Origin of the sequence: Legionella erythra, assembly GCF_001467615.1 — a bacterium.
Lineage (GTDB): Bacteria > Pseudomonadota > Gammaproteobacteria > Legionellales > Legionellaceae > Legionella_C > Legionella_C erythra.
In genome coordinates this window covers 201,365-257,435 of record NZ_LNYA01000023.1, presented here as the reverse complement: position 1 = coordinate 257,435, position 56,071 = coordinate 201,365, and the positions used below count along the sequence as shown (strand labels likewise).

Here is a 56,071-nt window from a genome sequence, read left to right as displayed (position 1 = left end):
TTGTCAGCCTTGCAGCAATCCGTCGAACAATTGCCTAAACCCTTACGCAGCCGCCAATTGGTCGCGCAGGCACTGTCCGCTTTTTTAACCAATACCATTTATAAACAGTATCCTGATAATCAGGATGCCTGCCAATACATGCTGGATGAGATTACTAAACTAGTAAAAGCGCAGCTGAACAGCATTCCTCAGGCACAGAAAGTGGAAGTCTGAACTATCCTGCATCTGTATTTCTACCAAAATATGTCTGCGAAACCAATGCCCTTACATGGCTGGCGATTCACCAATTTGCTGTGCTGTTATGCACAGCATCATTCACCCGGAACGCATCTGTCGGGTAGTCAAATGTGGCAGAGAAGCGGCAAATGGAAACAATCAACTTCCAGTGGAATACGTTAGTAAGTTTATTGCATATATTGGATTATCACTTTTCATTAATTTTTTCTTAATATTTCGCTTTTATAATGGATGCAAGTTTATTTAATCAACAATGAGCTCTTATGAGAGGCAAGTCAGAAGGTTTCAGTAGCGGGCAAGCAGACTATGTACCCGTTCCACGCAAAGCAATCAAAGGTATTTCGGAAGACCCCTTGTCAAAACGGCTTCGCCAGTTTGAAAATCATGCCATTTTATATCCTTTTCCCAATCAAAGCGGAGTATACATCAATACCAATGAAAACGGTGTCATGGAGACTGCTCTTCGTTTGGGTTCATACCCCCTGGTAGGAGGGGGTATTCATATTGGCTTTTCAGGCTGGCATAATTTTGACATCATGGCTCAGCGCTTATCGTCCAGAGGGCTAATCTGCGACATTAATCCTGAAAATACCTTGTTTTTAACTACCGCGTTGAAATACATCCGGGCGTATGAAGACAAAGATATCTTTATTGAAAAAATGACCCTTTTTGTTAAAAAATATCATTATGGCGGCGACAGGAATGCGTCACGATCAACTATTTTGGGGAAAATACAGCCTAAAAACATCAAATTTAGCCTGAATGTCAGTGATGAATCTCCTTACCCGGATCACTTTACTGTTTTTGAAGAGGTCATGCTGGAGAAAGCTCGCGAAACGAGCTGGCTTTATACCCAGGAACGATATAATCACATCCGAACATTGGCATTGACCGATAAAATAGCTGTCATAACCGAAAGCATTTGTGCAGATAGCGTGTTTAAAAGCATTAAAGCTCTGTTTATTAATAATGCCATGTACATTGATACGGTCTATATCAGTAATATCGGGGAGTGGATGTATGAAGCAGAACAACGCCAGCGCTTTTTAGAAACGGTTCAAGCCTTATTAATGGACAATGCCACCATCTTAATTGATGCCAAAAGACCTGAGGGAACCGAGGTTTGTTCACCCATCCAGCGATGCGTAACCAGGAAGGATTTGATGCAGTCAAAGGGGTGGGAATTCTCATTTTTTTCAAGTGAAGTGTCTAGCACGCTCGTTTTTTCTGCAAAAGAAGAAGATGAACCCCTGATGGGGTCTAATGGATCGACACAGCCCAATTAAGAGATAATAATCTTAATTGGAGGTCAAGATGTCAACAAGAAGAAAATATACAAGAGAGTTTAAACTGGACGCGATTAGTCTGGTAAATGAATAAGGTTATAGCTGTTCTGCAGCGGCTCAAAGTTGGAAATTAATCCAAATGTTTTGAGTCGCTGGATAAGGGAGTTAGCTGATAAGGATGCTGAGGTTTTTCGTGGTAACGGTAAATTGACAGCAGAACAAACAGAGATTCGTCAATTACGAGAGGAAGTTCGTCGGTTGACATTGGAGAAAGAAATTTAAAAAAGGCGACGGTCTTCTTTGCAAAGGAAATGCAGCTTAACTGGTGTGTCCTAATTTGCTTGACCACGTCACCCCGATCCACGCTTACTCGTATGTTCACTATAAGACCGCCCTTGGGCTGAGACTGTTAAAGTCTGATTATCAAAATAATCAGACTTTAACAACATGCAGGCAGGCCACTTCGTGCAGCCCTGCTCCAAAAACTCAAACGTACTGTTTAACCCAGCGAACAATATCTTGGGCACTCATCACGCCGGAGTGCCGAGCTTGTTCTGCTCCATGAGAAAAAAGCATTAAGGTGGGGATACTTTGAATCCGGTAGCGAGCAGCCAGGCCTTGTTGTGATTCGGTATTGATTTTAACAAACCTGATTCTAGGTTCAAGAAGCTTGGCGGCTGCTTCAAAATAAGGTGCCATCATTTTGCATGGACCACACCATTCGGCCCAAAAATCAACCAACAATGGAATATCGTTCTTTTTAAGATAGTGCTCAAACTGTGCGTCATTTAAAGCAAGAGGCTTACCGTCGAAAAGCGTGTGTTGGCACTTCCCGCATTTGGGGTTATCGGTTAATCGTGTGGAAAGTAAACGGTTTATTGTCTGACAATACGGGCAAACGACATGGATAGAATCATTCATAGCGTGGGCTTCCATAAATTAGGGTTTAATTTTATATCCAATAACATGGTAAGAATACTTGAATTGAGAGACAACGTTAAAGTTTTTGCGATAAGGTATTGTCTTTGCCCCCGGTAGGAGTTGCTCAGGATTATGGATATTCAAATCCGCTCCGCGCTGCGAGATCATGCTTCTCAAGGCTTTGTGCGAATCAGTTTCCAATCCTAAAAATCCGAGACCCTGACTGGTTTTTAAGATTTGATACTCCTGGGATTCGCTTATTTTATTTACAGCGGCCTCGAAACGTTCAGGTGTAATGGCATTTTCCAGAGCCATCCTGAATTTCTCGAGAATTTTTCCCTTTAATGCGTCGCCTGTTAATCTTTTTTCTTCTTCATTAAGAAACAGTTTTGGCTTTTACTTGAATTCAAGGCGGCTTTAAATAAGTGAGTACGATTGGCTTCAGCGTAGGCATAATTATTTTTAAGCGGTGAGAATTCAAATACGATTTTGATTATGGAGTCCGGTATTTTGTTAAAAGCTTCCATTTCAAAGCAATCAATAGCGTGCTCAACCGCAAAGGATTTAATCTGTCCTGTTCTTTCCTGCCTGACCTCTTCAGAGACCAGGTCGGATTTAGTCAATGCGATAAGAACGTGGACAGCTTCATGGTCCCTATTCAGTTTAAAATAAAGATTTTCCAGGTCTTTAAGGCAGTTGGGTGAGCTTAAATCGACTGCAAAAACCGCGGCATGAGCCCTTTTTAGATGGGATACTACCTCACCATCAAGCGTACGATGGTCTGGCCCTTCCTGGAAGGTCATGGAAACCTGGCCATGCTTTTTTAATAAAGGTGTTGAAGCTGTCAGGGGCACTTCTTCGACCGGCCTATTCATTATCTGCTTAAGCAAGGTGGATTTGCCTGATTGGCTTTGGCCCAATACCACCACATGAATGACTTTGCGAGAATCATAGACCACGGCAAACCTTGGGAATCTAAACTATTTACCTAAAAGTATAGCCTGCTTAAAAAAAGGTTAAAAATTTTAAAAGATGGTACGCTCGGGAATTTAAGAGAACAATACCTCGATTTACCTTCATTAAATAATGCGATAGATTAATTATCGTATTTGTTTAATTTCGCACTCACTATACCAGGGAGGGTATATGATATTAAAAGCGGCGTTATCAGTAGTTTTATTTTTGATTTGCCCTCTGACATGGGCTCAAACAATTAGGATTGATGACAGCCTGAATTCATCCCAAAACCCTTGGGAAATCACGTTGGAAAAAGGTACCATGACTCTGTTTAACGGCACAACAGGTAATCTCTTGATTCATGTGCAAATTGACCAGGGCGTGATTGGGCTTATAAGTAGAAATAATGCAATACCAAATTGTCTGCTGGATCTTAGTGCTGAGCTTCACTCAGAAGTCGGTTTGTGTGAGCTTGAGCCGAATGCTGCATTGACGTTTGACCTGGATTTTGTTTGGGCCAGTGCCCATTATCCCAAGCGTGCCACTGGGTTTTATAGAGTTCAACGCAGCTAGATCAGTATCAAATACAAAAGCCCTCTTTGGAGGGCTTTTAAAGGGAATCGTCCTAAAGAAGCTTAATCATAGAAAATGGCTATTGCCTGGTGCGTATCGCCCTGTCAACATTCATAGACTATTGCTTGGCTGTGTCTGGCTTCTTCAAGGTTTCAAGAACACTAATGCTGTCGACAAAACATTTGGTTTCTCCCCGCCATGGCGCAACCCATTCCTCACAATGGTAAGTCAGCACCACGTGGCGGTTATTTTCCATGGCATAAATCGCCTTATCCACCAGATCGGATTTAAATTGTCCCAGGGTAAAGTGAAATTCACGGCCCGTGGCGCCACTGGCATTATCCAGACCGCCGCGAATCAATTCGCCCTCATAGGTGCCCCACCATCGCCCTTCCTTGGCCACTTTCACGATAATGCCTGATTTTTGACCTGATTGCGTCGTCCAGCAGCCGCTTAACAGGCTAAACGCAACGAGTAAGGGTAAAAAGAGTATTTTTTTAATCATTATTAGCTCCTGATGCTGCAATCCCTGCATTATTGTTAAGTATAGGATTAAATACCAGTAGAATACCCTCTTTTTTAATCAATCTTCTCGTCTATGCTATAGATAGGAGTAGGACTAACAGGAAGAAAACTCATGAACGAACTGGATATTATCAAGCTGTTTTATGATGAAATTAAGGCACGTGGCGTCACTCGGAATGATGTTTTTTTAAACATTGATGAGGCGGCGGCTGCTACTCTGTCAGAAAAATTAAAACAACCGGTCAGCCTGGAAGAGGCTCAGCATCTGACCGATGTCTGTATTGCCAATGAATGGCTTGAAAGAACAACGATTGATCCCGGCTATAATTTCCTGTCTTTAAGCGAAGCAGGGTTACAAATCGTTTTGATCAATGAATACACATAAACCGCAAAATACCCGGTTTATAACTTTTGATCATGAATTTCGTGGAACTCCCTCCATTCGAAATCAATATAATTTTCAAGCAGTTTTTTTATTTCAGCCGTGACCCCTTGCATCGATGTTGATTCCGTATGAAACCGCTTTCTTTGGACAGGCTCAGTATCAGCTAAACGGGCAACGTAACCTTCAGCTTCGTAGAGTTTGGTTTGATTTTTTATTGGTTTTATATTGTAAGATACCTTAAATCCCTTATAGAGATATTCCACCATTTTCGATCCTCTCCTTCCTTAAAGGTTTATTGCAGCTAACCGCCATCAATATCATCTGTGCCCAAATCATCCGGTGTGACCGTGTTCTCGTCATCATGGATAACGGGTACCGGATCCTCGGGTTCATCGGGGACATCCGGGCCAGGATTGACAGGATCGGTCGGTAAGGGACTGTCCGGATCAAGTGGGCTGGCCATCGTTATTAAGTTATCAAATTGTTTATCCATAATAAATTCCTTTTGAATGGACTTTAGACTGCGAAAAGCCCAATTGCTGTCTAATTATAGATCAAATAGACGGGTGTGTGGTTAATTTTTACGCCCGGAACCGCCTGGCTTTTTACCGCCGCCATCTTGTTTATTGACGGTAGCCCAGGCACGCCGTTCGGCCTCTTTTGCAGAGACGCCCTTGCGTTCATAGCCCTCTTCGATGTGTTCAGCTTTTCGTTTTTGCTTATCAGTGTATTTTGATTTATCACCCTGACTCATGATTGCTCTCCTTCATTTATCGCGTTAGCCATTAACAATGACCCCGCCATTCGGGTGAATGACCTGACCGGTCATATAGGACGAATCATTTGAAGCGAGGAAAACATAGGCTGGTGCGACTTCAGCCGGCTGACCGGCACGTTTCATGGGAACCTGGCTGCCAAATGCCTCAACGTCCTCTTCAGTGAAGCTGGAAGGAATAAGCGGCGTCCAGATTGGACCTGGTGCGACTGCATTGACGCGAATGCCTCGGGATACCAGATTCTGGGAAAGGGAACGCGTGAGTGCCAGGATGGCGCCTTTCGTGGCCGAATAATCAATCAAGTGTTCGCTGCCTTTATAAGCGGTCACCGAGGTGGTGTTAATATTCACGCTTCCTTTTTTTAAAAAGGGTAAAGCTGCTTTAATCATGTAAAAATAGGAGAAGAAATTAGTTTTGAACGTTTCTTCCATTTGTTCGCAGCTAATTTCTTCCATAGTGTCTTGCGGGTGTTGTTCAGCCACATTGTTAACTAGTATGTCAAGATGGCCATAACGATCCATCGTTTGCCTGACCACCTCGTCACAAGCTGTGTAAGTCTGCAGATTGGCTGAAACCAACAAACAAGATTGTCCTGTGTTTTCTATGATTTCTTTTGTTTTCCCAGCATCTTCCTGTTCATTAAGATAATGGACAACCAGGTCGGCGCCTTCCATGGCAAAAGCACAGGCGACTGCGCGTCCTATGCCGCTATCTCCTCCAGTAATCAGTGCTATTTTCCCTTGTAATTTTCCGCTTCCTTGATAGCTGGGGGACATATATTCCGGTTGAGGCGTCATCATCGCCTCAATGCCTGGTTGTCTTTTTTGATGCTGAGCAGGGTGTTTTTCCATGATTATCTCCGACCTGTTACTCCCCTGTTGAGATACCATCCTGATTGGTGTTGGTGTCATCCAGGACATCATCGCTCTCACTATCATCGTCGTCGTCATCCGTGCCAGTATTTAACGTGGTCCCTGTAGTGTCTGTGTTGGGATCGGTTGAGATGCCTGTATCGGATGGTTCAGTACTCGTCCCTGTATTGATGCCCGTCCCTGTTCCCGGATCGATCCCTGTTCCACTATTGGTTGTTGACGGTGTTGACGTTCCATTGTCATCGTCAGGTTGCGGTAGTGTGGGATCAGTTGGGGTGGTTGGGTCGGTGGGTGACGGCGTGGTGGGATCAGTTGGAGATGGCGTTGTCGGCGATGCCGGATTCACCGTCGTGGACGGCAACGTCGTGTTAGGAACATTGGTTGCAGCCCAAACAGGGCTTTGCGCAACCAAAACGCTTCCTACAAGTAACATGGTTATTGAAATAGTCCGTTTCATCATTTGTTCTCCTGTTACTCGTTCATAACTGCTTCAGTGAGATTAAAGCGTTATGTTACTGGATTGAGTTTTCTTTCCTTTGAATTCCAAATACTGCGTGAGTGCGTTTGGAGGGGTTGAATAAGGCGATTCTATAAAAATAGTAACTAATTTATTTAATGCAACCCTGATTTCCTTAAGTTCATCTGAAATATGGCATAGTTCCTGAACTGCCTGTACGGTTTCCTTAGAAATTTCCATATTTATCTCCGCCATTTTTGGTGAATAAACTGCATGCTCCAAATTATTTTCCCTACTTAAACTAAAGCATATTTTAATCAATTGTCAAACAAAAATATTGATTTTTCGCCTTAAATATAGCTGCAATGTTGATAAAAAATGCAATTTTTTGTGAAATTTTATTTGATAAAAATGGGTTAATTACTCATTATTTTATTTGATTTAAGCCACAAAAGAAGGATTTTATCATCATTCGCCCCAGCAATTTTATCGCGATTTTCATCCGCCAAAACCTTGAGGCTCTGAGTCTTCCATGCTGAAATAATTCCTGGATGGATGTAGTTTTTCTGACAAATGCCGGGCGTATGCCCCATGAGTTTTGAAACCTGTTTAAGGGTGTCATGGAATGGATCTTGCGCTTCACCACGGGGTTCGCAGCGAATTAAGCGGCAGAGTGTTTCACGACAGGCTATCCAGGTTCGAAAATCTTTCGCAGTAAATGGATAATTAGTAATATTTTTAAGATAAAAATTGACTTCCTGGGAGGTAACAACAGTCAGTGAATTATTTTCATCAGTATATTTAAATAACTCATAACCTGGGATTTCTTCACATTTTTTTAAAATTTTTTATTATCTTTTTATCGCTTAATATTATATTCCATAATTTTGCATTTTTTCCCCTGAAATTAAGAATGGCTTTGTTTTTTTTCAAAGACAGATGTTTTTTTCTTAACGTGGTTACTTCATAGGATTTATTTTGTCTGGCATAAACGGTATTCCCTACCCCGACATTATAATGGTAAAGCAAGTAAATAATGGCACAAATGACTTGCGCGCGATTCAATTGAGTAGGCTTATTCAATTCACGGGTAATATGACGCTTGATTAAAGGCAAGGATTGTCCAAATTGAATCAGGGTGGCGAATTTTTGCTGGTTTCGCACCTCAAGCCAAAGTGGATGATAGCGGTATTGTTTCCGGTTGTTTTTATCCCGGCCGGTGGCCTGGATATGCCCGTTTTCGTATGGACATATCCAAACGTCATGGTAGGCCGGCGGGATGGCGAGTTTTTTTATACGGGCCAGGGTGTTTTCATCCGTTAGTTGGTTGCTGTTTTTAAAATAAAGGAATTCATCGCCCTGTTTTTGACGAGTTATCCCAGGCATCGTGTCGTTGACGTAGCGCAGCGAAGCAAGTCGGGCAACACGTTCACACTCTTCCATTGAATACAGTGAGTCAATCATCCCTGTTTCCATTGTGTGTTGCGAATAGCTAATAACAGTATAGCTTTCGTATAGCGCTATAATTAATCAGGAGAACAGAAAGGATGAAACAACAATGGAAAACCCGGAACAACCCAAGGAAATACCCGAAATCCCTTTGGAAGAGCCCGCATTTCCGAATGAGATTGAGCCAGGGCAGGATGATTCGCCTGAGCGGGAGCCCTCGGAACCAGAAGAGCCAAACACGCAATCGTCCAGATAAGTCTATACTTTAGTGAGTCGTTATTCTCTAATTTTCGCATATGTCAGAGAGTTATCACTACAGTATTATCATCCCGGCTCACAATGAAGAGGCATTTTTACCGGCTACCCTTCGCTCAGTCGAGGCGGCCATGGTGTCCATGCCTGCTTATCGAGGCGAAGTCATCGTCGTTGATAATGACTCTACGGACAGCACGGCGAGTCTTGCTGAAAGTCTTGGTGCGCGCGTTATCACAGAAACAGTGCGCAATATAGCCAGGGTCAGGAATACGGGCGTGCAGCAGTCAACTGGTCAGTTGTTGATTTTTCTCGACGCCGATACTCTGATGACCGAGGAAATGCTAAAAACCAGTCTTGGAACGCTTCATAACCCTGAAATTGTCGCCGGCTCTTTTCTATTAAAGCCGGACAGGACTGTTTCACGCATGATTCAACTCATGTTTTTCATCTGGAATATGCGTTCGCGTTGGAATCATCATTGTTCCGGGTGTTTTCTATTCTGCAAAAAAGAGGTGTTTAATGCTATCGGAGGATATGATGAGTCGTTTTATGCAGCAGAAAACATTAATTTTTCTGCACGCTTAAACCGCTATGCCAGACGACAGCGTCAGCAAGTGATTGTTTACAAAAAATACACTGAGATGTGTTTAAGAAAAATGAACAAATTTTCTTTAAGCCCACGGGTTGTCTGGGATTTTTTGACCATTGGTCTCATGCGCAACAAATACAAGAAAAAGGAAAACTGCAAATACTGGTATTAATCCCACTGGAGATGCAAAGCCAAGATGTCTATAATTTATATAACCATTTCGTAGCCATAGTTATGCCAGACGCTCAATGCCACTACAGCATTATTATTCCTGCCTATAATGAAGAGGCTTATCTCCCCATGACCCTTCATTCAGTTAATGCGGCTACCTGGTCTATCCCTCATCTTAAGGGTGAAGTCATTGTCGTGAATAATGATTCCTCAGATAAAACAGCGGAAATTGCAGAAAATTTTGGTGCCCGGGTTATTTTAGAACCCATGCGTAACATAGCACGCGTTAGAAACACAGGCGCCCATCAGGCCCGGGGTGAGTTATTGATTTTTCTTGATGCGGACACCCTGATGACGACGGAAATGCTGGATACCAGTCTGGCTATTTTGCATGACCCTGAGATCATAGCCGGTTCTTTTCTGTTAAAACCGGACAGGCCGGTTTCGCGTTTAATGCAGTTGATGTTTACCATTTGGAATAACTATTCCAGATGGTATATCCGTTGCGCAGGCTCCTTTTTATTCTGCAAAAAAAATGCTTTTGAAGCCACGGGCGGTTTTGATGAGCGCTATTTCGTGACAGAGGACATTAGTTTGTCAATCCAGTTAAAACGTTATGCCAGAAGGCAGCAGAAACGGGTGGTTATTTATAATAAATACGTGGAGATGTCTTTGAGAAAAATCGATCAACATCCCCTATCCGCCCGTTTGGTCGTTGATTTTCTCTCCGGTTTATTCTTCAGAAGCCAGTACAAGCAGAAAAAAAACTGTAAATACTGGTACTAAGGACAGGACGCATGAATAATCAGATCATAATACGGAATGAAGCATTCCTTCTTGAGGAATCCAAAAGCTTTTCTATTCCTATCATGAGGCTCAAACCTCCTTTAAAGTCTCCTGTTCTTTGCCAATACAACCTCAATAAATTGCTGGATATTATTGAGGATGCAAATGATTTAAGTATTCAGGATAAATGCGACTACATGGATGCCCTGGTTTTTGGTTTATCGCAACGGCAAACTGATGAAGTCCTGCTTAAGACGCTTCTTGAGCTGCCCTCGGATGAGACGAAAAAATTTTATCATTATCCATGGGTTATCAAACTGTTTAATGGCCTCGATGAGCATGAAAAGGCCTTGTGTCTGCACTATTGCGGTATCATGAAAACGGGCATGAAAAAATACCTGGGGACTACCATTGTTGATATGGCGGATATGGATGACTATTGTTATTACTCCGCCGGCGTAGTTGGTGAATTCCTAACCGGCTTGTTATTTTATGCTTATCAACTCAGCGAGCGTGATTTCAAGGAGCTCCCGGCATTAAGCCGGCACGTGGGGTTGTTATTACAAAAAACCAACAACTTGCGTGATTATTATGAGGATACTTATATTTTAAAAAAAAGTCGCTGGCCCCAAAGCGTCACCGATAGCCATTCACCGCTTCAATCGTTGAATATTTTATGCAAAGATGCCCTGGTGAATGATGCGTTGCCAGCAATTCGTTATTTAGAGGTTTTGCCGCATAGTGACAGGCCATTTGAAAATTTTGTACGCTTTGTTCTGTACCTTTCAATTAACCATGTGTTGCGGATGATTAATAATCCCGATGTTTTAACCGCTGAAAAACTGAAACTGCCTTCGTCTTATATTTTTTCACTATATAAGCAAGCCTCCAGGAAATCCCGGGCAGACTGCGCCCGGGAGCTTTATCTATCCTGTCAACAGGGGATAGCGGCGTTTTCTACGCTTAATCTGTAATCTGATGCCCTGGCTATTGCTGACGCCCGGGATGTGATTCTTTAAGGAAAAAGAGTGTAATCAACAGGCTGAGTAAGAAGCAAGAGGGCATCACCAGCAGCGCTTTGTTATAGCTGGCCACCGTGTAAACATGAACACCATTGACTTTGTACCACCCCTCGCTGTGATGGAGAAAAACCCCGACTAAAGGCTGAAACACCGCCCCGCCGATTAAAACGGATAAATTATTAAACCCGGAGGCGGTGCCTACGAGTTCAGGCGGGTTATTGTCTTTAATCACAGCAAAACTGACCGTCTGTCCACCGGCCCCCATGCCGAGCATGAACAGGATAAAATACATGGAGCCCAGTGAGATATTGGGTACGTAGAGCAGTAAAATAGTCGCGCCCAGGCCAAAAACGGAACTTAAACCCAAGGCAATGCGGCGGCTGGCAATACGATCACTGACCCAGCCCAGCAAAGGGCTGCCGACGCCGATACCCAACCAAATCATGCTGCATAATCCGGAGGCGGCAATGACGCTTATCGTAAATTTCTGTTGTAAATAAGGCACGCCCCACAAGGCAGCGAATACCGCAATGGGTGTCCAGATGGTACAGGCATAAGCGCCGGTATACCAGGTATAGGATTGACGCCAGACACTCAAAAGCCGCTTCCATTCATCAATAAAGGCCCTTTTGGGTGGCGTTTGCGTGGGCTGATGAGGATAATCCCGGATGATGAACCAGATGAGGGCAGCGAGTAAAAATCCAACAGCAGCCAGAATAAAGCTGGCTTGACGCCAGCCCACTGCCTCAATAAGCGCGGCTAATGGCATTTCGCCAAACATGGCGCCAACAGAGCTCATTAACTGAGCAATGCCTGCAAGCAGGGCAAACTGTTGCGGTGGAAACCACCTTGAAATAAGAACAAGTACGCCGATAAACGAAAATGCCGAACCGATGCCGATAAGAAAGCGTCCCAATGACGCAGTAAACAGGCTGTCGGTGGAAGCAAAAAAGAATGACCCTAATGCACAAAGTATCAAGGCATATGTCATCAATTTTCGAGGGCCATAGCGATCAAACAACACACCAGCGGGCAGCTGCATAGGCGCATAGGCATAAAAATAAAAGGCTGAAACGATACCAAAACCGGCGGCGCTGACCTTGAAGGTTTTCATCATGGATTCGGCCATGACGCCCGGCGCTACCTGCAGAACAAATTCATAAAGGTAGAATGTGGCGGACAATAAAAAAACGACATACGCACTGAATTGGCTGTGCTGTTGAAAATCTAACTTGCGTGTACTCAAAATGGCGTCTTCATGCAATTAAAACGCACATTACACCTCAATGGAAATTCATTTGTCAATCCCTGCTGCATAGATGGCGCCAAGTACTGCCCTGCCTTTAGCACCGGTAACCTGGCTTAAGTCCAGGGCCGTGCCCGTTAACGCTTTTTCTGCCAACCAGGCAAACAGTTGCGCTTCAATAAAATCAGGATTTACACCAACTTTTTCAGTACTTTGCACGGGGATTTCAGGCAGTTGTTGTTGTAAATTTGCCAGCAGCTGGCCATTATGGGCGCCGCCACCGCAAATAAGCACCTGGCTTGGAGTAGCTGCCTGGGCTTTAATGCTGTCACCGACCGTCACGGCGGTGAAGGCCAGCAGCGTCGCCTGAACATCCTGAGGCAGGTAATGGGATTGAAGCCTGGTATAGAGCCACGAATCATTAAAATATTCCTTGCCAAGGCTTTTAGGCGCTGGCTGTATAAAATAAGGATCGGCAAGCAGGTTGTTTAATAGTTCGTCAATCACTGTGCCGCTGGCTGCCCAGGCTCCGTCTTTATCAAAAGGACGATGGTGATGTTTCTTTATCCAGGCGTCCATCAGGCAATTGCCCGGGCCTGTATCAAAGCCACGAACGCAATCGCCGTTTAACCAGGTCAGATTGGCGATGCCGCCGATATTCACCACAGCAACAGGATGCGGCCGTAGATGATTAAACAAGGCTTGATGATAAACAGGGGCAAAGGGCGCGCCTTGACCGCCCAGCACCACATCGCGTGTTCTGAAGTCAGCCACGACGGTTATACTGGTTAATTCCGCGATGGTGTGGGCGCAACCGAGCTGTACCGTGTAGGGAATGCTGGTTTTGGTGTTATGACAGAGTGTCTGGCCATGACTGCCGATGGCTTTGACCTGACTGGGCGTGGTATTTGACTTTTTTAATAAAATTTGCACCGCATGAGCAAATTCCTGCCCCAACAGGGTATTTAGCTGACTTAAAGAGCCAGGCGTATGATGCCCGTCCAGCACCTCCTGAATAGCATCACGCGCAGATTGGCTGTAAGGAATGGTCACCCCATCGATCAAAGCCTGGGTGGATAAATCAACCAGGGCGGCGTCAATGCCATCCATGCTGGTTCCAGACATAAGCCCAATAAATAAATTCATAGTCTATCCATTCCTGTGTGTTTTAAGATATGCTTGACAGCTGCATTGTGAAGTCGGCCCGGAGCATTATGCACTCGACTAAAACCCCTTTTTTGTATCTGGCTTCCTTGTCTGCCTTTTCCTTGCTCGTATTTGATTTATACCAACCTGCCCTGCCGGCCATTACCGCCTATTTTAATACAAGTCATGCCTTGGGTCAGTTAACCTTGAGCTTATTTTTCTTTGTCTTTGGCTTGTCCCAGCTTTTTTGGGGGCCGTTGGTAGATCACTACGGGCGGCGCAGCGTGCTGCGCTTTAGCTTTTACCTGTTCATGTTGGCTACCATCGCCTGCATGCTGTCCCCCAGCATTGAAATCCTGATTCTTGGGCGAGGATTGCAGGGGTTTGCGGTGTGCTGTGCTCATATAGTCGCCTTTTCCTGCACGCGGGATGAGGAAGATAATACCGCTAGAGCTCGTTTATTGTCGCACATTTCGATGATTGTATCAGTCTCGCCTATCTTTGCCCCGCTGCTGGGTTCTCTCATTTTTGTCAATCTTGGCTGGCGGGCTGATTTCCTTTTCATGCTCATCATAGCCATTATTCTGTTGCTGCTTATTCCTTCTCTGGTGCGTGAGTCAGCCTACTGGTCGCGAAAATCGCACCGTTTAACCTTTAAAACATCGTTACTGGCTTATCGAAAACTGGCAGGGCATCAGCAACTGTGGATTACCACGGCCATTATTACCGCTGCATTTTCCTGTGTGATGATTGCTGTGGTCAATATTTCTTACCTTGTAATCGACAATTTGGGCATTTCCCCTTTTTGGTTCTCGATTTTGTTCGCAAGCAATGGCTTCATTCTCATAGGCGGTAATTTTTTGGGTATCCATCTACGCAAAAATCAAAACTTGGCCACCAGCATACGCCAGGGCAGTTGGGTTATGGCTTTGGGCGCCCTGCTTTGCCTTATCCTTTTTTATCAGCAGGGACTGACGCTTTGGAGCCTCACGCCGTTGCTATTGATTAACGTAGGCGTTACGCTTGCCAACCCACCGGCCTTTTCATTAGCTATAGCCAATTACACCCACGAAACGGGTACCGCCATTGCCCTGCTCAATACGGTTAGAAATTCCAGTTCGGCCGTCATTGCCGGCTTGGTCGGGACATTGCTGGTCAAGGAACCGCTGGTTTTCCCCTATAGCCTCTTTTTGTGCTCGCTCCTGTGTTTGATAGCCAGTTATTTTTGCAAAGACACAACGCCTGAATGAGAATCATTTTCCTCTTGCTAATCCGTTGTATTCATTTTAAATTAATGAGACCGGGTAATTATCCAGATTACATCGGTTCATTTCCACTCTCATTATTAAAAAGGACTTATTATGAACAAGTTACACCTGACTGGCGCGGCATTAGCCATGACTGCCGCCGCTGCTTTTTCTCTCACCCCGGTTGTTGCGCATGCCGACACGGCATCAGCTACAGTCAAATGCCAGGGCGTGAACGCTTGCAAAGGCTTAAGCAATTGTAAAACCAGCGAGAATGCCTGCAAAGGTCAAAACAGTTGCAAAGGCAAGGGTTATGTTGACCTGACGGCTGAGCAATGCAAGCAAGTGGGTGGAAAAGCGGAATAATATTCTGACCAGGTGGGTCAACCACCTGGTTTTAAGCTGGATAAGGTATGAATCCTTCTGACAATTGCTTTCCTTACCTGGGATTCGGCCTGGGGCTACGAACTGAACATTATCTGGATATTTTACAGCAAAAACCCCTCATCGACTGGTTTGAAATCATCACTGAAAACTATTTGGTCCCCGGCGGCAAACCGCATTATTTTCTTGAGCAGATTAGACAGTGCTACCCGCTTGTCATGCACGGCGTTTCCCTCTCCATTGCGAGCACAGACAAGCTGGATTTGGATTACTTAAGTGAGGTGAAGCGACTGGCAGAACGCATTGAACCGGTGTGGATTTCCGATCATTTGTGCTGGACTGGGGTTGATGAGCTGAACATGCATGATTTGCTGCCTGTTCCCTATACCCGGGAAGCGATTCATCACATCGCCTCACGCATCAAGCAGGTGCAGGATTATCTCAAAAGACGGATTTTAATTGAAAATGTCTCAAGCTACCTCACCTACACCACATCAGAAATGACCGAATGGGAATTTATCAACGAGTTAATCCAGCAGGCTGATTGTTACCTGCTGCTTGATGTCAACAATGTCTATGTCAGTTCAGTGAATCACGGGTTTAATCCTTTAACCTATCTGGATGCTATTCCGAGTGGGCGGGTAAAGCAAATTCATCTGGCCGGGCACTCACAGCATGGCCACTACCTCATTGACACACATGATGCGCCGGTAAGTGCTGCAGTTTGGGCCTTATATGAGGAAGCACTTCAGCGTTTTGGCCGGGTATCCACTATGATTGAGCGGGATGACCAGATTCCGGCCCTGGCTGAATTACTTAACGAACTGAACAAGGCTAAAGTTATTGCCGCCCGTTGCCATGCCGGAGAAACGGTATCATGACGAATCTGGCGGCTATTCAACGGCAATTGCAAGCTTATTTATTAGCACAGGATGCGGATATAGGTGGCCATCCCTTAGAGGATCTGATTGTTTCTACCCCAACCGTACCAGCGCGCACGCGGGCACGTATTTACAAAGAAGCCTACCAATCGCGTTTGCTGGAAGCCTTATCGAATAATTTTCCCTGTCTGAAACGCTATGTGGGTGATGAGGCCTTTCAGCGTTTCGGGGCGGGGTATGCGGACCAAAACCCTTCATCCTACCGCTCCATTCGCTGGTTCGGACACCAGTTTCCTGCGTTTTTGTCAGACCATTTAAATGATGAATACCGTGTTGTTGTCGAATTAGCTGAATTTGAATGGGCCATGGCCCTCGCGTTTGACGCAGAAGACCTGCCGGCTGTGACAATAAATGAGATGGCTCTCATCCCGCCTGAACGCTGGGAAAATCTTCATTTTACCACGCATCCCTCACTGCAAACCCTGGCCTTGTCGTGGAATGCTCCAACGCTTTGGGAGGCGCTTAACCAGGGTAAACCTCCGCCCGCTGCCGTTAAGCAGGATAGGCAATCCTGGCTGCTTTGGCGGCAAGAGTATTTGAATCATTTCTACCTGATGGCGCCTGATGAAGCCTGGGCCATGGGGGCTTTACAGCAAGGTCTGGTTTTCGGCGAGATCTGCATGGGGTTGTGTCGATGGCACAATGAAAACGAGGTGGGCATACGCGCTGCGGGCCTATTACAGAAATGGGTGCAGTCGCAAATGATCGTGAAGGTATTATTCAAGGACTAATGATGAACAAGGAAAAAATAATTTGCACAGCCATGGGTGCTTTTTTAGCCGCCGCCGTCAATCAATTGGCCCTGGCCGAATCCGGGGCGGTTGAGAGTGAAAAATGTTATGGGATAGTCAAGGCCGGCATGAATGATTGTGCCACGGCCAAAGCCTCCTGTGCCGGTTCCGCGACCGAAGATAAACAGGCGGATGCGTTTATCTTGCTGCCAGCCGGCGTTTGTGAACGGATAGTCGGCGGTCAACTAACGCCGCCAGCAAAACCCAATTCAGCCCAATAATTTATCAGGAGTTACCATGATTCGCACCATTCGCTTCTTATCAATTTTACTTTTAACAATGCTGAGTTTACCGCTTTCCGCGGCTCCAGAGAAACTGGTGATTGATGATCAGCACAGTTACGTCTTGTGGCGTATCCAGCATCTCGGTTTTTCTACGCAGTCTGGTAAATGGTATGTTAAGGGATTTGTCATGCTGGATAAGGATAATCCGCAAAACAGCAAAGTCGAAGCGACGGTTGATGTCGCCAAGTTTGTTACCGGCATTCCCGAATTGGACAAGCACCTGGGGGATAAACTTTTTTTTGACGTGAAAAAATACCCAACCGCCCAATTTGTCAGTGACAAAGTTGAACTTACTGGCAAAAATACCGCGAAAGTGACCGGTATGTTGACTGTACGGGGCATTTCCAAACCGGTCACGCTGGATGTCACCATGAATAAAGCCGGTAAAAACCCGGTTACTGATCGCATGACTGTCGGTTTTACCGCGACAACCACCCTCAAGCGCTCTGATTTTGGCCTTAAAGCGTTTCTGCCTGATTTAGGTGACGATGTCACCATTGAAATTGGTGCCGAAGCCTATCAACCTACGACTTAAGGACAGGAATGCGCATAAAAAATGATGCCACACATTATGGTCTGGTTGCGATTAGTCTGCACTGGGCCATGGCAGTACTGATGATTGGCCTGCTGATTCTTGGGCTTTTCATGGTTTCACTGCCTGTGAGTCTTCAGAAATTAAAACTATACGGTTGGCACAAGGAGTATGGTTTTCTCGCCTTATTTCTGGTGATCACGCGTCTCCTGTGGCGTCTAGGCAATCAGACGCCTTCGTTAAATTTACCGCGTTGGGAAGTGATTAGCGCACGAAGCGTGCATTGGCTATTTTATGTGTTGATGGTCACCATGCCGCTGACGGGATGGCTTATTACATCCGCTGCCGGTTTACCGGCTTCCTTTTTTGGCTGGTTTACCCTGCCTAATCTGACGGGACCCGATGAACATCTGCGTCAAGTGTTTGAAAAAGCTCATGAATGGTTGTCTTATGCATTGATTGGCTTGATTGCTCTGCATACTGCGGCGGCGCTGAAACATTACTTCATTAACAAAGACGATATTCTGCAGAGGATGATTTCACCATGAGCATGAGAGCATTATTACCATTTTTGGCCTGGGGTTTGTTTGTATTGCCGATGTTGGGACAAGCCTCTGTACCACAATGGACCATTGTCCCTGAAGAAAGCCAATTATCGTTTACAGCAACTCAGAATGACGCCCCGGTTTCTGGGCAGTTTAAACGATTTTCCGGAGAAATTTTTGTTGATCCTGAGGATTTGACCAGCAGCCGCATCGACATTGTGATCGATATGAACTCTCTCTATGCTTCTTATGCTGAGTTGAAAGCCACGCTCATTACCGCCGACTGGTTCAATGTGCAATTATTTCCCCAGGCTCACTTTAAAGCCCAGGGCATTCAAAAACTGACGGACGGTTCTTACCAGACCACAGGCACGCTGAAAATCCGCGATAAGACGGCGCTGGTTACCCTCACGTTTAAAGCGACGCAGCCTTCAGACGATAAAGGCGTTGTGGAAGGAAGCACGGTCATTAAACGCAGCCTGTTTGGTGTTGGTCAGGGGGAGTGGAGCAGCACCGACGAAGTCAAAGATGACGTGACGGTCCGCTTTAAGGTGGTGGCAATACGAAAGCAAGGTAACTAACTATAATCCCATGCTGCTGGCCGTGAACGCCCTCTGATAAGTTTGTGCCGCATTCTGAATGGCTATTTTAGGGGTTTTACTGCATATCCAGCAGTGTCCCCAACCCTCTCCCGCGAAAAAAATCATCTTATGACTAAAATTCCTCACACGGGAGAAGCAGATCGAAGTAACATTGGGCGCTCTACGATTTCTTTATGATCATTCCATAAACAAGAACTCAACCATACATGCTTTCTGTGGGTACTCACATGAAGCAAGCATGAGATAATCTGATTTTTGCATTTAAACCGCGCCTTTTTTAGTCTTTTATTTCTCAATTATGATTTCTTCCATACAATATGATTTATTTTTTGATTCAATAAAATGTAGCCTTAGATGAGTAAACCTGAAGATAAATCCTTATTTTTCCCCATCCCAAAAGAGATAACGGAGTTCATCTTAAGCCAATCGTCCTTGCTCACTAAAGACCCGGTTACTTTCAGACTGCTTGAGAAAGAGTCTAAGGGATTTAGTCATCTTTTCTGGAAAAAAATGGTCTACAGCTTATTTCCCCATATCACCGTCTATAATCCGCCATCCAAAACCGCTACCTCGGAAGAGGAAACTAAATTTTTTAAATCGCTGATTGCAAAAACAGGCGCCCTTTTTATTGAATCCATTAAAAATCCTGAATTAAAAAAACTCTATCGGGCCATCTTTCGCGACGACCTTGTCCGAGTAAAGGCGCTTTTAAATAACCCAGGGTTTGATAAAACGAACGTGTTAGCGTTTTCTGATGCTATACGCACTAAGGAACTCCTGCTGCCTGAATTATCCCCTGCCTCATTGGCGGGCGCTCTGGGACGAAAAGAAATCCTTAGTGCTTTTTATGCGTCGGCCACCGATAATGGTACTCAAATTAACCTCTGGTGGGCATGCGCGCTTAATCAATATGCGTTAGTAAAGCAGAAAGCAGCAGAAATAACTGACTGGAATCAACCGGGATTGTATTACGCTACCCCGCTTTGGATTGCCTGCAAGAATGGCCATCTGGACGTAGTGAAAACGTTGATTCAAGCCGGTGTTGATGTTAATAAGGCATGCATTGGTGACATCACCCCGCTTTGGATTGCCTGCCTGCAAGGCCATCTGGACGTAGTGGAAGCGTTGATTCAAGCCGGTGTTGATGTTAATGACGTCACCGCGCTTTATATGGCCTGCCAAAATGGCCATCTGAGGGTGGTGAACGTGTTGATTCAAGCTGGTTTTGATGTTAATGAGGCATGCACTGATGACATCACTCCGCTTTGGATTGCCTGCGATAACGGCCATCTGGACGTAGTGAAAACGTTGATTCAAGCCGGTGCTGACGTCAATAAGCCATGCACCTATAATGGCACTACCCCGCTTTGGATTGCCTGCCGCAAAGGCTATCTGGACGTGGCGAAAGCCTTGATTACAGGCAGTGCTGACGTCAATAAGGCATGTACTTATGATGGCACTACCCCGCGTTTCATTGTCTGGGAAAAAGATGGCTCCACCCCTCTTTATATTGCCTGCCAACAAGGCTATCTGGACGTGGTGAAAGTGTTGATTCAAGCCGGTGCTGATGTTACGAAGGCATGTACTGATGATGGCGCCACCCCGCATGACGTTGCCCGTCATAACAGCCATACAGAAATCGCTCGACTTCTCGAAGCACGAGCACAAATGAACACGCTTGATGAATCCAGTGTGCTGGAGCAATTTAGACATTACGCGTCTAAATTTAATAAACAGTTCTACCTCGCACCCCTATTGCGATTTTTTTATTCTTCCATTTACAACCCCTTGGCAGACATTATTCAACAAGCCTTTTTGCAAGAAAAAAAACCGTCGCTTAACGATTTTTTAGGCAAGCTTAAAACCATTGCCGCAGAGAAAAACATCGATTTACGCGCCTATCGTTCGGGCGAGTTAAATGCTCTCCTCAACCTGTCTGAAATGGTACTCGGCGAACCCTTCGAAACGCTTAAGCCGGCTGGCAATGCCGAAACGCAAGCCCATAACCTCCCCGTGGCAAGCCATGGGCCATCTCTAGCCCTGGCTTGATGAGTGGAAGGAATGATGGCCTGTTTAAATCGGCAACGAGTAGACCTTAGGTAAAAAAGCTGAAATATACTCACAAACATCACGCCAGTGAGGTACATCCTGGCTGTTTTATCATACCTTGCAGCAATCCGTCTAAAACGCTTTTCCAGTTGCCATAGTCCGGTGGCAAGTCACGCCATGCAGCACCAGTACGAAGCATCCAACCTATTGCTTCCATAAATAGCCGATCATCTTCGCCATGCCGGCCTTTAGGCTTTGGAAGTAATTTTTCTAAGCGAGACCACATCTTATTATCAATGACCATCCGTGACATGCCCTCTCCCCAACCCTCTCCTGCGAAAGGTATCATCATACTAGCTAAGCTCTTATCGCAGGAGAGGGGGCAGATCGAAGTGAAATTGAAAAATCTGTGCTCAATTCAAGATTAAATCTTGTTTAAAAAAACTTTAGGAACGTTGCCTAAGGCTTTTCTGTAATATTTACCCATGAAAAATTAGTCCTTAATAATCGGAGGATATGACGCTATAGCTTAAAGACTCACCCGAAAACATTGATAAAAATTGTGTGTCGTTTGCTGGGCAACGTCTTCGTAACTCAGGCCACGCAGATCCGCAATGGCCAGGGCAACGTGCTTGACTAAGGCCGGATGATTCTGTTTACCCCGGAAAGGAACGGGCGCCAGATAAGGCGAATCGGTTTCGATTAACAGCCTGTCTAAAGGGACTTTCCGGGCAATGTCTTGCAGGGCCGTGGCATTTTTAAAGGTCACGATGCCTGAGAGGGAGATATAAAAATTCAAATCCAGGGCCTGCTGAGCAATATCCCAATCTTCCGCAAAACAATGCATAACGCCGCCTATATCTGCCGCATGATGGCTTTTCATGACATCCAGCGTATCGGAAGCCGCCTGACGAGTATGGATAATTAACGGTTTTGATGTGGCGATAGCGGCCTCAATATGATGAATAAAACGCTGCCTCTGCAAAGCCTGTGCCTCATCAGATGTCGTACGATAATAATCAAGACCGGTTTCGCCGATGGCTATGCAGGCGGGATGGCGATGGGCTAGCGCAATCAAATCCGCAGCATCCGGTTCTTTATTTATCTCGCTGTTAGGATGAATGCCGACGGAAATGCTGACCTCCGGGTAAGTGTCTGCGATTTGACAAAGTTGGGGGTAATCATCCAATTCCACACAGACGCAGAGAAAATGACTGACATCGTTGTCTTTTGCCAAGCGTATAACCTGATTTAAATCCTGATTAAATTCCGATAAATCAATGAAATTGAGATGGCAATGAGAATCAACAAGCATAATCTACATGGTATCGGTCATTTGTGATGATTTTAGCATGCCTGCCAGGTAGGTTTCTATTTTATTACAAAAATGACGGCAATTTTCGCCCAGAAATTGTACGCCAACACCACTGGGCTTGCTGCCCTGGGCGCCTTTGGGGGTAATCCACACCACTTTGCCGCCGATTTTGTACGTTTCTGGTTCTGTTAAAAGCTTCACGTTCAATTCCACCTGCATACCCAAGGTAAAATTATGATTGGTTCGTATAAATAAGCCGCCGCCATGCAGAAACGGCATGTAGGCCATGTAAAGCGCTCCCTCACTGGCATAGGCACAATTGATGGTTGGGACGTCTTCCGTTGACATGTCTTTTCCTTAATCGTTATAGCCCAGTAAAAAATTTTCCAATGCGAGCAATTGATTCACACTGATAGTATGGTTTATTTTTTTAAATATGCCATTAATTTTGTCAATTTGCTTGAATAAAATGGGCACACTGAATGAAGACGCCAACGTGTTCATCAAGACTTGTTCATCCTTCTTGTGAACCAGTTTGAGGTGGATTAAATGGGCATGGAGCAGATAGAGAAACCACAAGAGCGTCGGGAAATCATAATTAGCCCATTTGGCAGCCAGGGAGCAGGCTGACTCCTGGCGTGTCAGCAACCCTTGTAAATCTTCAAGAATACGGAGCTGTTGACTAAATATCCGTCCCCGGGCGGTATTCTCTGCCCAGGATTGGCCATAAGCCAGGTAAGTATCATAGGCTTTGTCGGCATCGTATAAACGCCATAGCTGACAACGGCTTAAAATAGTGGCCGGCAATGTGCCCAGGAACTGCGCCTGCAAAAGGAAATAGACTCCCTGAGGTGGTTCTTCAAGTAATTTTAATAACGCATTTGCGGCTGCGTGATTCAATTTTTCCGCTGGCTTAATCACGATTACACGCGAGGCACCCAGTTGCGGCGAGGTATAAGCAATGGTTTGCAGGGCTCGTATTTGTTCGATCTTAATTGCGCCACCCTCTTTTTCAGGCTGCACAAGACTTAAATCCGGATGGCTATGGGCTAAAACCAGACGACAAGCCTGGCATTGTTGACAAGGCTTTTGCTGGCTGTGGCATAGAAGCAGCTGGATTAAGTTTTGGTTGAGCACATCCAATCGGGTTTCGTCGTCCGCACAAAAAAGATGGCCATGGGCAAGGCGCTGATGATTATGGTTTTTTTCAAAATGAAGCCAACAGCGTTCAAAGGGATCAGAGTGCGGCATGACGGGTCAGGAAATTTTCAAGGTGTAATAAGGCTGATTTTTGCACGGCTTCAAGCGTTTGGCTAGCATCGATCAGAGCAACATTATCCAGGCTTTTGATTTTTTTATGGTAAGCCTGATTGACACGATCAAAAAAAGCCTGTGATTCCTGTTCTATGCGGTCGCTTTCACCACGCTGAGTGACGCGTTCCATGCCGCGTTCCGGGTGAATATCCAAAAACAGGATTAAATCCGGTTGAAACCCCTGCAAGGCTATCCTGGAAATAGCATCAATGATATTCCAGTCGATTTGTCTGCCGCCTCCCTGATAAGCAAAGGTCGAGAGTTCAAAACGATCGGCTAACACCCATTCCCCTTTCTTTAATGCCGGACGAATCACTTGATCAAGCAGCTGCACCCTCGCGGCATAGAGGAGCAATAACTCCGTATAAGCGCTCATAGGCTCTTGCGGCCTTGGTTCTTTGATTAAATGACGTATGGTTTCACCAATGTGGGTGCCGCCTGGTTCCCGAGTCGTCACCACAGTCAATTGCCTTGATTCAAGCGCCTGTTTTATTGTCTTTATCACCGTGGATTTACCGGCTCCTTCCAATCCTTCTACGACAACAAAGCATCCCTGGGTCATTGTGATGATTCCTTGATTTTGTATTTATATCGTAAAATGGCTTTCTTCTGCTGGCCATAGGTTTCTGAAAATTCATGGGAGCCATCGCCTTTGGCCACGAAATAAAGATAATGACTGGGTTTTGGATGTGCAGCCGCGTCAATGGATTCTTTACCGACCATGGCAATCGGCGTAGGCGGCAGGCCATGGTTCTTGTAGGTATTGTAAGGCGAATCAATGCTTAAATGTTCGTGACGCAGTTTGCCGTCGAAATGTTTTCCAAAGGCATAGATGACGGTTGGGTCCATTTGTAAAAGCATGTTCTTCTTAAGCCGGTTTACAATGACACCCGAGATGAGCTTTCTTTCTGTGGCCAAGGCGGTTTCTTTTTCAAGAATGGAAGCGGCAATTAATAATTGATAAGCATTATCATAGGGTAATCCCGGACTCCGCTCCTTCCAGGCGGCATTTAAATAATTCAGCAAATCATGATTGGCCACTTTAAGCAGGGCTTTGGCATTATCGCCCGCATCATAATTGTAGGTATCGGCAAGAAAAAGGCCCTCAGGGCTTGGATGAGAACCTGAAAAGGCATGGATATCCTCTTCGTTAAAAGCCAGATACGGGGCTTTCTTCAAGTTCTCTGTCACCTGGGCCAATGTCGTCCCTTCAATGATGCGAAACGATTGGACAAGAACCTCGCCGCTAATGACTTTGTCCAGTAATTGCTGAGCTGTTTCGCCGGGTGTAATCTGGTAAATACCGGCTTTAAGACGGTTGCTGTAACCTTGCCATGTCATGAAGGACAGGAACATTTTTTTAGAGCCAATCAGATGCAAATCATGGAGATGATTGACGAAAGCCACCGCCGTAGAGTTTGGCTTAATTTCCAGGATGAGCGGTTTACTTTCAGAAGGGAGCAGCGGCTTGGTCAGCAGTGCATTGACATTGTATGTAAATAAAGTGAAAAACAGCACCAGAGACAGTGCTGTTACAAAAAAAAACCACTTAAAAAATGTTTTCATCTAGACTCGCTTAAACAGCAAGCTTCCGTTCGTTCCACCAAATCCTAAGGAGTTACTTAAGGCATAATCGATTTTCATCGCTTGTGCTTTGTGCGGTACATAGTTGAGGTCGCATCCTTCATCGGGATTATCCAGATTAATGGTTGGCGGCGCAATTTGATCGCGGATAGCCAGAATGCTGAAAATCGCTTCCACCGCACCGGCAGCCCCCAGTAAGTGCCCTGTCATGGATTTAGTGGAACTCATGGCCAGTTGATAAGCGTGTTCACCAAAAACCCGTTTGACTGCTTTGGTTTCATTGAGATCGTTCAAATAGGTTGAGGTCCCATGGGCATTAATGTAATCAACAAGAGACGGCTCAATATGGGCGTCTTTAACAGCGGCTTCCATAGCGCGGGAGGCTCCGTCTGCATCTTCATCGGGTGCAGTAATATGGTAAGCATCGCCAGACATGCCAAAACCGACCAGTTCGGCATATATTTTAGCTCCGCGTGCTTTCGCATGCTCGTATTCTTCGAGAACAAGGATACCAGCGCCCTCGCCCATGACGAAACCGTCTCTGTCTTTATCCCAGGGGCGAGACGCTTTTTCCGGTTCGTCATTGCGTTTGGATAAAGAGCGAACGGCTGAGAAACCGGCCAGGCACAGGGGGGTTGTGGTCATTTCGGCACCGCCGCAGATCATGACGTCGGCGTCGCCATAAGCAATCATACGACCAGCAAGGCCAATATTATGAGTACCGGTTGTACAAGCTGTTACTACGGAAATATTGGGGCCTTTTAACTGGTGTTTGATAGAAATCTGTCCTGCCACCATGTTAATGATGCCTGCAGGAATAAAAAACGGTGATACTTTACGTGGTCCTCCGCTAACCAGTTTATCCTGGTTATCGGTAATGGTTTGAATACCGCCTATCCCTGCACCTACGGCCACGCCGGCACGCAAAGACAGGGAATGATCTATCACCAGACCGGAATCAGCCAGTGCCTCATCAGCTGCAGCTATCCCGTATTGGGTAAATAAATCCATTTTACGAGCGTCTTTCAGCGGCACATGGTTCTCGATGTTAAAGTTTTTAACCTTGGCCCAGATTTTGGTGGGGTACTCTGTGGTGTCAAAACCATCTATAACGCCAACACCACTTTTCCCGGCCAAAATATTTTGCCAGGTTTGCTCTACATTAAGACCGACAGGGGTCAACATCCCCATGCCGGTTACTACTACACGCCGCTTACTCAATGAATACTCCTCGAATTTATCAGGCTTCTTCTTTATTCATGTTTGATTCAATGTAATCAATCGCTTCCTGAATGGTCGTGATTTTTTCAGCTTTTTCATCAGGAATTTCAGTCTCGAACTCTTCTTCAAGAGCCATAACTAATTCAACAGTGTCAAGAGAGTCTGCACCCAGATCATCAACAAATGATGCATTATTGTTTAAATCTTCCTCTTTAACGCCTAATTGTTCACCAACAATTTTGCGAACTCTTTCTTCAACTGTACTCATAACTCGTATTTCCTCTTAGGTTTATAAAAATTTTCTTGTGGCTAGTTTATTCAAATATTTAAAGAACGCAAGCCTATTAATTCATGTACATCCCGCCATTGACGTGAATTGTTTCACCCGTAATATAATTTGCACTGTCTGAGGCAAGAAAAGCCACGGCTTCAGCAATGTCTTCTGCTTTACCCAGGCGTTTCATGGGGATGCGTTTCAGCATTTCCTCTTTCACCACATCAGGTAAGGCGCTGGTCATGTCGGTATCAATAAAACCGGGCGCAACGACATTCACTGTGATGCCGCGACTGCCGATTTCCTGGGCCAGTGACTTGGTAAAGCCTACAACACCCGCCTTAGCTGCAGTATAGTTTGCCTGACCCGAATTTCCACTGGAGCCAACCACCGAACCAATGGTAATGATGCGTCCCCATCGCGCACGGAACATGGGTTTAAGGCAGGCTTTGCTCAAGCGAAAAACCGCATTCAGGTTGGTTTCGATGACCTTGTACCATTCCTCGTCGTCCATACGCAATAATAAATTGTCATTAGTGATGCCGGCATTATTAACGAGAATAGACGGTAATTTGTCCTCATCCGACAATTGGGCCATTAAATGCTCTACGCCCTCCTTATCGGTCACATTCAGCACGACGCCATGGCCGTTTAACTGTTCGGCTTTGAAAGCAGCCGTGATAGTTTCCGCGCCAGCATTTGATGTGGCCGTACCAATAACGTAAGCGCCTTTTTTAGCGAGATTAAGGGCAATAGCCTGCCCTATTCCACGGCTTGCACCTGTAACAAGGGCAATTTTTCCTTGTAGATTTGTCATGTTAATCTCCTATTGGCAATGCTCGTTCGCCGCCAGACTGCCAAGGGTCTGCTCGAGCGAAATTTGATCATAAATACTGCTGGCCGCTAACGTTTTGTCAATGCGTTTGACCAAGCCGCTTAATACCTTACCCGGACCGCACTCTATAACCAGATGGGTCTGCCTGTTTTTCATTAATTGGATGGTCTCAACCCATCGAACCGGACTGTATAATTGCTCTTTCAGCAGCCTTCTCATCTGCTCTGGCGATTGATAGACGCTCAGATCAACATTACTGATGACGGCAGTGTCGGGAACACGAAAGTCCGTCTCCGCCAGGCACTCAGCAAATTGTTCTGCTGCGTCAGACAACAATGGGCAATGGCAAGGCACGCTGACCGGAATTACCTTGGCCAATCGCGCATCCATTTCTTCAGCAAGAAGGACAGCGCGATGAACGGCTTCTGTATGGCCGGCAATAACCACCTGGCCAATAGCATTATAATTGGCCGGCGTCACTTTTTGTTGTTCATCACTGGCCTGACGGCAAAGTGCACTGACTTGATCATCACTTAAACCAACAATGGCTGCCATCGCACCCTCACCCATTGGAATGGATTGCTGCATAATTTGACCGCGCCGGCTAACCAGAAGGGCTGCGTCAGTGAGGGAAATCGCGTTGGCTGCCGTCAAGGCGGCGTATTCACCCAAACTGTGACCTGCCATCAAATGAGCCTTGGGGAAGCCGCTTTGTTTTAATACCTGAAAAACAGCCACATCCGCTGTTAGCATGGCCGCTTGTGTATATTCAGTCTGGTTCAACTGCGAATCAGGGCCTTGTTGTACAAGCGACCACAAATCATAACCGAGTTTATCGGACACCTGATTGAACACGTCAGTAATTTGACTGTGGTGATCGGCCAGTTCTGATAACATGCCAATGGATTGAGAGCCCTGGCCAGGAAAAACATAGGCAATATTAAACATGTAAAGGATACTCCAACGGACTAATAACGAATAACCATGGCGCCCCAGGTCATTCCTCCACCAAACGATTCCAGTAATAATAAATCGCCACGGGAAATTTTATTATTCTGTATCGAATAGTCGAGTGCGAGAGGAATCGATGCGGCTGAGGTATTGCCTTGATTTTCAATGGTGACAATCACTTGCTCCATGGGTAAATCCAGCTTTTTGGCGATACCCTGAATGATGCGGATATTGGCTTGATGGGGAATAAGCCATTTGATATCTGACTTTTGTAAACCACTGCAATCCAAAATTTCATCTACAATATTGCCCATGATGTTAACGGCGAGCTTGAATACTTCATTGCCGCGCATCCCGATAAAGGATGCCCGATTGTCGCCCGTGGCGTTATCGTAGGTAAGATATCCTTCGCCGTCATACAGGGAATGAAGGCGGCTGGCTAAAATGCCGGGTTCATTGCTGGCGCTCAATACTGCCGCACCGGCACCGTCACCAAATAATACACAGGTCGCGCGATCCTGCCAATTGAGAGCCCGCGACATGCTTTCACTGCCTACGACAAGAACGTGTTTTGCCGAGCCGGACTGGATGTACTGGTTGGCTATATCCATGGCGTAAACAAAGCCGCTGCATGCCGCTGAGATATCAAAAGCCGGGATGCTGCGGGTCGAGGCGATTGCTTTTTGCACATGGCAAGCCATGCTGGGGAAAAACTGGTTGGGTGTGCAACTCGCGACGATAATGAGGTCAATGTCATCGGCTTGCAGAGCAGAGGCTTTCAAGGCTTTTTTGGCCGCCTCAGAGGCCATATAAGCGGTTGTTTCATGCTCAGAGGCAATATGGCGGCTGCTGATACCGGTTCGTGAAAAAATCCACTCATGCGTGGTATCCAGTTGCGACTCCAGCTCTTTATTGGTGAGCGAGCGAGCGGGAAGATAACTCCCTGTTCCCTTGATGATGGCATTTTTCATAACAACAAACCCTGGTTGATGAAATCGGTGATTTGATTTCTAACCAAATCAACAACATTACTTTGAACCTGTAACATGGCTTCTTCAATCGCATATTGAAAGGCCAATTCGCTTGCACCGCCATGGCTTTTGACCACAATGCCGTTTAATCCCAGCAAGCTCGCGCCGTTGTATCGAGCCGGATCCATGCGGACCTGTAAATGTTTCAGCGCAGGTTTTGCAATTAAGCCGGCCAGTTTAGCCCATGGGCTGCGGGTGAATGACTCTTTCAGGACGGAGAGCATGAGTTTAGCCAGGCCCTCGCTGGCTTTAAGCGCGACATTGCCGACGAAACCATCGCAAACAACAAGGTCGACCGTGCCTGAATAGAAATGATCCCCTTCCACATAGCCGATATAATTCATCAGGGTGCACTCAGCCAACATGTGCGCTGTGCGCTTGACCTGATCATTGCCCTTGATTTCCTCAACGCCAATATTGAGCAAGGCAATGCTGGGTTTGGCTTTCTTATCCAAAGCCTGGATCAGGGCAGAACCCATGACAGCAAACTGAAAAAGATGTTCCGCGCATGAATCCACGTTGGCGCCGAGATCAATGACGCGGGTTTTCCCTTTCAGGGTTGGCAATTCGGCGATAATAGCGGGTCGATCAATGCCGGGCAGTGTTTTCAGGACAAAGCGGGCTGTTGCCATTAAGGCACCCGTGTTCCCGGCGCTGACACAGGCTTGCGCCTGCCCATCTTTGACCAGATTAATCGCAACCCGCATGGATGAATCCTTCTTGTTACGCATGGCGTGCGAAGGCAGTTCATCCATCCCCACAACCTCAGATGCATGAATGACCGAGAATTGGTTAGGATTGTTAACAGAATGCTTTTTCAGATGCGAATTAACCTGGGCTTGATCGCCGACTAACAATAACTTTAAGTCAGGGTTACGCCGGGTGGCACGAACACAAGCAGGAATCACGACGTTTAGACCATGATCCCCACCCATCGCATCAACAGCAATGGTGATGTTCTTCAAGGACAATTACTCTTGTTCGTAAACGTTATCGGTATCCAGTACTTTTTTGCCGCGATAATAACCGTCTGGCGTGACGTGATGACGCAGATGGGTTTCACCGCTGGTTGCATCCACAGACAATGTGGGCTTGGTCAATGCATCGTGAGAACGACGCATATCGCGTCTGGAACGCGATTTTTTATTTTGTTGAACAGCCATTGTATTACTCCTAGGCAATTTGTATTAATTCATTTGGGACGGAATATTACCGATTTTTTCTCGTTAATCCAAGTCTTATAAGCAATTTTATCACGATTATTACCTTTCGCCATGAATATACGTTGCAATTTCCGGATCACAATCGTCTGGATTTTCATGCGACTCCTGGCAATAGAGGTGTAACTCATCGGTAATCAGGTCAGCCAGATCAAGCTGATTATCAGCGGCTACGATGGTTTCATAGTTAGCCAGCAATTTCTCTGCGGCTTCCTCTGAACCGCAAACGGCCAGTTCAAGACGGTTGGAATAAGGATAAGGAAAAGGTTTCAGGCAACGTTGGCAACTGACAGTCAGTTCGCCACTGACCGTCATAGTCAATAGATAATAATGATCTTTGTTTTCCACACGATAATCACATTTCAGATGAGCCGGCGGCTGAACGAAATACGGCAAGCGCTCGGTTAATGTCAGGGAAATCTGTTGCGGCCCCTGATTCACCGCTTTTCTGATATGAATATGCATGGATTTAACTCAAATAACGGAATAATAACGGAGAGTTTTACAAATTGCGATTTAATCTTTACTAATTATGGCGTAAAATAGAATCTTTTTTAAACATTTGTTGCTCAATGAAAGCAAAAGTAATTGTGGGTATGTCTGGCGGCGTTGATTCTTCGGTAGCGGCCTGGCTTCTGAAAGAGCAAGGCTACGCAGTTGAAGGCCTGTTCATGAAAAACTGGGAGCAGGATGACGCCGATGGCTACTGCGCAGCAGCAGCTGATTTGGCCGATGCCCAGGCAGTTTGCAATCAACTGCAGATACCGCTTCACAGCGTGAACTTTGCCGAAGAATACTGGGATCGCGTGTTTTCGCATTTCCTGCGCGAATATGAACAGGGCCGCACACCGAACCCGGACGTATTGTGTAATAAAGAAATCAAATTCAGTGCCTTTTTAAATCATGCCCTCTCGCTGGGCGCGGATTACATCGCCACAGGCCATTATGCCAAAGTGAAAACTGAACAGGATCAGGGAGCCCTTTACAAGGCGAAGGATCGCGACAAGGATCAAACCTATTTTCTCCATGCCGTAGACCCGTCAGCCCTCGCTAAAACGTTATTTCCAGTGGGTGATTTTCTAAAAACCGATATCCGGGATTTTGCCCGCCGGCTTGGGTTGGTAACCCAGGACAAAAAAGACTCTACCGGCATTTGCTTTATTGGTGAAAAGCGATTTAAGGCTTTTTTGAAGGAATTCATTCTGGCTAAACCCGGTGAAATGCAGACACCTCAAGGGGAGCGGGTTGGACGCCATGATGGATTAATGTTTTATACGTTGGGCCAGCGCCAGGGATTGGGTATTGGCGGTCGCAAAACCGCTTCTGACGAACCCTGGTATGTGGTGGATAAAGATATTCAAAACAATGTGTTGATTGTTGCCCAGGGGGATCACCCGCTGTTGTATGCCCAGGGGCTTGTATGCAGTGCCATCCATTGGCTGGTTCCGCAGAATTCGTTATCGCTGCCACTAACCTGCTTTGCGAAAACGCGCTACCGGCAACCGGAACAGGCTTGTGTTGTTTCGCCCGAGAACGATGGCCAGCATTATGTCATGTTCTCTGAATGGCAACGGGCGGTAACGCCGGGGCAATACATCGTCTTCTACGATAAAAATCAATGCCTGGGCGGTGCGACAATAGAACAAATTATTCGCTAAATAAGGTACAATTAATACATGATATAGCGAGACCCTTTTATTCTCAGGAGTAAGTTCATGGCAGCAATTAATGCAATCCCCTCATCAACGACCAATATCTATTTTTCAGTCAGTGCGGCCGACAAAGTGGCGGCATTGATTGCCGAAGAAGATAACCCTAATTTGAACTTGCGGGTTTATATCACCGGCGGCGGTTGTTCAGGATTCCAGTATGGTTTTACCTTTGATGAAACCATTCAGGCGGATGATACCGTGGTCCTGCAAACCTGCTCAGACGGTCAATCGACGGTTAAGCTTTTAATTGACTCCATGAGTCACCAATTTCTTAATGAGGCAGAAATAGATTACGTCCAGGGGATACAAGGCGAGCAATTTGTCATCCGCAATCCCAATGCCAAAACAACCTGCGGTTGCGGATCCTCATTCAGTATGGACGATGAATAATCCCTCGTTGACATTGACAATAGCCATGGTATTTAGTTGAAACTTAAAAGGCTATAGCTTTAAAAAAAGATTAATGGGCACGTCGTCGCCATCATTCCGTTTTGGTTTTACTTCTTTGGGGGTATTGAAAAACTCAGTGATCGGATTGGTTTTGGCGGCCATCTGGTTAAGTTCATCAAGGCGGCTAAAATCCGCATGGGGATCCTGCATCAGTATGGAAGCAAACTCGAGTGAAAGATAGAGGGTTTGCTCGCCAAACATTTTCAGTGGCGTTTTATCCTCAATGAAGTGATTGGTAACCGCATCATTAAATTCCTCTAGAAAATCACGTTTGATTTGTCTATTGGGTATGGTTAAAATAGCGCCACTCTGTTTGCCGGCCGCAAATTTCGCGCCGCTGCTTTTTAAAACTTTACTGTGCATGGTCATGGCATAGGGATTCATAATTGCCACTCAAAAACAGGTCTTCATGGTTAATTATATATCAAATAGATTAACTAGAGATTAATAAGGTTTGACAATAACCTTTGTGCCAATTTTGATGAAATTCTGATGCAACCATTTGGCATCGTGGGGTTTCACACGGATACACCCATGACTGGCATTGTAATTGGGTACATCATAGGAGCCGTGAATGGCGTAATATTTACTGAAAAACATGCAATACGGCATGGCCGCGCCACCTTTACCCAGTGGATAACGGCTGGATCGGCAATTGGCGCTCCCCTTGGAAATAATGCGGTATGTTCCCGTAGGCGTGCGGCAGGCACGGCGAACGTCTTTGCAGTAACGGCTGCCACCAGAAGCTTTGCCGCTGCGAACAACCTTGCCATTGTGATTAATGGCCACCCAGGATAATGATTTTGGATTAAAAACAAACTGGTTCGAGGCCAAGATCATGGGAGGGGTTGAACTACCGACTGGTAACGATTGGGTTTCGGCTTGACTTGCACTGGGCGTTATCAGACTAAATAAAGCAAATGCTGCGGGGGCAAGGCGAATGAGTTCTTTTGCTTCCATGATCGTCTTCTTTGCTCAATAATCCTACAGATAACTATAGAACAAAAAATGATCTAGGTGAATATAATTGTTTCTAATTTTGGCTGGGGATGGGTGCCCGCCTGCGCGGGCACGACAGATAAGTGGTTGTGACCTATTCTCTTATTGCTCTTGCCTCACAGCACCTGTGGCTCTATTTGGGACCTGTCTCACAGGCACCTCTGGTTTGAATCCGTTTCTTGTCGTGCCCGCGCAGGCGGGGATCCATCACTTCATTGATGGTGCAGTGGTAGAAGGCAACCGAAGTCAGGATTCCTCTGTCTACCAGAGATTAACGCCTGATTTTTTAACTAAAAACTCAACAAAATCCTGATGACGCTGCTGCTCCTGTTCATTAACTGCAATGATTGGGGAATGGCTCGAGAGGAGCGGAAACCCTTGATTTTGCTGCTGACTGGCCACATGAGTGGCTGCAAGGCCCTCGTCTTCGAACAATTGGGCCTGACCGCCTGTCATGGTGAGATATACGTGGGCCAATATTTCGGCGTCGAGCAATGCACCATGGAGGGTGCGATTGGAGTTATCAATTTCATACCGTTTGCACAGCGCATCCAGGCTGTTACGTTGGCCAGGATGTTTTTCGCGGGCTAAAACCAGCGTATCACAGACAGTACAATAATCAGATAATCGTTTTGGCCATTTAACCCAATTCAACTCCGCTTCAATAAAACCCACATCAAACGGCGCATTATGAATAATAAGCTCGGTACCAGCAATGAATTGAATGAATTCATCGACAATGGCTTCAAAGGGAGGCTTGTCCTGAAGAAACTCAGTACTGATGCCATGAACACGAAAAGCCCCCTCCTCCACTTCGCGGTTGGGATTTAAATAAGCATGAAAATGGCGGCCGGTTAATTTTCTGTCAATTAACTCAACACAACCGATCTCAATGATCCGATGCCCCAACTCAGGACCTATACCGGTCGTTTCAGTATCCAAAACTATTTGCCGCATATTAACCCTTCAACATTTCAGTAATTGCCAGATTGGCCAGTTCATCCGCTTTTTCGTTTTCCGGGTGACCTGAATGACCCCGCACCCAATGCCAGCGAATAGTATGTATTTTGTTTAACCTGTCAAGCTCCTGCCATAAATCGGCATTTTTAACCGGCTCTTTCCTGGCATTGACCCAGCCTTTTTTTTTCCAGCCCTGAAGCCACTCCATCATGCCCTGCCGCACATACTGTGAATCAGTGTACAAATCAACCACACACGGACGCGTCAACGCTTCAAGTGCACGAATGGCTGCTGTTAATTCCATTCGATTGTTGGTGGTATGCGATTCACCGCCATAAATTGCTTTTTCCTGGCCATTGTAACGCAATAAAGCTCCCCAGCCGCCGGGGCCGGGGTTGCCTTTGCAGGCGCCATCAGTAAATATTTCAACTGTCATAAAAATAAATCGGGATAGGGCTGTTGACTGGGGTCAATAGCATACACGGAAAAATCCTGAATACCAGACTGGCGTAAAACGTCTTCGTCAATAAAAAAATGCCCCGTTGTTTCACGTGCAGGTTGATTGACAATCCAGTAAGCCGCATCCGCGACAATGGCGGGTTTACGGCTGGCCTTATAAATGGCCTCTGGAAAATGCACCTCTATTGCTGCAGTTGCAATGGTGGTTTTAGGCCATAGGGAATTAACCGCAATCCCGGCCTGCTTAAATTCTTCCGCCAGCCCAAGCGTGCAAAGGCTCATTCCCATTTTACTCAGGGTATAGGCGAGATGCGCAGCATACCACTTTTTATCCAGACTTAAAGGGGGGGATAAGGTGAGAATATGCGGATTATTGGACTGTTTAAGGTAAGGAATAGCGGCTTTAGAACAGGCAAAGGTAGCGCGAGCATTGACCTCCTGCATCAAATCATAACGCTTCATCGTGGTCGACAAGGTATCCGTTAAGTTTATTGCACTGGCATTATTGATGAGCACGTCAAGCCGGCCAAAGCGGGACACTGTTTCCTTAATGGCTCCCTCAATTTGCTCTTCATCGCGGACATCAACGACTAAGGGCAAGGCTTGTCCGCCCAGCCTCTCAACTTCCTCGGCGACACTGTAGATGGTGCCTTCGAGTTTAGGATGAGGAGTCGTGGTTTTGGCCGCAATGGCAATGCAGGCTTTTTCACGGGCAAAGCGATGGGCGATTGCACGTCCAATACCTCGGCTGGCGCCACTGATAAAGAGGACCTTATTCATTATTTCTCCCTAAATTGATTCCGGCTATGTAACGAAGATACCAGTGTATCAGCTTGCCATACGGGGGATAAAGCCAGGCCGCCGTAGCAATACGTTTCTTTTTAAACACCGGCTTTAATTGTGAAAAACGGTCAAATCCTTCCTGGCCATGGTATTGGCCAAACCCGCTTTGTCCGACACCGCCGAAGGGCAGATCATCAATAGCAACGTGCATCAGCGTATCATTAATGGTGAGTGCGCCTGACAATGTCCCATACTCCAATCGCTTCAACTCGTCTTTATCATCGCCAAAATAATAGAGGGCCAGAGGATTAGGCATGGAATTGATAAAATGAATGGCATCTGCCAGCTTTTCATAAGTCATGATCGGCAGAATAGGACCGAAAATTTCCTCATGCATAACCTTCATGTTACTGTTGACATTGAAAATAAGATACACCGGTATTTTTTGAACCGTCTCAATCTCCTGTCCGAACTGCACAACGCGGGCGCCCTTTTGCCGCGCATCGTCAACCAGTTCCTGTAATCGTTGCTTATGGGCTAAAGAAATAATGCCTGTATAATTGTCATTGGCCATTAAATTGGGATAATGCCTGTTGATGAATTCAGCAAATCGGCTTTCTATATATGATTCAAGCCCCGCAGGTACTAACAGATAATCCGGTGCAATGCAGGTCTGACCAGCATTAAAGAGTTTGCCCATAAACAAGCGCGGCAGGTACGCGGGATTCATGCCGTCTGATAAAATAGCGGGTGATTTACCACCCAACTCCAGGGTAACTGGAGTGAGGTGCTTGCTGGCTGACGCCATAACAGCCCGACCAACCTGTGTGGAGCCGGTAAACAACAAATGCCCAAAAGGCAGACTGGAGAACGCCCTGCCCACCTCGACATCCCCGTCGATAATTTTGACAAATTGGCTAACCGTCGGTAAGGATGAAATAAGCCTCTGCATAACCTGACCCAGTTCACTACTTAATTCAGACATTTTAACCAGGACGCGGTTGCCGGCCGCCAGGGCATAGGCCAAAGGAACGATTGATAAAAAAACCGGGTAATTCCAGGGTACGATAATACCCACAACGCCTACAGGTTGGGGAAGTACATAGGCGGACGCGGGCCAGAAATGCCAGGATACCCGTTTTTTGCGTGGTTTAGTCCATGACCGTAAATGCGACAGGCAATAATCTATGGCTTTAATTGACGGATAAATTTCTAAAAAAAGCGACTCGGTTTTTGAGCGATGGCAATAGTCGGCCTGGATGGCGGCGGCTAGTTCTTCACCATTCGCCTTCAGCATGTTTTTAAGCTGTTTTAGCATATCGCGCCGCTTAGAGACTGAAGGGTAAGGATTATTGCTATATTCATGCATGAATTCTGTAAATGCGACGTTTAAGCCCATATTCATCCCTGCCATTGCCAGTCTATCCCCGTTAAATTCCAGCTGATTTCGCCATTTAGAATGTTATCCTTGATAATGGCTATATCTGGAGCAAAATAACGATCTTCTCCGTAAGCGGGTACGTATGCCCGGACCTTTTCATATACTTTTTGCAGGGGCGGCGAGGTAGTGAGCGGTTTATGAAATTCAAGTCCCTGGCAGGCAGCCAGTAATTCAATCGCCAGGATGGTCGCGGTATTGTCATTCATCATCTGCAGGCGTCGTGCTGCATTGGTGGCCATGGACACATGATCTTCCTGATTCGCCGAGGTGGGCAGGCTGTCGACAGAATGAGGATGCGCCAACGCTTTGTTGTCGCTGGCGCAAGCGGCAGCTGTAACATGCGCGATCATAAAGCCTGAATTAAGGCCGCTTTCTTTCACCAAAAATGCAGGCAGGCCGCTGAAATGCCGATCAATCAACAGAGCTATCCGCCGTTCGGAGGCAGCGCCTGTTTCCGCAATGGCTAAGGCGAGATTATCGGCGGCCATGGCAATCATTTCACCATGGAAATTGCCGCCAGAGAGAATATCGCCCTCCCGGGAAAACACCAGGGGGTTATCCGATACGGCATTCGCTTCGACTAACAGTGTGGCTGCAACAAACCGGATCTGGTTGAGCACAGCCCCCATGATCTGGGGCTGGCAACGCAGGGAGTATGGGTCCTGAACCCGTTTACAATCCCGATGCGATTCACGAATGGCGCTGCCTTTAAGCAGGGTCTGATATTGCATCGCAACCTCGCGCTGCACCGCGTGGCCTCGGGCAACATGGATACGGTCATCAAAAGGAACATCGCTGCCGCATGCCGCATCGACCGAGAGGCTGCCGGCAAGAACAGCCACCGCGAATAGCCGTTCTGCGATCTTAAGGGCCTGCATGGCAATGGCCGTAGACGCCTGCAGGCCGTTCAGCAAGGCGAGTCCTTCCTTAGGTGCAAGCTCCATGACCTCGAGACCTGCGATTTTAAGCCCTTCGACCGCGCTCATTCTGCGCCCCTGATGCCTCACTTCGCCCACACCCAGTAACGGCAAAGCCAGATGAGCAAGCGGCGCCAGATCGCCGGAGGCGCCTACCGATCCTTTTGCCGGGATGCAGGGATAAACCTGATGATTGTAGAGGCGAAGGAGTGCGTCAATGAGTTCAGGCCTGACGCCTGAATAACCCTGAGCCAAGCTGTTAATTTTAAGCAGGAGCATCAAAGCCACCAACTCATCGTCCAGTAATTCACCAGTGCCGCAGGCATGCGATAACACGATGTTGCGTTGCAGCTGTTTAAGATGTGCCTGACTTATCACCTGATTAGCAAGGGAGCCGAATCCGGTATTGATGCCATACACCGTGTCGCCCTGCTCCACAATATTCCAGACCGTCCGTTGCGAAGCCTGAATCCCTGCCAAAGCGGATTCGTCCAGTTTACAGGGGCGGCCGCTTTTAATCAGCTCATCATAGTCGCTCAAGGTCATCTGGCGCGGTTTAAGGGTAAAAAAATCAGCCATGAGCAATACTCTCCTCATCCATCATCGGCAGCCATAACTGGTTGGCTTTGGCGCATCGACGGGCCAATTCATAACCAGCATCCGCGTGGCGCATAACGCCAGTGGCCGGATCATTGAACAAAACCCGCTGCAGGCGCAAAGCCGCAGCCTCACTGCCATCGGCAACAATAACAACACCAGCATGTTGAGAAAAACCCATACCGACGCCGCCACCATGATGAATGCTGACCCAGGTGGCACCGCTTGCGCAATTGAGCAAGGCATTAAGGAGGGGCCAATCAGAAATGGCATCACTGCCATCGAGCATGCCCTCCGTTTCCCTGTTTGGACTCGCGACAGAGCCTGAATCCAGGTGATCGCGGCCAATGACAATGGGGGCAATCACCTCCCCTCGTCTGACCATTTCATTAAACGCGAGAGCAAGACGCGCCCTGTCTTTTAATCCGACCCAGCAGATTCGTGCCGGCAAACCCTGAAAGGCTATCTTTTCATGCGCCATGTCGAGCCATCGGTGTAAATGGGGATTATCCGGTATCAATTCCTTAACCTTTTTATCCGTGGCATAAATATCCTGCGGGTCACCCGACAAAGCGACCCAGCGAAAAGGGCCGATTCCTTCACAGAAAAGCGGCCGTATATAAGCCGGCACAAAACCAGGAATGGCAAATGCCTCCCTGACCCCCTCTTCAAATGCCATTTGTCGAATGTTATTGCCATAATCAAAAACCGGTATGCCCTGCTGCTTAAAGCCGAGCATGGCATTGACCTGCACCGCAATCGATTGTTTAGCGGCTTCAATGACCCTTGCCGGGGCCGTTTTTCTCATCTCACCGGCCTGCTCCAGTGTCCATCCCTGGGGCAGATAGCCATTCAATGGATCGTGGGCACTTGTTTGATCTGTAATCAGCGATGGTTTAAGTTTACGTTTAAGCAACTCGGGGTAAATATCAGCAGCATTGCCTAACAAACCAACCGATAAGGGGGCTTTATTCCGGCAGGATTCGTCAATCCACTGCAAAGCCTCGTCCAGGTTTTCAGTGTATCGATCAAGGTATCTGGTCGACAGGCGTTTTTTAATCCGCGATGGATCACATTCGACAGCCAGTATACTGGCACCCGCCATTGTAGCCGCCAGCGGTTGGGCACCACCCATTCCTCCCAATCCTGCCGTTAGAATCCAGCGTCCGCTTAAATCACCGTGGTAATGTTGCCTGGCCGCTGCGACAAAGGTTTCATAGGTACCCTGGACAATGCCCTGCGAGCCGATATAAATCCAGCTGCCGGCTGTCATTTGCCCATACATCATCAGGCCTTTTTTATCGAGCTCGTTGAAATGATCCCAGGTAGCCCATTTGGGAACCAAATTGGAGTTGGCCAGCAGGACGCGCGGCGCATTCACATGGGTCTTAAAAACTCCGACCGGTTTACCCGACTGTACAAGCAGGGTTTCATCTTCTCCAAGTACTTTCAAAACCTCAACCATTTTATCGAAACAGGCCCAGTTTCTTGCTGCACGGCCCAAACCGCCATAAACAATCAACTCATCCGGGTTTTCAGCTACCTCGGGATCCAGATTATTCATCAGCATTCTTAGAGCCGCTTCGGTGAGCCAGTTGCGGGAATGAAGAACAGTTCCCCGCGGCGCTTTGACGGGGTGGGCCTTGCGTGTCATAGTCATGATTAATTCCATCCAAAGAACGACTAAAAAACAGTTACTTGCATTTACATCGCTAGTCTACACTACTGCCGGCCCGGCGTGAATTATTCCGGTTATAATGCTGCATTTTGTCTTGGTGATATGATAATATTTAATTATCTTTGCCTAAAATAAGGTCATCGTGGATACGAATGTTAAACACCCACCCTCTCTTCGCGTTTTTTTTGCAACCGAAATGTGGGAGCGTTATGGATTTTACGTTGTTCAGTCGCTTTTAGCCCTTTACTTAGCCAGTCATTACCACTGGCATGATAAACACATCTATGCCTTGGTCGGCTCTTTTACTGCACTGACTTATTTATCCCCTGTCATTGGCGGCTGGATTGCGGATCACCTGCTGGGTCAAAAAAACACGGTACTGGCGGGTGCTGTCTTTCTCTTCCTAAGCTATACGCTTCTAACCATCATTCACTCCAAATTGGCCATGTTGATTGCTCTGGCTGGGATTGCGGTGGGTACGGGTTTACTGAAGCCGAATATTTCCTCTCTGCTCGGCAACGAATACCCCGTTGATTCGCCTAAACGGGAAAGTGGCTTTACGGTGTTTTATATGGGCATTACCACCGGGATCATCCTCGGTACCACGCTGCCCAGTTATTTGAATTCCTATTTTGGCTGGTCTGTAACGTTTGCGAGCGCCGCTTTCGGCATGATCATCGCCTTTGCCGTGTTTGCCTTTGGCATCAAACGGTATCGCATCGAAGATTATCACCCGTTTGAATACCAGCCAGTAAAGATAATCAAAGCCCTGGGCATGATGTTTTTATTGTGGCTGGCCTCGTTTGGTATTTTATGGTACCCCAGGCTGGCTGATATCGCCTTTTTAGGTGTTGTGGCTTTGTCGTTAGCTTATTTATTGACCACTGTGAAGCGAGAGTCCCCACAACAGGGGCGACAAACGATCGTGATTGGGCTGCTATGCCTCGTATCGGTCATGTTCTGGGCATTCTATTTCCAGATGTTTATGTCCTTGACGCTGTTTATTGCCCGTGTCGTGCAACCGACCTTTCTGGATATACAATTTCCGCCTCCCTATTATGTCAGCATTCAAAGCATCGGCATGCTGCTGTTTGGTTATTTTCTTTCACGAAGCAAACCACAGTTAACCAGTGTGCAAAGCGGGAAACGAACCGGTAACAAGTTTTTTTTGGCGATGATCTTTATGTGGCTGGCTTATGCCTTGATTACCCTCGTCAGTCGGGAAAACACCTCCCAGGCCTTGCTTTCGCCGCTTTACTTTATTCCGGCTTATCTCCTGATATCCATGGCTGAATTGCTGCTTTCTCCTGTGGGACTGTCCGCCATTACGATCTTGGCCAGTCGACGAAAAGTCAGCACCATGATGGGGATCTTTTTCGTCTCGCTGGGCATCGGTGGTTATCTATCGGGCAAATTGGCTATCTTGACGGCGATTGATCCCGGCATCCAGTCCGTTATTGAATTGAAAAGCCATTATGCCGCGAGCTTTACTCAATTGTTAATCATTCTAACTATAGCAACGGCAATCTGTTTACTGATCAACCTGCTTATAAGGCATTTATTATCCAGGAAGAGCCATGAAATGTAGTCAATTGACACCAATGCCTTTGAGACTTTTTGATTTTACTGATATTATCCAACGCCTTTTTGGAAACAAGTATTCATGACTATGGCCAATCAACCTGCAGAACTTAAACAACTCCTGCATATTCTCGACGAAATGCAGGCCATTGACGTTAATGTCCTTGATGTAAGGCAGCAAACGGCCATCACCGATTACATGGTGGTTTGCAGCGGCCGCTCATCCCGCCATGTCAAGGCGATAGCGGAGACAGCAATGGAAAAAATGAAGGCGAACGGCATTTCGGCCATCGGCTCGCACGGTATTGATGCCGGCGAATGGGCTCTGGTTGATTTTGGCGATTTTATTCTCCATGTTATGCAGCCTGACAGTCGTTCATTCTATAATCTTGAAGGGTTGTGGCAGGATAGCACCGCGTAAGGTTCAGTATGTTGAAGATGACAGTCATTGCCTGCGGCAGTAAAATGCCGTCCTGGGTTAATGACGCGATTAAAGAATACAGCAAACGGCTTCAGGATTTTGTCACTTTGTCCATTGTTGAGATTCCTCTGACCAAACGGACGAAATCCAGTGATATGGCCCGCATCATGGATAAAGAGGCTCAATTGATTCAAAGCGCCATACCACCTGGGGCCCGCGTTATCGCGCTGGCTATTGAGGGTGAACAATTTACCAGCGAAAAACTGGCTATTAAATTGAACGCCCTTCAGCAAAGCCATAGTCATATCTGCTTGATTATCGGCGGGCCGGAGGGCCTGTCCCCTGCGATCCTGAATCACAGCCAGGAACACTGGTCTTTATCGCGCTTAACGCTGCCGCATCCCCTGGTGCGTATTTTATTGCTTGAAACCATTTATCGCGCGTTCGCAATAAATAGCAATCACCCTTACCATAAGTGAAGTTTTCCGTTACCATGTATGGCACTTTTGTTGCCCATTAATCCGAGTAGCCCTAAACGATGCGCCTGAATAATCCTGTAAAAAATGATCGCCAGGAAATCCGAATCCATCGTATTCGTTTGAATATACTCATTGTTTTTGTTGTCCTCCTGTCTGCCGTGTTGTTGATACGCCTGGCTTATCTGCAAATTGCCGAATTCAAGCGCTATGAAACCCTGTCTTTAAAGAATCAGATGAGCATCATCCCGATTGCGCCGCCGCGCGGGATAATTCTTGATAAAAATGGGGTTGTCCTTGCCGAAAATATTCCCGTGTATGTTCTTGAAATCACCCCGGAACGGGTAAGTGACATGACCAATACTATCACCCGGTTAAGAACCTTACTTCCCTCCATTAGCGACGATGATGTCGAAAATTTCAAACGCATCCGCAGCCAGAACCGCTCGTTTGTCCCCATCCCCATTAAATTGAAATTAACCCAGGAGGAAGTAGCAACATTTGCTATTCATCAATACCAATTCACCGGGGTCAGCATCAAGGCGCGTTTAATGCGTTATTATCCCCTGGGAGAAGTGACGGCTCATCTGCTTGGGTATGTTGCTCGTATCAATGTGCAGGAACTGAAGCAGGTAGACAGCACCAATTACCGCGCGACTAACTTTATCGGTAAATCCGGTATTGAGAAATACTACGAAAACATCCTGCACGGGCAGGTGGGTTATCAACAGGTTGAAACGGATGTCAGCGGCCGAACGGTTCGTATATTAAACAAACAAAACCCGGTTTCCGGTGAAAAGCTCTACCTGACGGTGGATATCCGCCTGCAACAGGTAGCCTATGAGGCGATGAAAGATAAACGGGGCGCCGTGGTGGTCATGACTGCACGCGGCGGAGAAATCCTGACCATGGTGAGTTCTCCAAGTTATGATCCCAATGTCTTTGTAAACGGCATTAAATCTGCCGATTACCAGAAACTCTCGGATACTCACGACCGACCGCTCTATAACCGCGCGGTACGGGGCTTATACCCACCCGCCTCCACCGTCAAACCCTATGTCGGACTGGCCGGGCTTGAAAAAGGTGTCATCGATACCGGTTTCAGCGTGTATGATCCTGGCTGGTTCCGTCTACCCGGAGTAAGCCATGCCTACCGGGACTGGAAAAAAGGCGGCCATGGGGTCATTAACCTGAAACGCGCCATTACAGTCTCCTGCGACACCTATTTTTATCAACTGGGTCATAAGCTGGGTATCGCTGAAATTGAAAAAATGCTAAGCCAATTTGGTTTTGGCCAGATGACTAAAGTCGATCTGCATGAAGAGGCACCGGGCATTCTGCCGAGCGCACCCTGGAAAAGGCGAACGAAAGGCATTTCCTGGTATCCCGGCGACACCTTGATTACCGCCATCGGCCAGGGGTTTATGCTGGCCTCGCCGCTGCAGTTAGCGAATGCTGTGGCCACCATGAGTCAGCATGGCAAACGGTACAGGCCCCATTTACTGTTAAAATCTGTGCAAAGCGATAAAGGCGACGTACACCCTTATCAAATCATTGAAGAAAAAGCGGTGCAGCTTAATGAAGAAGCCAATTGGGACATTATCGTTGATGCCATGCACGCAGTCACTACCAGCAATGAGGGGACGGGATATCGGTTTGGCCGTAATCCCCCCTACTCGGTTGCAGCAAAAACAGGAACCGCGCAGGTTTTCGGTGGACGTCAGTATGAAAAACGCCGCAATCAGGTCATTCCTGAGCATTTACGCGATCATTCCCTGTTCATAGCCTTTGCGCCCGTTGAAAATCCCGAAGTCGCCATTGCAGTCATGGTTGAAAATGACGTATTGGCCTCTAATGTGGCGCGTAAAGTTCTGGATGCCTATTTTGAGATGAAGAAGAGCGAATCCCCATCATGAATCAACGACAAGCCCGTCCCGTCTATCGTTTTACCAGTAAAGCCATTCATGTCGATTTGCCCTTGCTGGGTTTGCTGCTGGGAGTGATTGCTTTTGGCATGCTGATTCTTTACAGCGCCTCCAATCAAAACCTGGGCATGGTGTTAAGGCAGCTGATGCGTCTTTCGTTTGCCATCGGCATTATGATGGTTTTCGCCATGGTCCCGCCCCACAAATATAAAATATGGACACCCTGGATATACAGTGTCGGTCTGGCCCTGTTGCTGGCGGTGATGGTGATTGGCAAAATCGGGAAAGGGGCGCAGCGATGGCTGGACTTGGGCGTTTTTCGGTTTCAGCCTTCAGAAATCATGAAACTGGCCGTGCCCATGATGGCCGCCTGGTTTTTCGATCGCAAGCCTATTCCCATCGACACGAAAAATCTGTTGATTGCTGCCGTGATTATTTTTGTCCCGGCACTGTTAATTGCCAAACAGCCGGATCTGGGAACCGCTATTATGGTGGTCTTTGCGGGTTTAAGCGTTATTTTTATGGCTGGCATCAGTTTTCGCATCCTCCTGGTGCTCCTGGTCTTAGCCGGGTTATCAGCCCCTCTGCTGTGGCATGTCATGCACGATTATCAACGCCAGCGTATCTATACATTGTTGAATCCCGAACAGGATCCGCTTGGATCCGGTTATCACATTATCCAATCCAAAATCGCTATTGGTTCCGGTGGAGCCTTCGGCAAGGGATGGCTGGCAGGAAGTCAGTCGCATCTCAATTTTTTACCCGAACATGCCACCGACTTTATTTTTGCCGTTAGTGGTGAAGAGTTTGGCTTTGTCGGCAGCATGCTGTTGATCCTGTTGTTTATTCTGGTGTCGTTGCGCGGCCTGTATATTGCCAGGCAGGCACAAACCAGCTTTACCCGCCTCTTGGCAGCCAGCCTGGCCATGACATTCTTTTTATCGGCCTTCGTGAATATCGGCATGGTCACCGGCATACTGCCTGTGGTGGGCATTCCATTGCCTTTGGTGAGCTATGGCGGCACCGCGATGGTGACATTTTTAGCCAGTTTCGGCATTTTGATGTCAATCAGTTCGCATCGCATCCTGTTTACCGCTTTATCCTGACGCCTGTTCAGCCAGGCCACGTTCAGGGACGTTGCCTAATAATTCCATCACCGGCGCGAAGGATTTGCGGTGAATGGGCGATGGTCCCAATTCAAGCAATAGCCGGCGATGCATGTCTGTGGAATAACCTTTGTGGACAGCAAAGCCATACCCCGGGTAGAGGTTATCCAGTTGCTCCATTTCCTCATCGCGGGATACTTTTGCCAGAATGGACGCTGCACTGATTTCCGCAATCAGTAAATCCCCCTGAACAATCGCTTCACAGGGAATGTCTATTTTGGGTTTGTGTAAACCGTCCACCAATACCCTGGCTGGTTTAATGGTTAAAGCCTCCACCGCGCGTTTCATAGCCAGTAATGTGGCCCAATGGATATTTAATTCATCAATTTCACTGACTTCAGCCCTCCCGTAGGCAAAGCAAATAGCTTCTTCTTTTATTTGTTCTGCTAATATTTTTCTTTTTTTAGGGGTCAATTTTTTCGAATCAGTCAATCCGTCAAGCGGCCGCTTCAGGATCACCGCCGCGGTGACCACAGGGCCCGCCAATGGCCCTCGCCCTACTTCATCGACCCCCGCAGTATAATTTTCCATTTATATATCCCTGGGTAGCAAGACTGGCAATAATAACCATTTAAAATTGATTTATCACCCAGGAAATGCGATCATGCGCACAAATTTTCCTATGTTATAGACCATGAGTGTTTTAAGATGTGCCGTCATTGGGGTTGGCTACCTGGGTCGATTCCATGCTCAAAAATACAAGATGCTGCCTGACGTGACCTTGGTGGCTGTCTGTGATGCGAATAAAACCGCTTGTGATGCGGTTGCCCAGGAGTTGGGCGTCCCCGCCTATTACAATTTTAACGATCTCCTTGGCCAGGTGGATGCCGTCAGTATCGCGGCCACCACCACGCAACATTACGAGATCGCCAGGCAATGCCTGAGCCAGGGCATCCATGTGCTGATCGAAAAACCAATCACCGAAACGATTGAACAGGCGGATGAACTCATCGCATTGGCTGAACAGCACCGGGTCAAGCTTCAGGTTGGTCATCTTGAGCGCTTCAACTCCGCACACGTGGCGCTGCAAAAGTACCTGGTTAAACCGCTATTTATTGAGTCGCAACGTCTGGCACCGTTTAACCCGCGCGGAACCGATGTGAATGTGATCCTCGATTTAATGATCCATGATATCGATTTGATCCAATCCATCATTAGAAGCCCCATTATCCACATCGATGCCCATGGCGCACCGGTCCTTTCTTCGACCATCGATATTGCCAATGCCAGAATCACGTTTGCCAATCATTGTGTCGCCAATGTTACGGCAAGCCGTATTAGCTTTAAAACCGAACGAAAAACACGGATTTTTCAGCCCGAATGTTACATTTCCATTAATTACCACGCCAAACAATTTGCTGTGTTTCGCAAAGGTCAGGAAGAAATGTTCCCCGGTATTCCCAATGTAGTCAGTGAAGAATCAACCTTTGAACAGAGCGATGCTTTGCTTGCGGAGATAAAATCCTTTATCACCGCCATCAGGGAGGACAGCACGCCGCTGGTTACCGGACTGGACGGCCGCAATGCGCTGGCTACAGCGACCCAGATTACCTCCTTAATCCTCTCCCGTCTTGCAACCCAAGATGAATAATTCACAGCCTAAAAAGGTTGTTATTATTGCCGGTGAGGAGTCAGGGGATGCCCATGCCGCTAAACTGGTATCCAAGCTTCTGGCCTCAAATCCCGCACTTGAATTAAGCGGTATAGGCGGCCGCCACATGCGACAGGCCGGTGTGAATGTGATTAGCGATTTGGCCAGTTTCGGCGTCACGGGTATTACGGAAGTCGTGCGTCATTTCCTGGTTATCAAAAAGGCATGGACATTAATTAAACATCACCTCAAAACGGTTCAACCGGATTTGCTTATCCTCATTGATTACCCTGGGTTTAACTTGCGTCTGGCCCGCTTTGCCAAGCGGGTCTTGGGCTTGCGCATCGTCTATTACATCAGCCCGCAAATCTGGGCCTGGAAGGCCAATCGCATCCACACCATTCGCAAATGCGTCGATCATATGGCTGTCATATTACCCTTTGAGAAAAATTTGTATCACCAGGCGCATGTCCCCGTCTCTTTTGTTGGTCATCCGCTAGTCAACAATATACCTGTCTACGATAACCTGACCTCGATCAGAATGGCATTGAATCTACCGCTTAATAAGCGTTTGATTGCTTTGCTTCCAGGCAGTCGCCGTAATGAGGTTGACCGGCATATGCCGGTGCTTTTAAAAGCGGCTGAACAGCTTGACCGACAGCGTCAGGATATTCATTTTGTCATTCCAATCGCAGCCACCATTGATGCAGCGTTGATCCGCTCCTATTTTAGCCACAGTAAAGTACCCATTTCCTTTATTGAAGGCCAGGCGATTGATGTCGCTGCCTGCAGTGATTGTGTGGTTGTTGCTTCGGGTACAGCCTCTCTGGAATGCGCGTTATTGGCTAAACCCATGTGCATTATCTACAGAGCGTCCCTGTTAACCTACATCGCCGCCACCAAATTAATTAAGGTAAAATACCTGGGGCTTTGTAATTTGTTAAAAAATCAAATGATTGTACCGGAATTGCTGCAATATGATTGCAACCCCACTGAGCTTGCGTATCTCATCAACGAATTATTACATGATAAGCAAATGGCCAAGACCATGGTGCAGCGTCTTCAGGGACTAAGGCAGGAATTATCCAGTGAACAAGCGGACTTGAGCATTGATGAACTGATAAAGAATGAGTTATCCCGGTAATCCTTTTTTCATCCTCCAGACAGCTTTTTCCAAACGGAGTGATTTTGACCAAAAAATCACCTTTTTTTTGGCATATATCGAATAAAAAAGCATAAAATCGTCATTTTTTGGTCATTTGCCTCCCCTTTTTCGCTAAAAAAAGGCTATTATATATTTAAGATTATTCTGCTCGATACTACTCAAGAGCATTCACTGAATTGGCGTTGCTTAAACTCATGGAGGAGTTGCACGATGTCAAATTACTTGAAGGAGCCGCTTGATTTTAAAGTCTTATTTGAATCCACTCCTGACTTGTATCTGGTTCTGAACAGTGCGCTCAATATCATCGCCGTAAGCGATGCCTATCTGAAAGCCACATTGGTCACTCGGGAACAGATCCTTGGCCGCTATATTTTTGATGTATTCCCGGATAATCCCAACGAACCCAGTGCGACCGGCGTCAATAACCTGCGTGCATCATTGCAGCGGGTTTTGCAAAACAAAATCTCAGACACCATGGCCGTGCAAAAATACGACATACGAACACCTGAATCGCAGGGCACAGCATTTGAAGAACGGTACTGGAGTCCAATGAATGTGCCTGTACTCAATAAAGAGAATGAGTTGCTCTATATCATTCATCGTGTCAAGGATGTTACTGAGTTCGTCCATCTCCAACAGGCGGGAACCGAGCAAAATAAATTAACCGAGGAATTGCGTAGCCGTACAGAACGCATGCAGATGGAAATTTTTTTAAGGGCTCAGGAAATTCAGGAAGCCAACAAGCAGTTGCGTGCCGCCATCAAGGAACTCGAACAAAAGAAAACTCAACAGGAAGTATTATACCGGCAACTTAAAGAATTAAATCAATTAAAAACTCAGTTCTTCGCCAACATGAGTCATGAGTTGCGTACCCCCCTGTCGCTGATATTGGGGCCCCTGGAAAAAATGAAAAAGGATCCTTCCTTACCCTTATCCATGCACAAGCCCGTGGAAATCATCAACAACAATGCCCATATCCTGTTAAAACATGTCAATGATTTGCTCAATATCGCCAAACTTGATGCCGGGAAAATGGTGCTTAATTATCAGGAAGTCAATCTGGCCAAATTAGTTCGAGTCATTGCTGAGAATTTTAACAGCCTGGCCGAAGACAAGGGGATCCATTTTAATGTCCAAAGCCCGCCTATTTTAATTGCGGAAATCGATGCGGAAAAAATGCAGCATATCCTGCTTAATCTCTTATCCAATGCGTTTAAATTCGTGCCAGCCAATGGTTTGATTGTTTGCACGGTGTCCCATGATGATCACAAAGCAACTATCAGCGTACGGGATAACGGCCCAGGTATTCCTGAAGAATTGTATCAGGTTATTTTTGAGCGCTTCAGCCAGGTAGAAGGCGGGGAAACACGAAAACACGGAGGTACCGGTCTCGGCCTTGCCATTGTTAAAGACTTTGTTGAACTCCAGAAGGGACAGGTTTTTGTTAAAGAATCCAAGGGAGGCGGTGCAGAGTTTATTGTGGAACTGCCTTTGACCGCCCCGGCGGGAGCAGCCGTGAAGCGGGCGTCATTAGACAGCTACGACCCCTCTTTGGATGAGATGAGTAAATCCACGGTATTGTCATTGAAACCAGTGGCTAAAGCCAGCGAAATGGCCGAAGTACAAATTAATATTAATGAAAAACCAACGGTACTGGTCGTTGAAGATAATATTGACATGAACCGCTTTATTGCGGAGGTATTATCCACTGATTTTCATGTGATTTCCGCCACCGATGGACTTGAGGGATTTAATAAAGCCGTAGCTCACAAGCCGGATTTAATTTTATCAGACGCCATGATGCCGCGCATGAGCGGTGAAGAATTAATAGAAAACCTGCACCAGAGAGCAGAGCTGGCTGATACCCCCGTCATTCTGCTCACGGCCAAAAATGATGAAGAATTTCGCTTGAAACTGCTGCGTAGCGGCGTGCAGGATTACATTACCAAACCTTTTGCTGCCGAGGAGTTAAAAGCAAGGATTAATAATTTAATCAACCTGCGTATGGCTAAAAACAAACTGGAGCAAAAAAACATCGAGCTTGAGCAAATCGCTTATTATGATCCATTAACTGGCCTTGCCAACCGTCAGCATCTATTGTCCAGCATGAAAGAATGGCTCAGCAATACCGCCGGGCAGAGTAAACTCGCCGTTTTGTTCCTTGATTTGGATCGTTTCAAATTAATCAATGATGCATTGGGCCATAAAATTGGCGATATGCTGTTGCAAATTATTGCCAAACGCATTAGCAATGTGATTCAGGCCGGAGACATTGCCACACGCCTCGGCGGTGATGAATTTATTATCATGTTAAAGCGGGTGACAGACAACGTGGGGGCCACCAAGGTTGCCAAACGTATTTTGAGAAGGCTCAATGAGCCGGTGACGATTGAAGGGCACAAACTGTTTGTGACCGGGAGTATCGGCATCAGTATCTGGCCGGATGACGGCACCGATGAGCAGGCTTTAATCAAACATGCCGACATCGCCATGTATTGTGCCAAGAAGGCAGGACGCAACAACTATCAATTTTTTAATTACGATATGGTTCATCGCCTGCAGGACAAACTGGATATTGAGAATTTATTACGTGAAGCCCTGGAACAGGATAAATTGATGATGCATTACCAACCGCAATATGATTTGCGTACTGGACGCATGGTCAGTATCGAAGCGTTATTGCGCTTACCGACCCGTGACGGCGGCATACTTTACCCGAATCAATTTCTGCCTGTCGCCGAAGAAACCGGACTTATCAAACCCGTGGGTGAGAGAGCCTTTGAACTCGCCTGCATGGAATATAAACAGTTCCTGCACAACATTAAAAAACACAATCACCCCATCAAGCTGGCTGTTAATTTTTCATCTCAGCAATTGGAAGAATACGATTTTATCCAAACAGTGCAAAGTATTATTCAGAAAACCCGGGTAACAGCCAAACAGCTTGAGTTTGAAATTACTGAAAATTCATTAATCCGCAGCATGGAAAACAGTGAACGGATTATCCTGCAGCTTAAGGAAATGGGGGTATCGATTACTCTGGATGATTTTGGCGTCGGTTTTTCATCATTGAATTATTTGCGGCAATTACCGCTTGATACCTTAAAGCTCGACCCGACTCTCATTAAAAATGTCCCTGCAGATAAGGTGGACTCTGATATTGTCAGCTCTATCATTCACCTCTCTCATGCTATTGGCCTCTCGGTCGTAGCTGAGTGTGTTGAAGCCGAGCATCAAATCCAGTTTTTAAACCAGCATCAATGCGACAAAGTCCAGGGGTATTATTTTTCAAAACCAGTGGCTATCGGGGCAGTCATTAACCTCTTGGAACAAAAAACCCCCTGGACGGTCAATCAAACAGGGGGTTAAACCGCGCTCCATCTTTGAAATAAAAACGTCAGTAAAGAGCTTATTGGCAATTTTGTTTGTAAACAGCCACCAGGCTATGGGGGTTAAATACCGATAAATCGGTATCCGCACTCCACATAATAGCTCCCTTCAATTGTTTTTGTTTGATGAATTCACACAAGGCCTTCACTGTTTGAGGGGATTGATAACCGACAAATTGCTTTGCCTTGTCATTATAAAGATAGGCACCAGCCACGACAGTATTGCCTGCTTCGTCTTCTGCATCGACTGAATACGTTTGATAACCGAAATCCTTCATAATTTTGTCAACGCTGTTATAAGGCACCATGCCGTCCTGATTGGAATAGGCCGCCGGAAAATGGCTTGCACCAGTCCAGCGTTGTTCAAATCCAGGTCGGCTGGCATCCTCACCCGCTTCAACACCGGCATATCCTCGACCATAGGCTGCAATACCCACTTGCAGCTTGTTTTTCGGCATGCCATAAGACAGAACCTGGTTGGTGATTTCATCCGTGCCGTAATTAATCGCAAACTCATCTTTATGCAGGCTTTGGGGCTGTATTAAATAAGCATGGATTGAGGTATACGGATCACTGTCGTGCCCCCAGGGGCCATGCAAATCATAGGTCATTAAATTTACACTATCAACATAAGGCGCTATGGCTTTGAACCACCCGCCATCCACCGATTGATCAATGGCGGTTAAATAGTCTTTATTGACGGTGATGGTGACGGAGATATAAGCGTCAGGACCCAATTTGTTACGGCTGGCCTTTACCAGGTTGAACAGGTTTTTGTAATCACTTAAGGTACGTGAGTCAGGCGGAAGCTGAGCACCAGTCTGAAGATCAATAGGCGGTTCAAAATCATAATCAACCCCTTTTAAGTTTTTAAAATGCGTCATCCAGGAATTTAATTGATTTAAAAATTTATCCTGATTAGCAAAAATAGCCTCATATGTGGCGGTACTGACGGCTTTATTTTCCGGTGTATTGGCACCACCGATAGCAAGGATGCGCTTGGCCGTAAATTTGGTGGAATGAATAAACGCACCAAAACTGTTCAACTGCCCTACCCCTTTTTGATCCGTGTAATTAAAGAGTTCTTTGGCTCCTGTATTGCCATTGGTCTGAACAGCGGAGCAAGCCCCTTCGTTGGCTTTACAAAACGTCAGGAAGTCCTTGGTTTCCGGAGGAAGATTACTTATCCACGAGCCTTCAAGCGGCAACTCAGCCCACAGATCGTCGAAATGCATCAACCCATTCCAGCGTTGAGGTATAGCGTATTTGGCCTGCTCCGGATCGTTGGCATTCCAAACCTGCATAAAACTCCAGACAACGACATCGGCCTTGTTGAATTGAGCCACCATATCGGGGTTACTGACGTATTTCAACTGGCCATAAGGCTGATTGTTTTTGTAGGCCCCATCGTATTCATAAGGATTTTGCCCATACATGGACCAACTGGTGGTATACAAGGTTAAATTCGCGTGTGCATAAAGAGGAAGTGCACTGATTGCCGTGACGAATAACTTTTTAAACGCATTCATAATAGCCCCTTGGTTTATAACTGCATAAATTTTATTCCCAAAGAGCGTGTTTTGAGCACTGTCATTTCTAACAGGGGTATTAAAGCGGTAGTAATTGCAGCGTGATGGCCTTGGACAAAGCCTGGTATTTGTTCTTGACACCTAATTTCTTATTCAGTTTCTGAATATGGAAGTTAATCGTTCTCTCGGTTAATTCCAAAGCCTGAGCCATTTCCCGCACGGAGTATTGGCGGGCTATTAATAGCAGGCATTGTATTTCCCGTTGGGTCAATTTAAAGCTTTTTTGTTCGCTGACCTGCTCAAGCAGATGAGCCTGCAGGTAATGATAATAAAGCTGGGCAGCCACCATGAATTCATATTGGCGACTCATTTGTTCAAGGCCGCATTGCTGCCCTTGCATCTGCACCAGTAAAAGAATGGCAAAATTATTATGGGCGCCGTGGATAGGAATGGACAAACCGCATTCTGCCCCAAACGCAATGGAATCAAGTCGCATTTGCCGCTCGGAGTCGGACGTGGCCTGCCGCAATTGCTGCTGTAAGTTCCAATACACCGGCAATTGATTGTTATAGGTATAGCGCAAGGTATTGTCAATGTTGTTGTAATTTTCTGCGAGGTAATGATCATGCCAGGATTTAAAGTTGGCGGAGCACGTGTCGTATTTTAACTGATTGACCGCGACAGGGTTGTAGGCGTAATAAGTAAAGGAAAACGTGGTGATCCCTTTCTTTGCTAAAAAATGCCTTAAGGCGTCATCGCATGCCGAAACAGTGCCGGCATTGATTAAGGCCTGCTCAAATTGTTCTATTGACTCATCCACAGTCACTGCCTTGCATACCCCCGTACGTTTAGTTTAAATCGTTTACAACAAATCACCAAACCAGGGGTTAACTCAACGCCTGACAACAGCATTCCAAGCGCAGAATTCTGATTTATTTCTCTATAACTTATTGAATAATTGACAATAATTTTGCTAAAATGCTCTCGCTAAATAACCAAGGGAGTCGTTATGGGCAAGAAGTCATTTACTGCAATGCTGATTGCAGGCGGTTTGGTCATTTGTAATCCATTATTTTCTGCAACTTTTTTCCACAAATTTATTCCAGCACCCGTTCAAAAATCCTTAAAATCCGTTCAACAGGTCAGAGACAACGAAGGCGACAAACACTTCGCTGACTTTGCTGGAACCTGGGTGGGTCAGTGCGAGAACGGCGATGACAAGGATACACTGGTTATCGCCAATGATGATTTTGGCCTGACCATCGATGGGTTGCATTTCTCAACCGAAACATTAGAGACACATGCTCTTTCCGAGCAGACAGCTACTGTTTTTATGCACACCGTCATGGAATGGCAACAGAATTATTCAGCGCTGTTGTTGAAAGTAGTGTATGTTTTGCGCTCACCCGCATTTGATTTCAATATGATGGGCTACGAAGAAGGCACCCTGGCGGTTAAAGACAATCAACTGTCAATGACACTCACTTCGCAATCTCCGGAAGGCAAGGAAGTCGTTTCTTGTGTCTATACCAAGCAATAATTTCTGAATTGTGATCAGAAACTGTCTTATTATCCTCGGGTGTCTAATCCCTTCTTTGTTTAGACACCCACGATCCCTGTGAATGAATTAGCCGATCTATCCTGCCCATAACTCATCATGAACCGTGTATACACCGAGAACGCCTAACTCGTCATTGCTGCTGCTATCCAGGGCACTGCCAACCTGCCATTGCGTCTCATCAGTCACCACATAGCCTGTGATAACCTGAGAAATAACTGCATCGGTATTCGTTATCAGCGCTGCCGTGGCAACCGTTGCATCGGACGCGGTATCCAATACACTGATCGTTGCTGTGCTGCCTGTCGTGAGTGTAGTGGTCGCGGTAGCAACACTTCCGGTACTTAAGCCGCTGTCGACAGTGGCGGTACCATCACTTCCGGTGCTCACCGTAGTACCCGCGGTAGTGCTCACGTCAGTCCCCGCAGTAGCGATACCATCGCTGCCAGTACTCACACCGCTGCCGGCCGTGGCTGAACCATCGCTGCCAGTACTCACGCC

Annotated in this window: 66 protein-coding genes and 2 pseudogenes (1 of these 68 only partly in view); 29 read left to right on the top strand and 39 right to left on the bottom strand. The window is 46.5% G+C overall.

What is annotated here, in order from left to right; all coding sequences use genetic code 11:
• The 3 genes and pseudogenes from Lery_RS06145 to Lery_RS15615 all read left to right on the top strand — a co-directional run.
• Positions 1-213, top strand: the 3' portion of a protein-coding gene (locus tag Lery_RS06145) for a hypothetical protein (protein ID WP_058526375.1). The gene continues 75 nt to the left of window position 1, outside the view; the window shows 213 of its 288 coding nt (coding positions 76-288); the start codon falls outside the window, past its left edge; it ends in the stop codon at positions 211-213.
• 287 nt (positions 214-500) lie between these two features.
• Positions 501-1,523, top strand: a complete 1,023-nt coding sequence (locus tag Lery_RS06140; RefSeq protein WP_058526374.1) for an LIC_10091 family protein — start codon at positions 501-503, stop codon at positions 1,521-1,523.
• Between the two features lie 28 nt (positions 1,524-1,551).
• A pseudogene (locus Lery_RS15615) lies at positions 1,552-1,830 on the top strand (transposase); the annotation flags it as partial.
• A 179-nt stretch (positions 1,831-2,009) separates the two neighbouring features.
• On the opposite strand, the gene trxC reads toward Lery_RS15615, so the two are convergent.
• Genes trxC through Lery_RS06125 form a run of 3 tightly spaced genes read right to left on the bottom strand, consistent with a single transcriptional unit; the run spans position 2,010 to position 3,403 of the window.
• The gene (gene trxC, locus Lery_RS06135) at positions 2,010-2,444 is read right to left on the bottom strand and encodes a thioredoxin TrxC (protein ID WP_058526373.1); all 435 of its coding nucleotides are present in this window, start codon (positions 2,442-2,444) and stop codon (positions 2,010-2,012) included.
• A gap of 18 nt (positions 2,445-2,462) precedes the next feature.
• Positions 2,463-2,777 carry a hypothetical protein gene (locus Lery_RS06130; RefSeq protein WP_237759167.1) on the bottom strand — a complete coding sequence of 105 codons (315 nt, stop codon included), beginning with the start codon at positions 2,775-2,777 and terminating at the stop codon, positions 2,463-2,465.
• A gap of 23 nt (positions 2,778-2,800) precedes the next feature.
• On the bottom strand, positions 2,801-3,403 hold the full coding sequence (locus Lery_RS06125) for a GTPase domain-containing protein (RefSeq protein ID WP_058526371.1): 603 nt from the start codon (positions 3,401-3,403) through the stop codon (positions 2,801-2,803).
• A 187-nt stretch (positions 3,404-3,590) separates the two neighbouring features.
• Between Lery_RS06125 and Lery_RS06120 the strand changes: the two genes are divergently transcribed.
• On the top strand, positions 3,591-3,974 hold the full coding sequence (locus Lery_RS06120; protein WP_058526370.1) for a hypothetical protein: 384 nt from the start codon (positions 3,591-3,593) through the stop codon (positions 3,972-3,974).
• A gap of 118 nt (positions 3,975-4,092) precedes the next feature.
• Here the strand turns inward: Lery_RS06120 and Lery_RS06115 are convergent, their stop codons facing one another.
• The gene (locus tag Lery_RS06115; RefSeq protein WP_337589161.1) at positions 4,093-4,479 is read right to left on the bottom strand and encodes a hypothetical protein; all 387 of its coding nucleotides are present in this window, start codon (positions 4,477-4,479) and stop codon (positions 4,093-4,095) included.
• A 132-nt stretch (positions 4,480-4,611) separates the two neighbouring features.
• On the opposite strand from Lery_RS06115, the gene Lery_RS06110 reads away from it, so the two are divergent.
• On the top strand, positions 4,612-4,884 hold the full coding sequence (locus Lery_RS06110; RefSeq protein ID WP_058526369.1) for a hypothetical protein: 273 nt from the start codon (positions 4,612-4,614) through the stop codon (positions 4,882-4,884).
• A 17-nt stretch (positions 4,885-4,901) separates the two neighbouring features.
• On the opposite strand, the gene Lery_RS06105 is transcribed toward Lery_RS06110, so the two are convergent.
• The 7 genes and pseudogenes from Lery_RS06105 to Lery_RS15610 form a co-directional block, all read right to left on the bottom strand.
• Positions 4,902-5,150 (bottom strand): hypothetical protein, encoded by a 249-nt coding sequence (locus Lery_RS06105; RefSeq protein ID WP_058526368.1) that lies wholly within the window; start codon positions 5,148-5,150, stop codon positions 4,902-4,904.
• 35 nt (positions 5,151-5,185) lie between these two features.
• On the bottom strand, positions 5,186-5,377 hold the full coding sequence (locus Lery_RS06100; protein ID WP_058526367.1) for a hypothetical protein: 192 nt from the start codon (positions 5,375-5,377) through the stop codon (positions 5,186-5,188).
• Positions 5,378-5,458: 81 nt separating this feature from the next.
• Positions 5,459-5,638 (bottom strand): hypothetical protein, encoded by a 180-nt coding sequence (locus Lery_RS06095; protein WP_058526366.1) that lies wholly within the window; start codon positions 5,636-5,638, stop codon positions 5,459-5,461.
• Positions 5,639-5,662: 24 nt separating this feature from the next.
• Positions 5,663-6,511: an SDR family oxidoreductase gene (locus Lery_RS06090; protein WP_058526365.1), complete on the bottom strand. Its 849-nt coding sequence runs from the start codon at positions 6,509-6,511 to the stop codon at positions 5,663-5,665.
• A 16-nt stretch (positions 6,512-6,527) separates the two neighbouring features.
• Positions 6,528-6,965 carry a hypothetical protein gene (locus Lery_RS06085; protein WP_131750955.1) on the bottom strand — a complete coding sequence of 146 codons (438 nt, stop codon included), beginning with the start codon at positions 6,963-6,965 and terminating at the stop codon, positions 6,528-6,530.
• Positions 6,966-7,031: 66 nt separating this feature from the next.
• Positions 7,032-7,271: a hypothetical protein gene (locus Lery_RS06080; RefSeq protein WP_131750954.1), complete on the bottom strand. Its 240-nt coding sequence runs from the start codon at positions 7,269-7,271 to the stop codon at positions 7,032-7,034.
• Between the two features lie 134 nt (positions 7,272-7,405).
• Positions 7,406-8,375: pseudogene (locus Lery_RS15610) on the bottom strand (DNA topoisomerase IB).
• 172 nt (positions 8,376-8,547) lie between these two features.
• Here Lery_RS15610 and Lery_RS15245 point away from each other — a divergent pair.
• From Lery_RS15245 to Lery_RS06060, 4 genes are all read left to right on the top strand, one after another.
• Positions 8,548-8,694: a hypothetical protein gene (locus Lery_RS15245; protein ID WP_156412480.1), complete on the top strand. Its 147-nt coding sequence runs from the start codon at positions 8,548-8,550 to the stop codon at positions 8,692-8,694.
• 40 nt (positions 8,695-8,734) lie between these two features.
• On the top strand, positions 8,735-9,454 hold the full coding sequence (locus tag Lery_RS06070) for a glycosyltransferase (protein WP_058526361.1): 720 nt from the start codon (positions 8,735-8,737) through the stop codon (positions 9,452-9,454).
• 62 nt (positions 9,455-9,516) lie between these two features.
• On the top strand, positions 9,517-10,239 hold the full coding sequence (locus Lery_RS06065; RefSeq protein WP_162262955.1) for a glycosyltransferase: 723 nt from the start codon (positions 9,517-9,519) through the stop codon (positions 10,237-10,239).
• 11 nt (positions 10,240-10,250) lie between these two features.
• Positions 10,251-11,213 carry a squalene/phytoene synthase family protein gene (locus tag Lery_RS06060; protein WP_058526359.1) on the top strand — a complete coding sequence of 321 codons (963 nt, stop codon included), beginning with the start codon at positions 10,251-10,253 and terminating at the stop codon, positions 11,211-11,213.
• A gap of 13 nt (positions 11,214-11,226) precedes the next feature.
• On the opposite strand, the gene Lery_RS06055 is transcribed toward Lery_RS06060, so the two are convergent.
• Complete coding sequence (locus Lery_RS06055; RefSeq protein WP_237759158.1) at positions 11,227-12,507, bottom strand: MFS transporter; 1,281 nt, start codon at positions 12,505-12,507, stop codon at positions 11,227-11,229.
• 48 nt (positions 12,508-12,555) lie between these two features.
• The gene (locus tag Lery_RS06050; protein ID WP_058526358.1) at positions 12,556-13,653 is read right to left on the bottom strand and encodes an anhydro-N-acetylmuramic acid kinase; all 1,098 of its coding nucleotides are present in this window, start codon (positions 13,651-13,653) and stop codon (positions 12,556-12,558) included.
• A gap of 68 nt (positions 13,654-13,721) precedes the next feature.
• On the opposite strand from Lery_RS06050, the gene Lery_RS06045 reads away from it, so the two are divergent.
• From Lery_RS06045 to Lery_RS06005, 9 genes are all read left to right on the top strand, one after another.
• On the top strand, positions 13,722-14,903 hold the full coding sequence (locus tag Lery_RS06045) for an MFS transporter (RefSeq protein ID WP_065230253.1): 1,182 nt from the start codon (positions 13,722-13,724) through the stop codon (positions 14,901-14,903).
• A gap of 111 nt (positions 14,904-15,014) precedes the next feature.
• Positions 15,015-15,266, top strand: a complete 252-nt coding sequence (gene bufA2, locus Lery_RS06040) for a BufA2 family periplasmic bufferin-type metallophore (RefSeq protein ID WP_058526357.1) — start codon at positions 15,015-15,017, stop codon at positions 15,264-15,266.
• A gap of 47 nt (positions 15,267-15,313) precedes the next feature.
• A complete protein-coding gene (bufB, locus tag Lery_RS06035; protein WP_058526356.1) occupies positions 15,314-16,165 on the top strand; it encodes an MNIO family bufferin maturase in 852 nt (283 codons plus the stop codon).
• Positions 16,162-16,956: an HvfC/BufC N-terminal domain-containing protein gene (locus Lery_RS06030; protein ID WP_058526355.1), complete on the top strand. Its 795-nt coding sequence runs from the start codon at positions 16,162-16,164 to the stop codon at positions 16,954-16,956. The genes bufB and Lery_RS06030 overlap by 4 nt, the downstream gene beginning before the upstream one ends.
• Positions 16,956-17,237: a BufA1 family periplasmic bufferin-type metallophore gene (locus Lery_RS06025; RefSeq protein WP_058526354.1), complete on the top strand. Its 282-nt coding sequence runs from the start codon at positions 16,956-16,958 to the stop codon at positions 17,235-17,237. Before Lery_RS06030 ends, Lery_RS06025 begins: the two co-directional genes overlap by 1 nt.
• Positions 17,238-17,253: 16 nt before the next feature.
• A complete protein-coding gene (locus Lery_RS06020; RefSeq protein WP_058526353.1) occupies positions 17,254-17,835 on the top strand; it encodes a YceI family protein in 582 nt (193 codons plus the stop codon).
• Between the two features lie 8 nt (positions 17,836-17,843).
• Positions 17,844-18,380: a cytochrome b gene (locus tag Lery_RS06015; RefSeq protein ID WP_058526352.1), complete on the top strand. Its 537-nt coding sequence runs from the start codon at positions 17,844-17,846 to the stop codon at positions 18,378-18,380.
• Between the two features lie 2 nt (positions 18,381-18,382).
• A complete protein-coding gene (locus tag Lery_RS06010) occupies positions 18,383-18,958 on the top strand; it encodes a YceI family protein (RefSeq protein ID WP_065230261.1) in 576 nt (191 codons plus the stop codon).
• A gap of 375 nt (positions 18,959-19,333) precedes the next feature.
• Positions 19,334-21,028 (top strand): ankyrin repeat domain-containing protein, encoded by a 1,695-nt coding sequence (locus Lery_RS06005; RefSeq protein WP_058526350.1) that lies wholly within the window; start codon positions 19,334-19,336, stop codon positions 21,026-21,028.
• A 79-nt stretch (positions 21,029-21,107) separates the two neighbouring features.
• On the opposite strand, the gene Lery_RS15860 is transcribed toward Lery_RS06005, so the two are convergent.
• From Lery_RS15860 to Lery_RS05935, 14 genes are all read right to left on the bottom strand, one after another.
• Positions 21,108-21,341, bottom strand: coding sequence for a transposase (locus Lery_RS15860; protein WP_131750952.1), 234 nt, complete (start codon positions 21,339-21,341; stop codon positions 21,108-21,110).
• Positions 21,342-21,557: 216 nt separating this feature from the next.
• Positions 21,558-22,343, bottom strand: coding sequence for a TatD family hydrolase (locus tag Lery_RS05995; protein WP_058526348.1), 786 nt, complete (start codon positions 22,341-22,343; stop codon positions 21,558-21,560).
• A 3-nt stretch (positions 22,344-22,346) separates the two neighbouring features.
• Entirely contained in the window at positions 22,347-22,691 is a 345-nt protein-coding gene (locus Lery_RS05990) for a PilZ domain-containing protein (protein ID WP_058526347.1), read from the bottom strand.
• 9 nt (positions 22,692-22,700) lie between these two features.
• Positions 22,701-23,594, bottom strand: a complete 894-nt coding sequence (locus Lery_RS05985) for a DNA polymerase III subunit delta' (protein WP_058526346.1) — start codon at positions 23,592-23,594, stop codon at positions 22,701-22,703.
• Positions 23,581-24,225, bottom strand: a complete 645-nt coding sequence (tmk, locus tag Lery_RS05980; RefSeq protein ID WP_420324147.1) for a dTMP kinase — start codon at positions 24,223-24,225, stop codon at positions 23,581-23,583. Before tmk ends, Lery_RS05985 begins: the two co-directional genes overlap by 14 nt.
• Positions 24,216-25,223, bottom strand: a complete 1,008-nt coding sequence (gene mltG / locus Lery_RS05975; protein ID WP_058526344.1) for an endolytic transglycosylase MltG — start codon at positions 25,221-25,223, stop codon at positions 24,216-24,218. The genes tmk and mltG overlap by 10 nt, the downstream gene beginning before the upstream one ends.
• Complete coding sequence (gene fabF / locus Lery_RS05970; RefSeq protein WP_058526343.1) at positions 25,224-26,462, bottom strand: beta-ketoacyl-ACP synthase II; 1,239 nt, start codon at positions 26,460-26,462, stop codon at positions 25,224-25,226.
• Positions 26,463-26,481: 19 nt separating this feature from the next.
• Complete coding sequence (gene acpP, locus Lery_RS05965) at positions 26,482-26,730, bottom strand: acyl carrier protein (RefSeq protein ID WP_058526342.1); 249 nt, start codon at positions 26,728-26,730, stop codon at positions 26,482-26,484.
• A 76-nt stretch (positions 26,731-26,806) separates the two neighbouring features.
• Positions 26,807-27,553: a 3-oxoacyl-ACP reductase FabG gene (gene fabG, locus Lery_RS05960; RefSeq protein WP_058526341.1), complete on the bottom strand. Its 747-nt coding sequence runs from the start codon at positions 27,551-27,553 to the stop codon at positions 26,807-26,809.
• Positions 27,554-27,562: 9 nt separating this feature from the next.
• Positions 27,563-28,519, bottom strand: coding sequence for an ACP S-malonyltransferase (gene fabD / locus Lery_RS05955; protein ID WP_058526340.1), 957 nt, complete (start codon positions 28,517-28,519; stop codon positions 27,563-27,565).
• A 20-nt stretch (positions 28,520-28,539) separates the two neighbouring features.
• Positions 28,540-29,493: a beta-ketoacyl-ACP synthase III gene (locus Lery_RS05950; protein WP_058526339.1), complete on the bottom strand. Its 954-nt coding sequence runs from the start codon at positions 29,491-29,493 to the stop codon at positions 28,540-28,542.
• On the bottom strand, positions 29,490-30,518 hold the full coding sequence (plsX, locus tag Lery_RS05945) for a phosphate acyltransferase PlsX (protein WP_058526501.1): 1,029 nt from the start codon (positions 30,516-30,518) through the stop codon (positions 29,490-29,492). Before plsX ends, Lery_RS05950 begins: the two co-directional genes overlap by 4 nt.
• Positions 30,519-30,524: 6 nt before the next feature.
• On the bottom strand, positions 30,525-30,716 hold the full coding sequence (rpmF, locus tag Lery_RS05940) for a 50S ribosomal protein L32 (RefSeq protein WP_058526338.1): 192 nt from the start codon (positions 30,714-30,716) through the stop codon (positions 30,525-30,527).
• A 99-nt stretch (positions 30,717-30,815) separates the two neighbouring features.
• Positions 30,816-31,238 carry a YceD family protein gene (locus Lery_RS05935; RefSeq protein WP_058526337.1) on the bottom strand — a complete coding sequence of 141 codons (423 nt, stop codon included), beginning with the start codon at positions 31,236-31,238 and terminating at the stop codon, positions 30,816-30,818.
• Positions 31,239-31,345: 107 nt separating this feature from the next.
• Here Lery_RS05935 and mnmA point away from each other — a divergent pair, with 107 nt between their 5' ends.
• The gene (gene mnmA, locus Lery_RS05930) at positions 31,346-32,431 is read left to right on the top strand and encodes a tRNA 2-thiouridine(34) synthase MnmA (RefSeq protein ID WP_058526336.1); all 1,086 of its coding nucleotides are present in this window, start codon (positions 31,346-31,348) and stop codon (positions 32,429-32,431) included.
• A 57-nt stretch (positions 32,432-32,488) separates the two neighbouring features.
• Positions 32,489-32,875 (top strand): iron-sulfur cluster insertion protein ErpA, encoded by a 387-nt coding sequence (gene erpA, locus Lery_RS05925; RefSeq protein ID WP_058526335.1) that lies wholly within the window; start codon positions 32,489-32,491, stop codon positions 32,873-32,875.
• A gap of 51 nt (positions 32,876-32,926) precedes the next feature.
• Here erpA and Lery_RS05920 read toward each other — a convergent pair whose 3' ends face one another.
• From Lery_RS05920 to hutU, 8 genes are all read right to left on the bottom strand, one after another.
• Positions 32,927-33,319, bottom strand: a complete 393-nt coding sequence (locus Lery_RS05920) for a hypothetical protein (protein WP_058526334.1) — start codon at positions 33,317-33,319, stop codon at positions 32,927-32,929.
• A 60-nt stretch (positions 33,320-33,379) separates the two neighbouring features.
• On the bottom strand, positions 33,380-33,895 hold the full coding sequence (locus Lery_RS05915; RefSeq protein ID WP_058526333.1) for a L,D-transpeptidase: 516 nt from the start codon (positions 33,893-33,895) through the stop codon (positions 33,380-33,382).
• A 300-nt stretch (positions 33,896-34,195) separates the two neighbouring features.
• Positions 34,196-34,891, bottom strand: a complete 696-nt coding sequence (gene dnaQ / locus Lery_RS05910; RefSeq protein ID WP_058526332.1) for a DNA polymerase III subunit epsilon — start codon at positions 34,889-34,891, stop codon at positions 34,196-34,198.
• A gap of 1 nt (position 34,892) precedes the next feature.
• Positions 34,893-35,330: a ribonuclease HI gene (gene rnhA / locus Lery_RS05905; RefSeq protein WP_058526331.1), complete on the bottom strand. Its 438-nt coding sequence runs from the start codon at positions 35,328-35,330 to the stop codon at positions 34,893-34,895.
• On the bottom strand, positions 35,327-36,133 hold the full coding sequence (locus tag Lery_RS05900; protein WP_058526330.1) for an SDR family oxidoreductase: 807 nt from the start codon (positions 36,131-36,133) through the stop codon (positions 35,327-35,329). The genes rnhA and Lery_RS05900 overlap by 4 nt, the downstream gene beginning before the upstream one ends.
• On the bottom strand, positions 36,126-37,505 hold the full coding sequence (locus tag Lery_RS05895; protein WP_272946889.1) for a coniferyl aldehyde dehydrogenase: 1,380 nt from the start codon (positions 37,503-37,505) through the stop codon (positions 36,126-36,128). Before Lery_RS05895 ends, Lery_RS05900 begins: the two co-directional genes overlap by 8 nt.
• Positions 37,506-37,537: 32 nt before the next feature.
• Positions 37,538-39,073, bottom strand: coding sequence for a histidine ammonia-lyase (gene hutH / locus Lery_RS05890; protein ID WP_058526328.1), 1,536 nt, complete (start codon positions 39,071-39,073; stop codon positions 37,538-37,540).
• The gene (hutU, locus tag Lery_RS05885) at positions 39,066-40,745 is read right to left on the bottom strand and encodes a urocanate hydratase (RefSeq protein ID WP_420324146.1); all 1,680 of its coding nucleotides are present in this window, start codon (positions 40,743-40,745) and stop codon (positions 39,066-39,068) included. Before hutU ends, hutH begins: the two co-directional genes overlap by 8 nt.
• Before the next feature lie 166 nt (positions 40,746-40,911).
• Here hutU and Lery_RS05880 point away from each other — a divergent pair, with 166 nt between their 5' ends.
• The 5 genes from Lery_RS05880 (at position 40,912) to rodA (ending at position 46,278) form a co-directional block, all read left to right on the top strand.
• The gene (locus Lery_RS05880) at positions 40,912-42,357 is read left to right on the top strand and encodes a peptide MFS transporter (protein WP_082657136.1); all 1,446 of its coding nucleotides are present in this window, start codon (positions 40,912-40,914) and stop codon (positions 42,355-42,357) included.
• Positions 42,358-42,438: 81 nt separating this feature from the next.
• Positions 42,439-42,771: a ribosome silencing factor gene (gene rsfS, locus Lery_RS05875; RefSeq protein WP_058526325.1), complete on the top strand. Its 333-nt coding sequence runs from the start codon at positions 42,439-42,441 to the stop codon at positions 42,769-42,771.
• Between the two features lie 8 nt (positions 42,772-42,779).
• Entirely contained in the window at positions 42,780-43,250 is a 471-nt protein-coding gene (gene rlmH, locus Lery_RS05870; protein WP_058526324.1) for a 23S rRNA (pseudouridine(1915)-N(3))-methyltransferase RlmH, read from the top strand.
• Positions 43,251-43,309: 59 nt separating this feature from the next.
• Positions 43,310-45,163, top strand: coding sequence for a penicillin-binding protein 2 (mrdA, locus tag Lery_RS05865; protein WP_058526323.1), 1,854 nt, complete (start codon positions 43,310-43,312; stop codon positions 45,161-45,163).
• Positions 45,160-46,278 carry a rod shape-determining protein RodA gene (rodA, locus tag Lery_RS05860; RefSeq protein WP_058526322.1) on the top strand — a complete coding sequence of 373 codons (1,119 nt, stop codon included), beginning with the start codon at positions 45,160-45,162 and terminating at the stop codon, positions 46,276-46,278. The genes mrdA and rodA overlap by 4 nt, the downstream gene beginning before the upstream one ends.
• Here rodA and rnhB read toward each other — a convergent pair.
• Entirely contained in the window at positions 46,270-46,869 is a 600-nt protein-coding gene (gene rnhB, locus Lery_RS05855; protein WP_058526321.1) for a ribonuclease HII, read from the bottom strand. The genes rodA and rnhB overlap by 9 nt on opposite strands.
• A gap of 103 nt (positions 46,870-46,972) precedes the next feature.
• On the opposite strand from rnhB, the gene Lery_RS05850 reads away from it, so the two are divergent.
• The 3 genes from Lery_RS05850 to Lery_RS05840 all read left to right on the top strand — a co-directional run bounded on the left by Lery_RS05850 (position 46,973) and on the right by Lery_RS05840 (position 52,463).
• On the top strand, positions 46,973-47,929 hold the full coding sequence (locus Lery_RS05850) for a Gfo/Idh/MocA family protein (protein WP_058526320.1): 957 nt from the start codon (positions 46,973-46,975) through the stop codon (positions 47,927-47,929).
• A complete protein-coding gene (lpxB, locus tag Lery_RS05845) occupies positions 47,922-49,073 on the top strand; it encodes a lipid-A-disaccharide synthase (protein WP_058526319.1) in 1,152 nt (383 codons plus the stop codon). Before Lery_RS05850 ends, lpxB begins: the two co-directional genes overlap by 8 nt.
• Before the next feature lie 231 nt (positions 49,074-49,304).
• On the top strand, positions 49,305-52,463 hold the full coding sequence (locus Lery_RS05840) for an EAL domain-containing protein (RefSeq protein ID WP_058526318.1): 3,159 nt from the start codon (positions 49,305-49,307) through the stop codon (positions 52,461-52,463).
• A 40-nt stretch (positions 52,464-52,503) separates the two neighbouring features.
• On the opposite strand, the gene Lery_RS05835 is transcribed toward Lery_RS05840, so the two are convergent.
• Both Lery_RS05835 and Lery_RS05830 read right to left on the bottom strand, forming a co-directional pair.
• Complete coding sequence (locus tag Lery_RS05835) at positions 52,504-54,012, bottom strand: glycosyl hydrolase family 18 protein (protein ID WP_058526317.1); 1,509 nt, start codon at positions 54,010-54,012, stop codon at positions 52,504-52,506.
• Positions 54,013-54,091: 79 nt separating this feature from the next.
• Positions 54,092-54,832, bottom strand: coding sequence for a helix-turn-helix transcriptional regulator (locus Lery_RS05830; RefSeq protein WP_058526316.1), 741 nt, complete (start codon positions 54,830-54,832; stop codon positions 54,092-54,094).
• Positions 54,833-55,021: 189 nt separating this feature from the next.
• On the opposite strand from Lery_RS05830, the gene Lery_RS05825 reads away from it, so the two are divergent.
• On the top strand, positions 55,022-55,552 hold the full coding sequence (locus tag Lery_RS05825) for a hypothetical protein (RefSeq protein WP_058526315.1): 531 nt from the start codon (positions 55,022-55,024) through the stop codon (positions 55,550-55,552).
• A 96-nt stretch (positions 55,553-55,648) separates the two neighbouring features.
• Here the strand turns inward: Lery_RS05825 and Lery_RS05820 are convergent.
• A partial coding sequence (locus Lery_RS05820; RefSeq protein ID WP_202814029.1) for a hypothetical protein occupies positions 55,649-56,071 on the bottom strand: 423 nt, incomplete at its 5' end.

Bases quoted from the DNA above. Each gene is read 5' to 3' on its own strand.
- Lery_RS06095 (WP_058526366.1), bottom strand. From the start codon at position 5,638: ATGAGTCAGGGTGATAAATCAAAATACACTGATAAGCAAAAACGAAAA.
- Lery_RS06120 (WP_058526370.1), top strand. From the start codon at position 3,591: ATGATATTAAAAGCGGCGTTATCAGTAGTTTTATTTTTGATTTGCCCT.
- Lery_RS06050 (WP_058526358.1), bottom strand. From the start codon at position 13,653: ATGAATTTATTTATTGGGCTTATGTCTGGAACCAGCATGGATGGCATT.
- rlmH (WP_058526324.1), top strand. From the start codon at position 42,780: ATGTTGAAGATGACAGTCATTGCCTGCGGCAGTAAAATGCCGTCCTGG.
- bufB (WP_058526356.1), top strand. From the start codon at position 15,314: ATGAATCCTTCTGACAATTGCTTTCCTTACCTGGGATTCGGCCTGGGG.
- Lery_RS05825 (WP_058526315.1), top strand. From the start codon at position 55,022: ATGGGCAAGAAGTCATTTACTGCAATGCTGATTGCAGGCGGTTTGGTC.
- rsfS (WP_058526325.1), top strand. From the start codon at position 42,439: ATGGCCAATCAACCTGCAGAACTTAAACAACTCCTGCATATTCTCGAC.
- lpxB (WP_058526319.1), top strand. From the start codon at position 47,922: ATGAATAATTCACAGCCTAAAAAGGTTGTTATTATTGCCGGTGAGGAG.
- bufA2 (WP_058526357.1), top strand. From the start codon at position 15,015: ATGAACAAGTTACACCTGACTGGCGCGGCATTAGCCATGACTGCCGCC.
- Lery_RS05995 (WP_058526348.1), bottom strand. From the start codon at position 22,343: ATGCTTGTTGATTCTCATTGCCATCTCAATTTCATTGATTTATCGGAA.
- rpmF (WP_058526338.1), bottom strand. From the start codon at position 30,716: ATGGCTGTTCAACAAAATAAAAAATCGCGTTCCAGACGCGATATGCGT.
- Lery_RS06005 (WP_058526350.1), top strand. From the start codon at position 19,334: ATGAGTAAACCTGAAGATAAATCCTTATTTTTCCCCATCCCAAAAGAG.
- Lery_RS06015 (WP_058526352.1), top strand. From the start codon at position 17,844: ATGCGCATAAAAAATGATGCCACACATTATGGTCTGGTTGCGATTAGT.
- Lery_RS05915 (WP_058526333.1), bottom strand. From the start codon at position 33,895: ATGGAAGCAAAAGAACTCATTCGCCTTGCCCCCGCAGCATTTGCTTTA.
- Lery_RS06070 (WP_058526361.1), top strand. From the start codon at position 8,735: ATGTCAGAGAGTTATCACTACAGTATTATCATCCCGGCTCACAATGAA.
- Lery_RS06090 (WP_058526365.1), bottom strand. From the start codon at position 6,511: ATGGAAAAACACCCTGCTCAGCATCAAAAAAGACAACCAGGCATTGAG.
- Lery_RS05900 (WP_058526330.1), bottom strand. From the start codon at position 36,133: ATGAATAAGGTCCTCTTTATCAGTGGCGCCAGCCGAGGTATTGGACGT.
- Lery_RS05990 (WP_058526347.1), bottom strand. From the start codon at position 22,691: ATGTCAACGGAAGACGTCCCAACCATCAATTGTGCCTATGCCAGTGAG.
- rodA (WP_058526322.1), top strand. From the start codon at position 45,160: ATGAATCAACGACAAGCCCGTCCCGTCTATCGTTTTACCAGTAAAGCC.
- Lery_RS06020 (WP_058526353.1), top strand. From the start codon at position 17,254: ATGATTCGCACCATTCGCTTCTTATCAATTTTACTTTTAACAATGCTG.
- Lery_RS05920 (WP_058526334.1), bottom strand. From the start codon at position 33,319: ATGAATCCCTATGCCATGACCATGCACAGTAAAGTTTTAAAAAGCAGC.
- Lery_RS06105 (WP_058526368.1), bottom strand. From the start codon at position 5,150: ATGGTGGAATATCTCTATAAGGGATTTAAGGTATCTTACAATATAAAA.
- Lery_RS06030 (WP_058526355.1), top strand. From the start codon at position 16,162: ATGACGAATCTGGCGGCTATTCAACGGCAATTGCAAGCTTATTTATTA.
- hutH (WP_058526328.1), bottom strand. From the start codon at position 39,073: ATGGCTGATTTTTTTACCCTTAAACCGCGCCAGATGACCTTGAGCGAC.
- Lery_RS05850 (WP_058526320.1), top strand. From the start codon at position 46,973: ATGAGTGTTTTAAGATGTGCCGTCATTGGGGTTGGCTACCTGGGTCGA.
- Lery_RS06025 (WP_058526354.1), top strand. From the start codon at position 16,956: ATGATGAACAAGGAAAAAATAATTTGCACAGCCATGGGTGCTTTTTTA.
- Lery_RS06140 (WP_058526374.1), top strand. From the start codon at position 501: ATGAGAGGCAAGTCAGAAGGTTTCAGTAGCGGGCAAGCAGACTATGTA.
- Lery_RS06060 (WP_058526359.1), top strand. From the start codon at position 10,251: ATGAATAATCAGATCATAATACGGAATGAAGCATTCCTTCTTGAGGAA.
- fabG (WP_058526341.1), bottom strand. From the start codon at position 27,553: ATGACAAATCTACAAGGAAAAATTGCCCTTGTTACAGGTGCAAGCCGT.
- Lery_RS05895 (WP_272946889.1), bottom strand. From the start codon at position 37,505: ATGCATGAATATAGCAATAATCCTTACCCTTCAGTCTCTAAGCGGCGC.
- Lery_RS05840 (WP_058526318.1), top strand. From the start codon at position 49,305: ATGTCAAATTACTTGAAGGAGCCGCTTGATTTTAAAGTCTTATTTGAA.
- Lery_RS06045 (WP_065230253.1), top strand. From the start codon at position 13,722: ATGCACTCGACTAAAACCCCTTTTTTGTATCTGGCTTCCTTGTCTGCC.
- Lery_RS15245 (WP_156412480.1), top strand. From the start codon at position 8,548: ATGGAAAACCCGGAACAACCCAAGGAAATACCCGAAATCCCTTTGGAA.
- mrdA (WP_058526323.1), top strand. From the start codon at position 43,310: ATGCGCCTGAATAATCCTGTAAAAAATGATCGCCAGGAAATCCGAATC.
- rnhB (WP_058526321.1), bottom strand. From the start codon at position 46,869: ATGGAAAATTATACTGCGGGGGTCGATGAAGTAGGGCGAGGGCCATTG.
- Lery_RS05935 (WP_058526337.1), bottom strand. From the start codon at position 31,238: ATGCATATTCATATCAGAAAAGCGGTGAATCAGGGGCCGCAACAGATT.
- Lery_RS05835 (WP_058526317.1), bottom strand. From the start codon at position 54,012: ATGAATGCGTTTAAAAAGTTATTCGTCACGGCAATCAGTGCACTTCCT.
- Lery_RS05985 (WP_058526346.1), bottom strand. From the start codon at position 23,594: ATGCCGCACTCTGATCCCTTTGAACGCTGTTGGCTTCATTTTGAAAAA.
- Lery_RS06085 (WP_131750955.1), bottom strand. From the start codon at position 6,965: ATGTTACTTGTAGGAAGCGTTTTGGTTGCGCAAAGCCCTGTTTGGGCT.
- mnmA (WP_058526336.1), top strand. From the start codon at position 31,346: ATGAAAGCAAAAGTAATTGTGGGTATGTCTGGCGGCGTTGATTCTTCG.
- rnhA (WP_058526331.1), bottom strand. From the start codon at position 35,330: ATGACAGTTGAAATATTTACTGATGGCGCCTGCAAAGGCAACCCCGGC.
- Lery_RS06100 (WP_058526367.1), bottom strand. From the start codon at position 5,377: ATGGATAAACAATTTGATAACTTAATAACGATGGCCAGCCCACTTGAT.
- Lery_RS06110 (WP_058526369.1), top strand. From the start codon at position 4,612: ATGAACGAACTGGATATTATCAAGCTGTTTTATGATGAAATTAAGGCA.
- fabD (WP_058526340.1), bottom strand. From the start codon at position 28,519: ATGTTTAATATTGCCTATGTTTTTCCTGGCCAGGGCTCTCAATCCATT.
- trxC (WP_058526373.1), bottom strand. From the start codon at position 2,444: ATGAATGATTCTATCCATGTCGTTTGCCCGTATTGTCAGACAATAAAC.
- dnaQ (WP_058526332.1), bottom strand. From the start codon at position 34,891: ATGCGGCAAATAGTTTTGGATACTGAAACGACCGGTATAGGTCCTGAG.
- acpP (WP_058526342.1), bottom strand. From the start codon at position 26,730: ATGAGTACAGTTGAAGAAAGAGTTCGCAAAATTGTTGGTGAACAATTA.
- Lery_RS06010 (WP_065230261.1), top strand. From the start codon at position 18,383: ATGAGAGCATTATTACCATTTTTGGCCTGGGGTTTGTTTGTATTGCCG.
- erpA (WP_058526335.1), top strand. From the start codon at position 32,489: ATGGCAGCAATTAATGCAATCCCCTCATCAACGACCAATATCTATTTT.
- Lery_RS05950 (WP_058526339.1), bottom strand. From the start codon at position 29,493: ATGAAAAATGCCATCATCAAGGGAACAGGGAGTTATCTTCCCGCTCGC.
- Lery_RS06115 (WP_337589161.1), bottom strand. From the start codon at position 4,479: ATGATTAAAAAAATACTCTTTTTACCCTTACTCGTTGCGTTTAGCCTG.
- Lery_RS06065 (WP_162262955.1), top strand. From the start codon at position 9,517: ATGCCAGACGCTCAATGCCACTACAGCATTATTATTCCTGCCTATAAT.
- mltG (WP_058526344.1), bottom strand. From the start codon at position 25,223: ATGAAAACATTTTTTAAGTGGTTTTTTTTTGTAACAGCACTGTCTCTG.
- hutU (WP_420324146.1), bottom strand. From the start codon at position 40,745: ATGACACGCAAGGCCCACCCCGTCAAAGCGCCGCGGGGAACTGTTCTT.
- Lery_RS15860 (WP_131750952.1), bottom strand. From the start codon at position 21,341: ATGTCACGGATGGTCATTGATAATAAGATGTGGTCTCGCTTAGAAAAA.